Raw genomic sequence first — 57,671 nt, forward strand, 5'->3', positions numbered from 1 at the left:
GCTGGCCGTCGAGTTCCAGTTTCAGGGCGTTCTCGATGCCGCGAATGTCGCTGATGCCGACCGCCAGGAATGGCTGGTCGAATTGGTAGTCCGCAAAATCTTCCTTGATACCCAGTTGTTCAGGAATCGAGAAATGCCCGTTGATGCGGTTATCGGCGTGGAACAGTCGCGCTTCATAAATACCGCGCGAGCGCAGTTCGGTCTGGACCTGGCCATCCAGTTCGAAGCGTTCCGGGAGAAAGTACAAACGCCCGCGCTCTTCACCGACTTCCTGATAACGCTCGTTGGTTTTTTCGTTGAGTTTCCAGGTGCGCACCACCTTGCGATACGGCACCACCATCAGCGGCCCGCTCAATTGCTGGCTGTAGCTGGAACTGCGAGCGATGTCTTCCAGCACGCCGTCGCGCAGTTGCTGACGGTCCTGGATCACGCCGTTGATCATTAGCAATGGAATCAGCAATAACAGAATCAGTAGGGCAATCGCCCCGAGTTTTATGGCCAGGTTGCGGTTCATGGGTTCTCTCCCTGTTCGAATGAGGGAGAGTCTGGTAGGGCTGTGTGGGCGTTTCGTGGAGGCTATATGGAGATTGCGTGGAAATGCCTGTAAAAGCCGTTTCCACCTTGGCACACTGCCGTGCCTCAAGGCCGACTCCGGGTGATTCAAGCCCCCAACGGAGATATTTCCGGCCGAATACAACACAGGATTGTGGCCGTTGGTTTGCTCCAGACCCGGTCAGAAAAGGAGCGCTGCATTGCGAAACAACTCGTTTGACCTGATCAGGCACCTTGCCGCCCTTATGGTCCTGGTCAGCCATCACTATGTGCTGGCAGGTAGGAGCGAACCCGCCATTGAAGGTTACAACTCGCTGGGCGGCATGGCGGTTCTTTGCTTTTTTGCGATTTCCGGGTTGCTGATCACGCTCAGTTATTTGAATGCCACCAGCGTTCAAAATTACCTGGTGAAGCGCGTTGCACGGATCTTTCCTGCACTCATCCTTTGCTCATTCGTAATGACCTATGTGGCCGGCGCATTTTTTGCCAGCGACTATGTTTCGGGCAAAGGCGCCTTCATCGACTTTCTGCGGATTTCGGCGTTCGGGCGAGCAACGATTGATGAAGTGACCCACGACTTCATATTTAGCGAATCCTTCAACGGAAGCCTCTGGACGCTAAAGATCGAATTTGCTTTTTACATTCTGCTGGCGCTGGCCCTGACCCTTTATCGCAGCGCCTTGATGCCTTGGATGCTGCTGTTGCTGTTTTGCATCGCGACCTATGTCCTGGGCAGCTACCCCATGAACGCGCTGGCGCAAAAATTTCTGGTCTACTGCGCTGCCGGCATCGCGTTTTTTGCTGGGTCGTTGATCGCGTTTTACAAACACCGCTTCAACAGTGCGCGCACAAAAATCAGTGTCCTGGCAGTCGCCAGTCTTCTGGTGTTTTTATCTCTGGGCACTTCGGCGGCCTGGGTCCTGGCCTCTTTAGGGATCAGCCTGGCGACGATCAGCCTGGGTTTGCTTTACGTCGATAAAACCATCAGGGGGCGATTCGATATCTCCTATGGCATCTATCTGTACGCCTTTCCCGTCCAGCAATTGATCATCAATAAAACACAACTGGCCTTTTTCCCCTCCATGGCTGTTTCAGCCGTCATTGTCATTGGCCTGGCAACACTTTCGTGGCTGATTATCGAACAGCCAGCGCTGGCCCTGGCCCACCGGAACACGCCTCGAAAATCGACGCCTGTGCCGGTGGCAGCTCGAGTCGATCAAATTCCTTGAGGCACCCTCACCCGTGCTTCAACACCACCGCCCACATTGCCGACCCACAGTTGACCACCATGCAACTTAACCACCTCTTCAACGAAGTTAAGCCCTAAACCGGTACTTTTCCTTCCACTGTCCGGCCTCGGCAGCGAGTAAAACCGCTCACTCAACCGTGGCAACGCATAGTCAGGAATCGCCTCCGCCTGATTGAACAGCTTGAACTCAATCTGCTCCCCAACCCGCTCGGCGCTAAAACGCAGAACACCCTGGACCGGCGTGAAGTCCAGGGCGTTTTCCAGCAAATTGCCGAACGCCTGACGCAACAGGAACGGCTCGCCGACCAATGCCAGTTCTGCAGCAATCGTCTGTTCAACGCGAAACTGCTTGCCTTCGATTCGCGCAGCCTGAGCGTCCAGCAGTTCATCCACCAATACTGCCAAGGGCACTTCAACTCTTTCTTCCAACCCTTGGCGCTGCTCAACTTGAGCCAGGTTCAGCAACCGTTCGATCAATTGCTGCATCCGCGCACTTTCGCTGTCGATATTGCTGACGAAACGCTGCCGCTGGGCCAAAGGCATCTCGCCCTGCAACAGTTCCGCCGCGCCACGAATCGCCGCCAGCGGGCTTTTCAATTCATGGGTCAAGGTGTGCACGTAGCGCTCGACGTAGGCCTTGCCTTCCAGTTGCGTGCGCATCTGCTCCACCGCCGTCGCCAGTTGCTCGAATTCGCCGCCGCGATAATGCGGCACCTCGACCCGCCGTCCTTCGCTGACGGCTTGGGCGTACGCGGTCAGCCGTCGCAGTGCCGCGCTCAACCACCAGGACAGCGCGGCGCCGAACAACAGGCCGAGGCCGATCAACCCGGCGCCATAAGCGAACAATCGTCGTTCGGTCCGATCAACGTAAGGCTGCAATGAGCTATTGGGTTTGGCCACGGTGACCACGCCGATGATCTGGCCGTTGTCGCGGATCGGCGCGCCGACGTGCATCACTGAGCTGCTGGCGTCGTTGGGGTCGCTGCGGGTTGAGCGGGCGCCGTATTCACCGCGCAAGGTCAGGTAAACGTCATTCCAGCGCGAGTAGTCCTGGCCCACGGCGGCGCCGCTGGAGTCCAGCACCACGATGCCTTTGGCGTCAGTGACGTAGATGCGGTGGTTGACCTGATTCTTCGGCAGGCCCCAGATGCTCGCTTTCGGCTGCCGCTCGCCGTAGGCCTTGAGCAGTTGCGGCCAGTGATTCTGGTTGAGGGTGCCGGCCTTGAAGTCATCGCGCAGGATCTCGGCCATCAGGTTGGCGGTGTCCACCAGGGTTTCTTCGGTGGTCTGGCGCACGCCGGGGCGGATTTCCTGCATCACGGTGTTGAGTACGAAGTAACCGGTCAGGCCGATGAACAGCACATAGACCAGGAAGATCCGGATGCCCAACGCCATCAGCTGTGCCCCGGACTGTAGCTGTAGCCGAGGCCGCGATGGGTCTGGATCGGTTCGGCGTCGGCCCGCACCAGGCGCAATTTGGCGCGCACGCTCTTGATGTGGCTGTCGATACTGCGCTCGTAGCCGGCATCGGCGGACACGCCCAACGCATCAAGCAATTGCTCGCGGCTGAAGACGCGTTCGGGCTGCTCCAGCAGGCATTGCAGCAGACGGAATTCATGGCGGGTCAGGCTGAGCGGCTGGCCGCGATAGCTGATCTGCACCCGCTCGCTGTCGATGCGAAACAGCGCTGAGCCGACTTCAGCCACCGCGCGGGGTGCCATGCGCTTGAGAATCGCCCGAACCCGCGCCGCCACTTCCCGAGGGCTGAACGGCTTGACCACGTAATCGTCAGCACCGATTTCCAGGCCCACTACACGGTCGATCTCCGCATCACGTGCGCTGAGAAAAATCACCGGCACCTCGCTGAAACGGCGCAATTGCTTGCAGGTTTCGAAACCGCTGATGTCCGGCAGGCCGATGTCGAGAATGATCAGGTCAGCCGGGGTCTGGCGTTGATGCTCAAGCGCCGCCGCGCCGAGGCTCAACCAGGTCGTGGTAAAGCCTTCGCCCTGCAAGGCAAAAATCAACGTGTCGGCAATGGCCGCTTCGTCTTCGACAATCAGGATATGAGGCATGGCGTCCGGGCACGGCAGTTAAGTTGCGCAACGGTGGCCCAAGCCTCACATCTCGTCAATCAGCAGTCGGGTTTATCCGCGGTAAAACGTCGGGCCGGGTTCACCGCGGCGCCGAATTCACGCAAGGCCTTGGCGCCGATCAACAACGGGTAATTGAAGCTGCTGCGGTCGGTGAGGTTGACCTCGACCGTGCGCTTGACGTTGCCCAGGCACAGCTCCAGATCGACGACTGGACGCTTGGTGGGTGCGGCCTCGTCCTTCTCGTCCTCGTCCTCTTCGGAGCGGGTCTTGATCTTGCTGATCCGCGCGATTTTGTGTTCGTAGACCTTGTTGCTCGCGTCCTTGGTGCCGAGGCGGAACCGTACCCACTCGTCGCCGTCACGGGTGAACATTTCGATGTCCTTGGCCGACAGCGAGGCGGTCAGGGCGCCGGTGTCCATCTTGGCCTTGAGGACTTCACCGCCGATTTCCGGCAGCGCGATGTATTCGTAACGCCCGTACAGGGTCGGCTCGGCGGCCATGACCGGCAGGGCCACGAGGGTCAGCAGTGCAAGGAGGGATTTCACGTAATGGGCTTCCATAAGGAGTGGGCAGCGGGATTTTAGACCGTTGTTTGAATGATCGTTCCCACACTCTGCGTGGGAATGCCTCATGTGACGCTCTGCGTCACGCTTTTGGGACGCAGAGCGTCCCGGGCTGCATTCCCACGCGGAGCGTGGGAACGATCGATCGGTGTGAGGAGGTTAACCGTTTAAAGGTGAAACATTCGTCACCGCCGATTTGGCCTGCCGCCCGAAGCTGCTTATCATGGCGCGCCCAAACGCTTCCAAGAGTTACTTATGCGCCGCCTGCTCACCGGCTGTTTCGTTACCCTGCTGCTGTTGCTCAACACACTGGTCCTGTTCGGGCCGCTGATGGTGTTTGCCCTGCTCAAACTGGTCCTGCCCGGTCGACTTCGCGATTATGCCTCGTGGTCGGTGATGTGGATCGCCGAGACCTGGGCCGAAATCGACAAGCTGATCTTCCGCCTCTGCATCCCCACCCAATGGGACATTCGCGGCGGCGATGACCTGCGGGTTGATACGTCCTATCTGGTGATCAGCAACCACCAATCCTGGGTCGATATCCCGGCGCTGATCCAGACGTTGAACCGCCGCACACCGTTCTTCAAGTTCTTCCTCAAGAAAGAACTGATCTGGGTACCGTTCCTCGGCCTGGCCTGGTGGGCGCTGGATTACCCGTTCATGAAGCGCTACACCAAGGCGTTCCTGGCGAAGCATCCCGAACTGGCCGGCCATGACCTGGAGATCACCAAAGCCGCGTGCGAGCTTTATAAAAGGCAGCCGGTCACGGTGGTGAATTATCTGGAAGGCACACGTTTTACCGCAGCTAAAAGCACTCAGCAGCAATCACCGTTCACCCACCTGCTCAAGCCCAAGGCTGGCGGCGTGGCGTTTGTACTGGCGGCAATGGGTGAACAGCTGGACGCCATTCTTGATGTGACCGTGGTGTATCCGCAGCAGCCGATTCCGGGGTTCTGGGATTTGATCAGCGGCAACGTGCCGAAGGTCATCATCGACATCCAGACCCGTGAGCTGGACCCGGCGCTGTGGCAGGGGGATTACGAGAACGATCCGCAGTTTCGCGAAACAGTCCAGAACTGGGTCAACCAGCTCTGGATCGAGAAGGACCGGCGCATCGACGCGTTGCGCGCCGAGCGTCGCTGAATCAGCTACCGGAGCCGGCGCCCCAGATCCCGCCCAGGCTTTCCAGCAGTGGACCGCCAACGCCCTGGCCACCGAGGTACTGGAGGATCACCGGGGCAAATTGGCCGACCATCCCGCTGTCCATGCCCAGGGCGCCAAACGCGCTGTTCAGGTCATTGGTGCTCTTCACGTTGCCCAAGGCGTTCTCCAGACCTGCCGATTTGCCGGACGAACCGAGCAAGCCGCTCAGGGCACCCAGTTGACCGCCGCCGGACAGTTTGTCCAGCCCCGGCACGCTTTTGGCCAGTTGCGAGTAGTCGGTGGAGCTCAACTGATTCTTCGCCAACCCCAGCATCGCGCCGGTGCCGCCGACAGCTTGCTGTGGGGTGACGTTCAGTTGAGAAGTCAGCGCGCCGAGCAGGCCCGCCGTTTCCGAGGTCGGTGCGGCTTTAGTAGCCGCATCGCCGCCCTGCATGCTCGAAGCTGCCTTGGTCACATCGTCCAGGCTGAACCCGGCGAAGACCGGGCTGGCCGCCAGGGTCATGAGCGAAGCCAGTGCAAAACCGCGTGAAATCTTCATTCAGACATCCTCTTGTGCCATGAAAACCGCTCCTACATAGAGCAGGTCGAAAACTGCCGGTTTGACCGGACTTCCGCAGGCATTGTTCCTCTGTGGTGCATCCATTTTTACGCCGGGCACGTATATGAAACGTGAAACCCCGGATCCCGCGCGATGAATGGCACGACTGCTCCCACTGAACTAGCCTTTGAACCACTCGCCCGACTCATCCAGCGATCCACCATTGCCCGGAGAATAGCCATTTCCACCGCCGACACCGATCAGCTCCGGCAGCTTCTGGCCCAGTGCTCACTGGGGGACCGCCGGGCGTTCGAGGCGCTTTACCGCAGCGTCGGCCCGCGCTTGCATGGTGTCGCCCTGCGGTTCATGGGCCGCCATGACCTGGCCGAAGAAGTGCTGCAGGAAAGCTTCGTACGTATCTGGAACAACGCCTCGCGCTATGAATCGCACCTGTCGGCTCCGCTGACCTGGATGATCAACATCACCCGCAATCAAGCCATCGACCAGTTGCGCAAACACCGCGACCGGCCGCTGACCGATCTGGAAGAACTGGCGCTGGTGGATGAAAGCCCATCGGCCCACGAGTTATTGAACAACGCCCGCGAGGTCAACGCCCTGAACCGCTGCCTGGAAAGCCTCGAAGGCATGCAGCGTCAATCAATTACCGTCGCCTACTTTCAAGGGCTGTCCTGCTCGGAACTGGCCGAGCATTTGGCCGCGCCACTGGGCTCGGTGAAATCCTGGATCCGCCGTGGCATGGAGCGCCTGCGCAGGTGCCTGGAATCATGAACTACCAAACCCCGACTTTGCGCCGCGCCCTCGCCGCCGACTACGCCATTGGCTTGATGCCCGCGGCCGCTCGCCGACGCTTTGAACAGTTGCTGCTGGAAGACGCGGCATTACGCGCCGAACTGGCGCACTGGCAAGACAGCCTGGCCAGCCTGACCGAAGCGTTGCCCGAGCAACCGGTGCCGGATCGCGTGTGGCAAGGCATCACGGCGCGAATCGAGCCACAAAAGCTGCATGTGCCAGAGAAGCGTTCATTCTGGAACTGGATGCGAGTGACGGCGGCGGTGTGTTCGCTGGTGGTGGTCGTGTTCCTGAGCGTGCTCTACAACCGTGATGAGGCCCGTTACAGCGCGACATTGCTGACGGCCGATTCGCAGCCGGCACTCAAGGTTCAGGCGCACGAAAACTACCTGCAAGTCGAGCCGCTGACGTTGGCTGTGGTTGATCCGGGTCGCAGCCTGGAGCTGTGGGCGATTCCGGCGGACGGCAAGCCGATTTCCCTCGGCGTGATTCCGGCGGGTGGCAAGGGCAAGATTGAGCTGAGCGATGCGCAGAAAGTGCTGATCGGCAAGCCGATTGCGTTGGCGGTGAGTCTTGAACCGAAGGGTGGCTCGCCGACCGGACAGCCGACGGGGCCGGTGTTGTATCAAGGGGCGTTGGCGGCGCGGTAAATGATCGTTCCCACGCGCAGCAAAGGAATGCCTCCAGTGACGCTCCGCGTTACGCTTTGGGACGCGGAGCGTCCCGGGCTGCATTCCCACGCAGAGCGTGGGAACGATCGGCGACCCTAAGGTCGCCGTTTTGCATTGCGTGAAGCCTTACGCCGCGCTGAACAACTTGTGCGGATCGATCACAAACTTCTTCGGCACACCCGCATCGAACTCGCCATACCCACGTGGCGCGTCATCCAGGCTGATGACTTCCACGCCAACAATGTCGGCAATGTGGATGCGGTCCCACATGATCGCCTGCATCAGCTGGCGGTTGTACTTCATCACCGGCGTTTGACCGGTGTGGAAGCTGTGGGATTTGGCCCAGCCCAGACCGAAGCGAATGCTCAGGCTGCCCATTTTCGCGGCAGCATCCACAGCACCCGGATCTTCGGTCACGTACAGGCCTGGAATACCGATTTTGCCGGCAACACGGACCACGCCCATCAGCGAGTTGAGCACGGTGGCCGGAGCTTCGTGCTTAACGCCGTCATGGCCGTGACCGCGCGCTTCGAAGCCTACGGCGTCGACGGCGCAATCCACTTCCGGCTCGCCCAGCAGTGCAGCGATTTGCTCGTGCAGCGGGGTGTCGAGGGACAGGTCGGCAATTTCGAAACCCTGAGCCTTGGCGTGCGCCAGACGAACAGTGTTGACGTCACCGATGATCACCACTGCTGCACCCAGCAGGCGAGCGGAGGCGGCAGCGGCCAGACCGACCGGGCCGGCACCTGCGATGTACACGGTGCTGCCCGGACCAACGCCAGCCGTCACGGCGCCGTGGTAACCAGTTGGCAGAATGTCGGAGAGACAGGTCAGGTCGCGGATTTTTTCCATCGCACGATCGCGATCCGGGAGTTTCAGCAGGTTGAAGTCGGCATACGGCACCATCGCGTATTCAGCCTGGCCACCGGTCCAGTCACCCATGTCGACATAACCGTAAGCACCGCCGGGACGGGCCGGGTTAACGCTCAGGCAAACGCCGGTGTGCATCTCTTTGCAGGAACGGCAGCGCCCGCAAGCCACGTTGAACGGTACGGACACCAAGTCGCCGATTTGCAGGTTTTCGACGTCGCTGCCCTTCTCGATCACTTCACCGGTGATTTCGTGACCCAGGACCAGGCCGGTTTGCGCCGTGGTACGACCGCGCACCATGTGCTGATCGGAACCACAGATGTTGGTGGACACCACACGCAGGATGACAGCGTGGTTAATCTTCCTGCCGCGCGGGTCCTGCATTTTCGGATAGTCGATTTTCTGTATTTCGACCTTGCCATTGCCGAGATACACCACACCACGATTGCCAGACATGCTTTCACCTCGCTGTTGTTTTTATGTAGCGGTCGCGTCGCCATGGAGCGGCGGCGCGTTGATTGCTCGGGTTAGTGCTTGTGTCTTTTTGTGCTGCTTTTTCAGGGACTCTTCGCGGGCAAGGCTTGCCCGCGATAGCGATCTAAAGAACGACGGTTCTATTCGCGTTCAAAAACACTCGCCGCTCAATGTGATAACCCACGGCCCGCGCCAATGTCAGCCCTTCAATATCCCGCCCCTTGGCGATCAGGTCTTCCGGGTAATGACTGTGGTCCACCGCCTCCACGCCCTGGGCGATGATCGGGCCTTCGTCCAGGTCGTTGTTGATGTAGTGCGCCGTAGCGCCAACCAGTTTCACGCCCTTGTTGTAGGCCTGGTGATACGGCTTGGCACCCTTGAAACCCGGCAGCAGGGAGTGGTGAATATTGATCGCCTTGCCGTCGAGTTTGCGGCACAGCTCCGGCGACAGGACCTGCATGTAACGGGCGAGAATCACCAGTTCGGCGCCGGACTCTTCGATCACCTGCAACACCTGACGCTCTTGCGACGGTTTGTCGTTCGGGTCCAACGGGAAGTGGTAGTACGGAATCTGGTGCCAGTCCGCCAACGGTTTGAGGTCCGGGTGGTTGGAGACCACGGCGGCCACGTCCATCGACAACTGGCCGATGCGCTGACGGTAGAGCAAGTCGTTAAGGCAGTGATCGGCCTTGGAGACCATGATCACCACTTTTGGCCGGTAGTTCGGCTCGGTCAGTTCGAAGATCATCCCGAAATTGGCACCACGTTCTGCGAGACCGGCGCGGAAGGCTTGCTCGTCGAAACCGTCAGGCTGGCGGAATTCCACGCGAATGAAGAAACGACCCGAGAGCCGGTCATCGAAGGAATGGTGCTCGGTGACGTAGCAGCCCTGCTCGAACAGAAAGCGGGTCACCGCATCCACGGTGCCGAGGACGCTTGGGCAGTCGGCGGTCAGAATCCATGTGTCTGGGGCGCGGCTCATAGTCGTGTCTCTCCTCTGATCGTTCCCACGCTCTGCGTGGGAATGCCGCCATGGACGCTCTGCGTCCGCCTTTGGGACGCGGAGCGTCCCGGGATGCATTCCCACGCAGAGCGTGGGAACGATCATTACGCCTGAACGCTCAACCCGTATTCGGCAGCCGCATCCTGCAACCACAACCACCAGTAATCCGAGAAACTGCGACGAATCAGCAGTTCCCAGGTGTCTTCAGCGGTGTGGCGGATCACCAGTTGCGACTTGGCGAACACCGTGCCGACAGCCTTGCCCACCGGGAAGCTGTTGGGGTGCACGTCGTAGCTGGTGGATTTCATCAGCACCTGGCGCACGTTCGGGCCGCTCAGTTCGAGGATCTGCTGGCCACCGCTGACGTTGACGATCTGGATATGCAGGTCGCCCAGCGCTTCACGGAGTTTTTGCTCGGCGGCGAATTCTTCACCGGTCGGCACGATCAGCAGCCATTCATCCGGCCCCACCCATTGCAGGCTGGTTTCGCCTTTGACGATGACGGACAGCGCGCCGGGCAATTCGATGCCAAGGGCCTTGTGTACGCCAGCGCTGAACGCGGCATCGTGGCCATCGCCACGAATCGTCAGGTGGCCGAGGAGTTTTTTCTCACGCACGATCACGCCGGCGTTTTTGCGGCCCTTGCCCACCAGGCTGGCGAGGTCGGCATGATGCAGCGACGACTCGGCCTTGGCCCCGGTGGTTGGGCGTTGTTGGTACACATTGGCTGCGGTCATAAAGCACCTTTCTTTTGTTGATCGTTCCCACGCTCTGCGTGGGAATGCCGCCATGGACGCTCTGCGTCCGTTCTTGGGACGCGGAGCGTCCCGGGATGCATTCCCACGCGGAGCGTGGGAACGATCAGTTTCAGATGTTCTGGCGATCGCCTTTCGGATCGAAGAACACCGAAGAAACAATCTCCGCCTCGATCACGCTGCCATCGGCCAGCGGTGCGAACACACGCTCACCGATGCGCTTCAAGCCGCCCTTGACCACGCCCATGGCAAACGAATAGCCGAGGGAGTTGTGCGCGTAGCTGGAGGTCACGTGGCCAACCATGGTCATCGGGATGGTTTGCTTGGTGTTGAACACCAGTTGCGCCCCTTCCGGCAGCCATTTGGTCGGATCGATCGGCTTCAGGCCCACCAGTTGCTTGCGTTGATCACGCACGCAGTCTTCGCGGTTCATGCCACGCTGGCCGATCCACGAGAACGGTTTGGTGCGACCGACACACCAACCCATGTTCAAGTCGTCCGGGGTCATCGAGCCGTCAGTGTCCTGGCCGACGATGATGAAGCCCTTCTCCGCCCGCAGTACGTGCATGGTTTCAGTGCCGTACGGGGTCAGGTTGTACTGCTTGCCCGCCGCGACGATTTTCTCAAGCACGCCCATGGCGTAGTCGGCTTGTACGTTGACTTCGTACGACAGTTCACCGGTAAACGAAATCCGGAACACCCGCGCCGGCACACCGCCGACCAGGCCTTCTTTCCAGGTCATGAACGGGAACGCTTCGTTGGTCAGGTCGATGTCAGTGACTTCACTGAGCAGCTTGCGACTGTTCGGCCCGGACAGGGTCATGGTTGCCCAGTGATCCGTCACGGAGGTGAAGTACACCTTCAGGTCTGGCCATTCGGTCTGTTGGTAGATTTCCAGCCACTGCAGCACGCGTGCAGCGCCGCCGGTGGTGGTGGTCATCACGAAATGGTTGTCAGCCAGGCAAGCCGTTACGCCGTCGTCGAAGACCATGCCGTCTTCTTTACACATCAAACCGTAACGCGCCTTGCCCACGTCGAGCTTGGTCCAGGCGTTGGTGTAGATGCGGTTGAGGAACTCGCGGGCATCCGGGCCTTGAATGTCGATCTTGCCCAGGGTTGAAGCGTCCAGCAGGCCAACGCTGTCGCGCACGGCTTTGCATTCGCGCTTGATCGCGGCGTGCAGGTCTTCGCCGTTTTTCGGGAAGTACCAAGGACGTTTCCACTGACCGACGTCTTCGAATTCAGCACCGTTTTTCACATGCCAGTGATGCAGCGCGGTGAAACGTACTGGCTCGAAGATGTGCCCACAGTGACGACCGGCCACGGCGCCGAAAGTCACCGGCGTGTAGTTCGGGCGGAACATGGTGGTGCCCATCTGCGGGATGGTCACGTTCAACGAACGGGCGGCGATGGCCAGGCCGTTGACGTTGCCGAGCTTGCCCTGATCGGTACCGAAGCCCAGTGCGGTATAGCGTTTGACGTGCTCGACCGACTCGAAACCTTCGCGGGTCGCCAGTTCGATGGCGGCGGCAGTCACGTCGTTCTGCAGGTCGACGAATTGCTTCGGCGCCCGTGCGGTGTTCTTTTCATGCGGGACCTGGAACAGCGCCAGGGTCGGTTCTTCGAGACGGCTCAGGGCTTTCGGCAAGGTGCCTTCAACCACGCTGAAACCGGCTTCACTGGCCGCGCGAGCACCACCTTCAAAACCATCGGCCAGGGAATCGCCGAGGCCATAGACGCCGTTGATGCCACCGACGCACACGCGTTTCTGCGGGGCTTCGCCCGGCACGAAACCGAGGATGTCTTCACGCCAGGTCGGTTTGCCGCCCAGGTGCGAAGCCAAGTGGACCACCGGGCTGTAGCCGCCGGAGGTGGCAACGAGGTCGCAATCCAGCCATTCGCCAGGACTGGTCACGGCGTGGGCTTTGACATCAATCGCGGCAATGCGAGCAGCGGTGACGCGCTTGGTGCCACGGGCCTCGATCACGGCGCTGCCGGTCAGGATGCGGATGCCTTTGGCGCGGGCTTCTTCCACCAGCGCACCGCGCGGGTTACTGCGGGCGTCGGCGATGGCCACCACTTGCTGGCTGGCGTCGAGCCAATCCAATGCAACGCGGTAGGCGTGGTCGTTGTTGGTCGACAGCACCAGTTTCTTGCCCGGTGCCACGCCGTAACGACGAACGTAAGTCGACACAGCGCCAGCAAGCATGTTGCCCGGCACGTCGTTATTGCCGTAGAGCAGCGGACGCTCGCAAGCACCGGTCGCCAGCACTACACGTTTAGCGCGAACCCGGTGGATACGCTGACGTACCTGGCCAATCGGCGCGCGGTCGCCGAGGTGATCGGTCAGGCGTTCGTGAATGGTCAGGAAGTTATGGTCGTGGTAGCCGTTGACCGTGGCGCGCGGCAACAGCAGCACGTCCGGGGTGTCTTTCAGTTCGGCGATGACGCTGGCAACCCATTCGGTGGCCGGTTTGCCGTCGAGGCTTTCGCGGGAATCGAGCAGGCTGCCGCCGAACTCTTCCTGCTCATCAGCCAGGATCACACGAGCACCGCTGCGCGCAGCGGCCAGTGCCGCGGCCAGACCCGCAGGGCCGGCGCCGACGATCAGCACGTCGCAGTGCTGGTTCATGTAGTCGTAGGTGTCCGGATCGTTCTCGGTCGGCGAGCGGCCAAGACCGGCGGCCTTACGAATGTACTTCTCGTAGGTCATCCAGAACGATTGCGGGTACATGAAGGTTTTGTAGTAGAAGCCCGGCGGCATCAGCTTGCCGCCGACCTTGCCGAGAATCCCCATCATGTCGTTGTTCACGCTCGGCCAGCCGTTGGTGCTGGTGGCGACCAAACCTTGGTACAGCGCTTGTTGCGTGGCGCGCACGTTCGGGATTTGCGTGGCTTCGGTAGCGCCGATCTGCAGCACCGCGTTCGGCTCTTCAGCACCGGCGGCGAAGATGCCGCGCGGGCGGGAATACTTGAAGCTGCGACCGATGATGTCGACGCCGTTGGCCAGCAGGGCTGCGGCCAGCGAGTCGCCTTCAAAGCCTTTGTACACCTGACCGTTGAAAGTGAAGCTCAGCACTTTGTTGCGGTCGATCCGTCCGCCGTTGGACAGGCGATTGATCTGGCTCATACCTTCTCTCCCAGAGCCGTCGTAGCCGCTTTCGAGCTATCGGTCTTGTCGGTGAATTGTGGCTTGGTGCCGATCTTGTAGGTTTCGAGAATCTCGTAGGTCACGGTGTCGCGGGTCGCGTTGAAGTACTGACGGCAACCGGCGGCGTGGATCCACAGTTCGTGGTGCAGACCGCGCGGGTTATCGCGGAAGAACATGTAGTCACCCCACTCCTCGTCGGTGCAGGTCGTCGGATCCAGTGGACGCGGGATGTGCGCCTGGCCGGATGCGTGGAATTCCTCTTCGGAGCGCAGCTCGCCGCAGTGAGGACAGAAGATATGCAACATGGGGATTTCTCCTGTTAGTGGGCAACCGCAGCAGCGCCGTGTTCATCGATCAACGCACCGTTGTGGAAACGGTCGATGGAGAAAGGTGCGGCCAATGGGTGCATTTCACCCTTGGCCAGACTCGCGGCAAACACGTTGCCCGAGCCAGGTGTCGCCTTGAAGCCACCGGTGCCCCAACCGCAGTTGAAGAACATGTTCGGCACCGGGGTTTTCGAAATGATCGGGCACGCATCCGGCGTGGTGTCGACGATGCCGCCCCACTGCCGGTTCATGCGGACGCGGGACAACACCGGGAACATCTCGACGATGGCCTGGATGGTGTGCTCGATCACCGGGTACGAACCGCGCTGGCCGTAGCCGTTGTAGCCGTCGATACCGGCACCGATCACCAGGTCGCCCTTGTCGGACTGGCTGATGTAACCGTGCACGGCGTTGGACATGATCACGCTGTCGATAATCGGTTTGATCGGCTCGGACACCAGCGCTTGCAGCGGGTGGGATTCGATCGGCAGGCGGAAACCGGCAAGTTTGGCCATGTGCCCGGAGTTACCGGCGGTCACTACGCCGACGCGCTTGGCGCCGATGAAGCCTTTGTTGGTTTCAACGCCGATGCACACGCCGTTTTCCTTGCGGAAACCGATCACTTCGGTCTGCTGGATCAAGTCCACGCCCAAGGCATCGGCGGCACGGGCAAAGCCCCACGCCACGGCATCGTGACGAGCCACGCCGCCACGGCGCTGAACGGTGGCGCCCAGCACCGGGTAGCGGGTGTTCTTGGAGCAGTCGAGGTACGGAATCTCGTCCGCCACTTGCTTGGCATCGAGCAGTTCGCCGTCCACGCCGTTGAGGCGGTTGGCGCTGACCCGACGCTCGGAATCACGAATGTCTTGCAGGGTGTGGCACAGGTTGTAAACGCCGCGCTGGGAGAACATCACGTTGTAGTTCAGGTCCTGGGACAGGCCTTCCCACAGTTTCATCGCGTGTTCGTACAGGTGCGCCGACTCGTCCCACAGGTAGTTGGAGCGAACGATGGTGGTGTTGCGCGCGGTGTTACCGCCGCCCAGCCAGCCTTTCTCGACCACGGCCACGTTGGTGATGCCGTGTTCTTTGGCCAGGTAGTAAGCCGTGGCGAGACCATGCCCGCCACCGCCGACGATGACCACGTCATAGACCTTTTTAGGGGTCGGCGTGCGCCACATTTTCTGCCAGTTTTCGTGATGGCTGAGGGAGTGTTTGAAGAGGCCGAAGCCCGAATAGCGTTGCATAGTCATTTACTCCAAAACCGCGCTCAGCGATAAACCGGGAAGTCCGCGCACAGGGCTGCCACTTGCTGCGCCACATTCGCTTCAACGTCGGCATCGCCGAGGTTGTCGAGGATGTCGCAGATCCAGCCGGCCAGCGTCACGCACTGGGTCACCTTGAAGCCGCGTGTGGTCACCGCCGGGGTGCCGATGCGCAGGCCGGAGGTCACGAACGGCGACTGTGGATCGTTCGGTACAGCGTTCTTGTTCACGGTGATGTGGGCGCGACCGAGGGCGGCGTCCGCGTCTTTGCCGGTGAGGCCCTGACGGATCAGGCTGACCAGGAACAGGTGGTTGTCAGTACCGCCGGACACTACATCGTAGCCGCGTTTGATAAACACGCCGGCCATGGCCTGGGCGTTGTCGATCACTTGTTGTTGGTAGGCCTTGAAACCTGGCTCCAACGCTTCCTTGAAGCACACCGCTTTACCCGCGATGACGTGCATCAGTGGGCCGCCCTGAGCGCCGGGGAATACGGCGGAGTTGAGCTTTTTCTCGATCTCTTCGTTGGCCTTGCACAGGATCAGGCCGCCACGCGGACCGCGCAGGGTCTTGTGCGTGGTGGTGGTGACCACGTCAGCGTAAGGCAGCGGGTTCGGGTACAGGCCAGCAGCGACCAGACCGGCCACGTGGGCCATGTCGACGAACAGCAGTGCACCGACCTTGTCGGCAATCTGCCGGAAGCGCGGGAAGTCGAGGGTCTTGGAGTAAGCGGAGAACCCGGCGACGATCATTTTCGGTTTGCACTCGACGGCCAGGCGTTCGACTTCGTCGTAATCAATCAAACCGGTCTTGACGTCGATGCCGTACTGCACGGCGTTGTACAGCTTGCCCGAGGACGACACTTTGGCGCCGTGGGTCAGGTGACCGCCGTGGGCCAGGCTCATGCCGAGAATGGTGTCGCCCGGCTGGATCAGGGCCAGGTAAACGGCGCTGTTAGCGGAAGAACCGGAGTGCGGTTGGACGTTGGCGTAATCGGCGCCGAACAGCTGCTTGGCGCGTTCGATGGCCAGCGCTTCAACTTTATCGACGTGCTCGCAACCACCGTAGTAGCGCTTGCCCGGATAACCTTCGGCGTATTTGTTGGTCAGGCCACTGCCTTGCGCTTCCATGACGCGTTTGCTGGTGTAGTTCTCTGACGCGATCAGTTCGATGTGATCTTCCTGGCGTTGCTCCTCGGCATTCATCGCCGCCAGCAGTGCATCGTCGTAGCCCTTGATCTGGTCTTGCTTGCTGAACATCGCGTCTCTCCCAGCGGCGGCTTGTGCGCCTTTCGTCTCGGTGAGGCACGTACCTTTCGGCAGTGCCCTTTGGATGCGATGGTATGACCGGCGCAGACAGGTCAAATGCCTATGGACGCCACGCAAAGGTGCGTTTACGACATGGGCTGAAATGGCAGCTTCTACCGGGGTTACGCGAGAACCTGTCGTAAGGCCAATAGCGCGAGGAAGTGCGCAGGATAGAGCGCGTACGCCCAGCGACGCATGGGCGGTGGCTTGAGGCGGCTGGCGTGTCGCAACAGCAACAACCCGAGCAATGGCGCGATCAGACAAGCGGCAATGCCGAAGATCGCCGCGCCATTACCCATCCGCGCCGCGCCATACAGCACCTGCCATTGATTGGCCGCCAGGCACACCAGCCCCGGCAACAGACTGAAATACCAGGGCCGGCGGATCACCAGCAACATCGCCAAGGGCAACATCACGCCGAAGAAACCGAACATCAGTCGCTCCGGGAACAGCGCCGCGAGTAAAACGGCGCCGACCGCCAACAATCGTGATTGAAGCGTCGGCTGCTGCCAGCCCCGCGCCACCAGCAGACCGAGCACCAACGTAGGCATCACGTTTAACGTGTCGGGATCAGGAATGTAGATTCGATAGGGGATTTCGCTGATGGCGCTAAACGCGATCAACCAACCCAAGTAACGCCACTGACCATTTGTTGTGGCGGTACGTGTCCGAGACAGATTCGCCGCCATCGCCAGACAGAACCACGGAAACGCCAATCGCCCCGGCACATACAGAAAATCGACGGAGTACCCGACATATCGCAGGTGATCGAGCACCATGCTCAGCAGCGCCAGCCACTTGAGCAGATCCAGCGCGCCGTCCCTTTGCGTCATGTGCATAATTGCCCGTCAAATGTGTATTTTTCTGACAGCATCATCGCGTGTGCTCCCCGGACGATCTTCGGTAAAGTGCGCACCATCATTGACCACAAAACTCTTCACCATAAGGGTTTTGAACACGGAATCAGGCCATGACCGATAAGAGCCAACAATTCGCCAGCGACAACTATTCCGGTATCTGCCCTGAAGCCTGGGCCGCCATGGAACAGGCCAACCACGGCCACCAGCGCGCTTACGGCGACGACGAATGGACCGCACGAGCGTCCGACGACTTCCGCAAACTGTTTGAAACCGACTGCGAAGTGTTCTTCGCCTTCAACGGCACCGCGGCCAACTCCCTGGCCCTGTCGTCGCTGTGCCAGAGTTACCACAGCGTGATCTGCTCGGAAACCGCCCACGTCGAAACCGACGAATGCGGCGCGCCGGAATTCTTTTCCAACGGCTCCAAACTGCTGGTCGCTCGCACTGAAAACGGCAAGCTGACCCCGGAATCGATCCGCGAAGTCGCCCTCAAACGCCAAGACATCCACTACCCGAAACCCCGCGTGGTGACCCTGACCCAAGCCACTGAAGTCGGCAGCGTCTACACCCCGGAAGAAATCCGCGCCATCAGCGTCACCTGCAAAGAGCTGGGCCTGAACCTGCACATGGACGGCGCGCGCTTCTCCAACGCCTGCGCGTTCCTCGGCTGCACCCCGGCGGACCTGACCTGGAAGGCCGGCGTCGATGTGTTGTGCTTCGGCGGCACGAAAAACGGCATGGCCGTGGGCGAGGCGATCCTGTTCTTCAACCACAAACTGGCGGAAGACTTCGACTACCGCTGCAAACAGGCTGGGCAACTGGCCTCGAAGATGCGTTTCCTCTCGGCCCCGTGGGTCGGCATCCTGGAAAACGACGCCTGGCTCAAATACGCCAAACACGCCAACCACTGCGCGCAACTGCTGGCGGAACTGGTCAGCGACATTCAAGGCGTGGAACTGATGTTCCCGGTGCAAGCCAACGGCGTATTCCTGCAACTCTCGGAACCGGCCATCGCCGCCCTGACCGCCAAGGGCTGGCGCTTCTACACCTTCATCGGCAACGGCGGCGCCCGCTTCATGTGCTCGTGGGACACCGAAGAAGAACGCGTGCGCGAATTGGCGGCGGACATTCGCGAAGTCATGTCCCGCTAATCAGCGACCCGATCGTTCCCACGCTCCGCGTGGGAATGCCTCTCGGGACGCTCCGCGTTCCAGCTTCACCACCGATGTAGAGCCGACCACCGTTGTGACGCGGAGCGTCACGGGCTGCATTCCCACGCGGAGCGTGGGAACGATCAGTTGTGGCGCGTCGTAATTTCCCACTCGCTCCGCGGCTCTGTCCGCTAGCACCACCACACAACCGAGCTCACCCTAGTCATTCCCACGCAAAGGAATGCACCCATGGGTCGAAGCCGCTACACCATCACCGAACCTGACAAACCTCACTTTCTCACCTGCACTCTCCTGGAATGGCTCCCGCTATTCATCCGGCCTTACATCGTCGATCACCTGCTCAGTTGCTGGCGCTATCAACAAACCCATCAAGATCTGAAGTTGTACGGCTATGTAGTGCTGGAAAACCATCTGCATTTCGTTGCTCAGGCTCCAGACCTGAGCAAGTGCCTCAGCCAGTTCAAATCCTTTACCGCCCGACAAATTATCGACGACTTGCAAAGCAAAGGTGCCGAGCGCGCATTGCAGCGCCTGCGTTTCAGCAAACGTGCGCACAAGAAGGATCGGGTGTATCAGTTGTGGCAGGAGGGTTCACATGCGGAGATGGTGTACAGCGAAACGGTAATGCGCCAGAAGCTGGATTACATCCACTACAACCCAGTGAAGCGCGGGTATGTGGATTTGCCGGAGCATTGGCGATATTCAAGCGCCCGAGATTACGCAGGCCAGGAAGGACTAATTCAGATTCAGCGATGGTACTGAATGATCGTTCCCACGCTCCGCGTGGGAATGCAGCCCGTGACGCTCTGCGTCACAACGATGTCCGGCGATGCGTAGTCGGTGAAGCAGGAACGCGGAGCGTCCCGAGAGGCATTCCCACGCGGAGCGTGGGAACGATCATCGTGCGGCACATCTTGGACTACATTAATTTGCTCAGACAATAACAATCAGGAGCGCACGCATGTCCCAACAAGGCAAAACCCTGTTCATCACCGGCGCCAGCCGTGGCATCGGACGTGAGATCGCGCTGCGAGCTGCGCGGGACGGGGCCAATATTGTGATTGCGGCCAAGAGTGCCGAGCCGCATGCCAAGCTGCCAGGCACGATTTTCAGCGTGGCCGAGGAAGTTGAAGCCGCGGGTGGCAAGGCGTTGGCCCTGCAAGTGGATGTGCGTGATGAAGTCGCAGTGCGTGAGGCGCTGGCCCGGGCCAATGAGCATTTCGGCGGGATTGATGCGCTGGTCAACAATGCCGGGGCGATCAAGTTGACCGGGGTTCAGCACATCGAACTCAAGCGTTTCGACCTGATGCACCAGATCAACACCCGCGCGGTGTTGCTCTGTAGCCAGGCGGCCCTGCCCTATCTGAAAAAATCCAAGGGCCACATCCTCAACCTGTCGCCGCCGTTGAACCTGGCGACGAAATGGTTCGCGCAATACAGCCCTTACACCGTGACCAAGTACGGCATGAGCATGCTGACATTGGGTATGAGCGAGGAATTCGCCAATTACGGCATCAGCGTCAACTCGCTATGGCCGCAGACGATGATTGCCACGGCGGCCATCGAATTTCAGCTTGGCTCGCGGGAGTCCTTCAAACACGCACGAACGCCGGCGATCATGGCGGATGCCGCCCACATCATTCTGGACAGCACTGGACGCAGCATTACCGGGCGGTTGCTGATTGATGAAGATGTTTTGAGGGAACACGGGGTTAAGGATTTCGAGGGGTATCGGTTTGAACCGGACTCCACCGACAAACTGATGCCGGACCTGTTTGTCGACTGAAATACGCACGCCCTTGTAGGAGCTGCCGAGTGAAACGAGGCGGCGATCTTTTGATCTTGCTCTTAAAAAACAACATCAAAAGATCGCCGCCTCGTTTCACTCGACAGCTCCTACAGGGGAACGGGAAGTTCCTCAGTGTGCGTTAGAACTCAATCCGCACGTCACCCTTCGGCACGCTGCAGCACGACAGGATGAACCCTTCCGCTTCGTCTTCCTCGGTAATCCCGCCGTTGTGGTCCATTTCGACTTCCCCGCCCAGCTTCATCACCTTGCACGTCCCGCAGATCCCCATCCCGCAAGCCTTCGGAATCAGCAGGCCAAGCTTGGCCGCAGCAGCATGGACGGTTTCCCCCGGCGCCACACGAATGCTCTTGCCGGACGCGGTGAATTCCACCTGATGCAGGTCCGCCACATCGATATCCGGTGCGTCGGCGGCGATTTCCGCCTGCTCCACCGCATCGGCGCGGGCTTCCGGAGGCGTCGCACCGAAGGATTCCTCGTGATAACGGCTCATGTCGAAGCCAACTGCTTCAAGCATGCGCTTGACCGCGTTCATGTACGGCGTCGGGCCGCAGCAGAAAACTTCGCGTTCAAGGAAGTCCGGGGCCATCAGTTCCAGCATCTTGTAGTTCAGGTAACCGCGATAACCGGCCCACGGCTCGCCCAGACCGTGCTTCTCGCAGATCAGATGCAGACTGAAGTTGTCGATCCGCGACGCCATGTGCTCCAGCTCGCGGTGATAGATGATGTCTTTCGGCGAACGGGCGCTGTGGATAAACACCATGTCGACGTTGCCGTTGGTGTCGTAGAACCAGCGGGCCATCGACATGACCGGCGTGATCCCGACGCCGCCGCTGAGGTACAAAACCTTCGGCGCGGTGAAGTCCATGGCGTTGAACAGCCCGACCGGCCCGTGCACCGCCAACTCCTGGCCTTCGTGCAAGGTGTCGTGCAGCCAGTTAGAGACCTTGCCCCCCGGCACACGCTTGATGGTCACCGAAAAGCTGTACGGCACCGACGGCGAGCTGGAAATGGTGTACGAACGCATGATCGGCACGCCGTCGATTTCCAGCTCCAGGGTCACGAACTGCCCGGGCTTGAAGAAGAACAGGATCGGCTGATCGGCCATAAAGCAGAAGGTGCGCACGTCCCAGGTTTCCTGGATGACTTTGACGCAACGGACGATGTGTCGACCATTGGCCCAGGTCTGGGTGGTTACCGGATTCAGGAAGCTGTTGGACATGCTGTTCTCCACCGCCGATGGTCGGCCTTATGTTGGCGATTCTGCGTATAGCGCGAGCCATCCATTTACCTATCTGCGACATTCACATACTTATCGCGACCAGCCCCCAACTACCGGGGGTTGCGCGTCGGGAACAGATTGGGCCATGTCGCCCATGGATAAGGTTCTGGTGTGCGCCGGCCCCACACTCGCTTCACACAAATACAGATTCTTTACACCTTGCGTAGCAAACCTGATTAGTCACTTTCGCCGGCCTCACAGAAAGGCCTTGAGGATCACATCGATGGACGTCACCGCAAAAATCAGCCTGGGCGATCCGCTGGAACCCGCACGCAAGGCCACCGCGCAGATGCTGCAAGAGCGCGAGCGCACTTTCTCGCTGCCGCAGCCGTTTTACTCTGACGAGCGGCTGTTTGATATCGACATGCAGGAGATCTTCCAGAAAGAGTGGTTGATCGCCGGTATGACCTGCGAAATCCCGACCAAGGGCAACTACCTGACCCTGCAAGTCGGCAAGAACCCGATCATCGTGATTCGCGGCGCCGAAGGCGTGGTGCATGCGTTCCACAACGTTTGCCGCCACCGTGGTTCGCGGCTGTGCACCAGTGAAAAAGGCAAGGTCGCCAAGCTGGTTTGCCACTACCACCAGTGGACGTATGAACTCGACGGTCGCCTGCTATTCGCTGGCACCGAAATGGGCGCCGACTTCGACATGAAGCAGTACGGCCTCAAACCGGTGAGCGTGAAAACGGCGGGTGGTTACATCTTCATTAGCCTGTCGGAAAATCCGCCGGCCATTGATGACTTCCTGTCGACGCTGAACCATTACATGGAACCGTACGACATGGAAAACACCAAGGTGGCGATCCAGACCACCTTGTTCGAAAAAGCTAACTGGAAACTGGTGCTGGAAAACAACCGCGAGTGCTACCACTGCAACGCGTCGCACCCGGAACTGCTGAAAACCCTGCTGGAATGGGACGATGTCACTGACCCGCGCGCCGACCAGGCGTTCAAGGACCATGTCGCCGCCTCCGCCGCGGCCTGGGATGCCGAGAAGATTCCTTACGCCCACGCCAGTTTCGGCCTGCGTAACCGCATCGTGCGCATGCCGCTGCTCAAGGGCACCGTGTCGATGACCCTCGACGGCAAACAGGGCTGCGCCAAACTCATGGGCCGGATCAAGAACCCGGACCTCGGCTCGATGCGCATCCTGCACTTGCCGCACTCGTGGAACCACTGCATGGGCGATCACATCATCGTCTTCACCGTGTGGCCGATCAGCGCCCAGGAAACCATGGTCACCACCAAGTGGATCGTGCACAAGGATGCGGTTGAAGGGGTGGATTACGACGTCGAGCGCATGCGTAAAGTCTGGGACGCGACCAACGACCAGGACCGGCGCCTGGCCGAAGAAAACCAGCGCGGGATCAACTCCACGGCTTACCAGCCTGGGCCTTACTCCAAGACGTATGAGTTTGGCGTGGTGAATTTTGTGGATTGGTACAGCGAGCGGCTGTTGAACAATCTCGGGGCTGAGCCGGCGGCTTACCTCAAGGGCGTGCCGGTTCAGGGCTGACCTGACCATGATCGTTCCCACGCTCTGCGTGGGAATGCAGCCCGGGACGCTCCGCGTCCCAAGAGCGGACGCGGAGCGTCCATTGAGGCATTCCCACGCGGAGCGTGGGAACGATCATGTGCGGGAAGACCACCGCACCGATCCATCCTCGCCAATAAACGTCTCCTCAATGTTCTCCCCCACCAACCGCACTTTCACATAACCATTCAACACCCGGTCCGGGTACGCCTCATCCCGCGCATTCTGCGTTTCCGACCACAACACCCGCGAATGCCCGTCCAGTTCACTGGCATTGCCATACGGAATCGCCCCATGCCCGGCACACCGCGCATGCAGCCCACCCTGGGCGGCGTAGCAGATGCCGTTGTGCAAATGCCCCCAATACCAATAATCCGGCTCACGCCCCAAGGCATCACACACCGTTTGATACAGCGCGGTCTTGTTGTGCCCGGAGATGTCGAAGCCCTGGTGATGGCTGAGCACCATGATCTTCCTGCGCTGGGGCAGCTCTTTCATCCAGGCGATCTGTTCCTTGTTCAGCGTGCCGTCCATGTACAGGTTGATCGCATCCGAGGCGTACGCGCTGTCGAGCCCGACCACCAGCCAGTCATCGTTGTACAGCGCGAAATAGCTGGTGCCCTGCTGCGTCGGGAAGCGCTTGGCCAATTCCTTGTAGTAGCCATGGGCGCCGCTGTACATCTCGTGGTTGGAATTGAGCGTGAACGAGCCGTGCTTGCCCATGGGCCAGCCGACCATGTCGACGTCTTCCTGGGAATGGGTACCGGCGTAATACACGTCCCCCAGGTGAATGGTGAAATCGGCCTGGGCCAGTTGCATCTGGTTGGCCACCGCCACCGCCGGGGCATGGCTGTCAAACGGCCCGGTGCCCCAGTCGCCGGCGATTGCCAGGATCACGTCACTGTCCATTTTCATCAGCGCCGGGGTGGTGGCGAATGGCGCGTGATGGCGCAAGTTTTCAATCCACTTCAGCAGCGCTTCGCTCCACAGCAGGTCCAGCAGTTCCCATTTGCGACAACCGAGCAAACTGCCGTCCTTGAGCACTCGGGTTTGCAACTCGTCGGTGGATTGCGGCAACGGCGTGGCGTTGCCGATATGCAGGATCGACAAGCCGTGGGACAACTCCCACGGCACACTCGGTTCATCGTCCGGCAAGTCGCCGTGCTTGAGCACGTATTGCGCCTGATCGTGACCGCGCTGCAGCAGCGCGACGATGGCCTCGAACTCTTCCGGCTCCAGCTCGCTGACGAGTTTCTTCCAGGACATTTCCAGCCGCGTGAACAGCCCGTGCAGGCGCACTTTGACCTTGTCGTACTCATGTTCCCAATGACTGACTAATGACATGTTGGCATTCCTCCATCCGTAGTGGGATCACAGGGTTTTCATGAATTCGATGAGCGCCCGTTTATCGATGTCCGACAGCTGCGTGCCATACAGGTGGCCGCTGTTGTGGTTGCCTTCCAATCGCGTGTCGTATTTGAAATCCGCCGAAGCTTTCGCCTGGGCGCCGCTGGTGACGAAGCCGACCTTCTCCTGGTCGTAGACGTCGGAACCGGTGAAGAACACCTGCGGCCGCTGTTCCGGTGGTTGCAGCAAATCCCACAGCGTCGGCACTGAACCGTTGTGTAGATAAGGCGCGCGCATCCAGACGCCGTCGGTCGGGGTGTTGCTGTAGCTCTGGGTCTTGCGATAGGCGTTGAAGTCAAACGGCGGTTTTTTGAAGCCGTGGAACGCGCTCACTAGACCGGTGGTGAACGAGTCCAGCCGATGGGGATCGGTGCCCAGTTCTTCGATATTGGTGGTGACCTGCCCGGTGTCGGTACGGCCGAACTCATGGCAACCGGCGCAGTTCTTGTCCCAGACCGGTTTGCCTTGGGCGACCTTGGCCTGATCCAGCGCCCACGGCCAAGCCGGCGGTTTGGTACCGAGCAGCCAGTTGGTCACGCGATTGAAGCTTTCGGGCAGCACCGATTCCGGCGTGGCGCCCACGGCCATCGCCGCCGCGTAGTTGCGTTCGTGGATGTCGTTGTTGTTGCCGTCCCAGTGCAGGTACAGCGATTCCCGGGGTTTCTGGTTCCAGACTTGCGGCAGGTCGACGGTGCCGATGGTCGAGTCATCCGGGAAGCCGAACACCACCATTTTGGTCGGGTTGAAGGTGTCGGTGCGCCCCGGCCCTTGTGGTGGACGCAGCTTCTGCCAGGCGTAGGCCTGTTTCTGTTTCAGCAGCGCGCTCTTGGCCATCGGGATGATCAGGTAGCGGTTGTAAATTCGCTCGAAAAAGCCGAGCTGGAACTTGCTGTTGATCGCGGTCATCACCGCGTCGGTGGTGAATTTTGGGTCGCTGGCGCAATCGTAGGCGAACCACTGGAAAGCTTGCAGTTGCAGGGTGTTGGCCGGCGCGGTGGCCACCGGAGTAGCGATTTCGCCGGCATTGGCGCGGTAGGAACCGGTGTGACACAGGGCGCAATTCGGTTCGACCGTCGGGTAGCCGATCTGCCGCTTGGCCATGCCAATGGGCAGGTCCTTGCCGTTTTCGTAGAGGAAACCGAAGACTTCATAACCGCCGGGTTTCGGCAGTTTCTCCGGGCACATCTGCGGCAGCACGGCGAACAGGTAATAGGGGATGCGCGCTTCGATGCCAAGGCCGATGGCGGCGTATTTGTAGTGATCTTCGTCGGAAGCGTATTTCTCCGCTGGCACCACTCGCAGCATCTGGTACCAGGTTTCGTAGCCGATAAACCCGAGCAGCAGCACCACGATCAGCGTCCCGACCTTGAAGCCGTGGCTTTGCCAACGCAGCGCCCAACCCGCGCGCCATTCCCGCCAGCCGTCGCAGAGCAACGCCAACGGCCGATTAGCCGGCGTGGTGCCGAGGTACAGCAGGATCCCGAGGATCAGAAACATGCTCAGATCGCCGAGAAACATCGGCACGAACACCGTGGCCTGGTTGCTGGTGTTGATCAGGTAGATCCAGAACGCCACGGCGATCAGCCGCGACAGCACGCACAACCAGGAATGCACCACGAACCGTGGCGCGTTGAACCCAGACGGCATGTAGAACACGCTGATGCCCACCAGCAACATGCCGGCGTTTTCCAGCCAGGGATCGGAGAGTTGCGGCGGCAGGCCGAGCATCGACGTCAGCAGCGCCGGGGCGAACAGGGCTGGCAGCGCGAAGAACATGTTCATCACGATGCCTAGCCAGATAAAGCGTTGAAACCAGCGGATGTAACTGTCCATTTTTTATCCCCAGATCGTTCCCACGCTCTGCGTGGGAATGCCGCCATGGACGCTCCGCGTCCGCTCTTGTGACGCAGAGCGTCACGGGATGCATTCCCACGCAGAGCGTGGGAACGATCGGTGCTAGCCGACAGCTGTCTTCTCCAGGTGTTGCAGGATGATCGGGTACACGTCGACCACCGCGTCCTTGCCGAACATGCAGTCGATATGGCCGTAACCCGGCACCACTTGCCGGCTGTAACGTTCCGGCCCGTGGACTTTGCACACCCGCTCATAGGTCTTGAGCGTGCTTTCCGGCAGGTAGCACTGGTTGTCCGCGCCGCTGATAAAGCAGATCGGCATGCTCAGCCGGTCGAAGTGCGACATGTAGACGTCTTCACCCTTGAAGTTCACCAGATGCCCTTTGCGTACGATCAGCGCCAAGTGCTCGAAGGTCTGCATGTTCGACTCACCGAACAGTTCGTGCAGGTTGTCGTGCAGGGTTTCATTGAGGGTGTCGTGGCGGTACAGCGACGCGTACATGAAGGTGATGCGGTGACACACCGGGTTGGTGCAATAGCCCTGGGCTTCAATCCGCGCGTAGCCGTTGAGGGCTTTGTCGTAGAGTTTGTTGAACCAGTTCTCCTTGTTATCGGCGTAAGCCGTGAGGGATTTGACCCCGATGGCATCGAGCATCCCCGGCAGGTGCAAACCGGCCTTGAGCCCGGTGGCCGTGGCCACGACCGTATCCGCGGCAATCTGCGAGCAAACCACCGACCGCACGCCTTGCAACCCGGCCAGCAGCGACATGAAGAACGTCGTCGCGCCGTAGCAATGCACCACGCACTGCACGTCCTTCGCCTGGGTCGCCTGCCGGATTTGCTGGATGGCGGCCTTGAAGTCGTACTCGGCGATCTGGTCGCCATTCCATTCCTTCTTGCTCGCCGGCAGCAGGATGCTCACCCGCAAATCCAGGAGCCAGACGTCGTACTCGTGCTTGCACAGGAATTCCAGCAGGTTGGTCTGGATGGTGTCAGTGGAGAAAATATTCGAGCCCACGCCCAACCCATGCACCAGCATCACCGGCCCTTTGCTGCCGCCCTGATAACGGGTCAGGCGCAGTTCGACGTTGTCCTCGGTCTGGAAGAAATGCACGCTCGGGGTTGGCGCATCCAGCGGCCGTTTCAGCCGTGGCGGCGCGTCAGGGTTGAAGTAGATGTCGCCGGCAAACACCCCGCCGTAACTCTCCCACAGGATGCCGGCGAAGAACTTGCCAAACCGCGCCAGGCCTTCAATGCGCTCGCGCTCGTTGCGGGCGTTGAGCACTTTCATGGTGGTCATTTGCTTGGCGAAGTCGGTTGGATGGATGTGCATGACGCCGGAACCGAGCACCGCGCCGGACTTGTCCGGCCCGTTATACAGCGTGACGTAGAGGGTGCTGGTGTCGTGCCAGATGTTCAGCACGCCATTGTCTTCGGGCACGGTTTTGAAGGCGCTGAAGAAATAGTCGTGGCCGTCCTCGGCGGTCAGTTTCATGTCGTATTTCATGTGGCGCACGCCGACCTGTTCCTCGAACTGCTCGAACAGGTTGAACACGCCGTTGCTGGCGGTTAGCGGTTGCGGCGACAGGCCTGGCGCGTTCAATGTGCCGACCAGGGTCGCGGCGTGCTCCGGTTCCTTGATCATGCGATTGAGGTCGTTGGCGGTGATGGTCAGGGTGAACTCGATCGGTGAGTTTTCCGATTCGCCGCGCTTGGCCGCTGTTTCATACAACGGCAGATCGGTGCCCTGAGGCAGGGTGAAGTCCTTGGAGAAGTAGCCTTTCATGGTTTCGGTGAACTGCACGCCGAGGGTCGGCGGCGCCACTTGTTTGCGCGGTGCCGAGGGCAGCGTGTAGTCGATCTGCCAACCGCGATCCGCCGCCAGCAGGCCCATGTTGCGTTCGCTCACCGCCGAGATGGTCAGCAGCGGATTGACCGCCAACGAGGTCGGGATCACCGCACCGTCGGTCACGTACAAACCGGCGTACACGTCAGTGCCAGTCGCACCGCAGAATACCTGGCCCTTGTGGTTGACCACGCCCTGCCCCGCGTCTTCGCCCATGACGCAGCCGCCCAAGGGGTGGACCGAGACGATGCTGTGCTTGAGCAGTTTGGTCCAGATCGGGTTCTCGACCCAGATCCCGCCCAGCGCCTTGGTGCTCAGGTGCAGGCGCTCGTTGCCGAGTTTGACGTTCTCTTGCTCGCCGACGCCCGGCCAATCGATGCGCAGCTGATCCTTGCTGTCGAGCACCATCCGGCCCTTGCCGTCGTCGTGGCTCATGATCAGGTACGTCTGCATGTTGTGCAGCGCGCCGTAATACGGGCCACGCAGGAAGCTTTCGGCTTCGCGCTCCTTGTATTTCAGCTTGCCGGTGAAGCTGTCGTCGGTGGCCACGCCGATCAACTCGGCGAACCCGGCCATGCTCGGCACCATCGGCCGGCCGAGGGCGCCGGGGATCGAGCCTTCTTCGATGACCATGCGGCTGCGCCAGTCGCCTTCGGTGCGCATGTCGATAATCGAGGTGATGCACGGGCCGACCGGGTGCAACTCCTTGGCCGGGTGCGCGCCGAACCCGATGCCGTTGATCGCTTGTTCGCAGTTGTGGCCAAAGCCGAGGATGTCGCCATTGCCGCTCATGTTTTCGCCGAGCTGGTTGGAGGTCGACAGGCCTTTGTCCCGGGAGCGCAGGAGGATTTCGGTGGAACCCAAGGTGCCGGCGGAAACGACCACGATGTCGGCTTTGACGAACAGCGTCGGCGCCGAGAACTTCTCGCGGCCGCTGTCCAGGTACTGGAAGTGCACGATCCAGCCATCGCCGTCGCGCTCCAGGTGCCGCACCTCGGCCTGGCAGAATATCTCCGCGCCATGGTTGCAGGCGTCCGGCAGATAGTTCATCAGCGTGGTGTTCTTGGCCTTGTTGTTACAGCCAGAAACGCAGTCGCCACAGTTGTTGCAAGGCAGTTGCTCGACGCCGACGTGGTTGAGGTTGCTCGGCAGTTTGTCGAAGGTCACGTTGATCGGCGGCCGGTAAAAATGCGTGCCTTGCTTGAGGTAATCCGCTGACTTTTTGTTGGCTTCGAGCTTTGGCAGCACCGGTGAGGTGCTGGGATACGGCATCGGTTTGAGCATCTCCCGGGCCCGGGCGTAACCGTCCTCGAGCAAAGTGTCGCGATGTTCACGCACCGCCAGCGGCCAGCGCGGGTCGTCGAACACACCGGGTTCCGGTTCCAGAGCGACGTTGGCGTTGATCAGCGAGGTGCCGCCCAAGCCACAGCCGACCACCACGTTCTGCTGGGCGTTGACGTGCAGGTCGAACAACCCGGTGCGGGAACCGATGTGGCCGTCCGGGTCATGTACCTGCAATTCCTCGGTGGCCGCGATCATGGTGTTCGGGTACTCGCCAGGCTGCATCTCCCGCCCGCGCTCCAGCAGGCACACCCGCTTGCCGGCCCGGGACAGACGCGAAGCCGCGATCCCGCCGCCATAGCCGGAGCCGATGACGATCACGTCGTAATGTTCCTTGATGTCACTGATGGGCGTAGCGATCCGGGTCATGGTTGTTTTCCTCTCAGGCTGATGGGGCAACTCTGCGGTTGCCTGCGATCAATGGACGAACGAACACCTGGCCACCGGGCGAACCCGGCGGCAGCAAGCTGTGTCAGTGCAAAGGTCTGGCGCTATAGACGCGCACGCTGATTGGCGGCCCGGCGATGGGTTCGCTTGCGCAGCGAAGTCGCGGCGGCCGGGACGCAGGTCGTGCAGGGAATGGGGTGCGAGCGGTGGGGCTGGCTATCCATCACGCGTTCTCCCTGAACCAGATGTGGATAAGTGACGGCTGTCCTTGGTAACTGGTGAGTGAAGACACGCGACAGTTTGAAGTCAAGGAAGTGCCTTAGAACTGTACGAAATCTGATCTATCGCGTTCGGCCCTATGCGTGGCGTGGCTTGCAGGGTTTAGCGAACAAGTTATCCACACCTTCGCCCACAGCAAATGGGGACAAGTGTTGGATTTCTGGGAAATCTCTCGACAAATAGTGAAGAAAAACCGTGACTTATCCAGAAGCACGGTTCTGAACGGCAATTGGTTGTTTTTTGATCGAAAGCTTACAGAGCACGTTTTACATGGCTTACAGAGGATGGCGAACACCTTATCCACAGAAGCGCCAACAGACTTTGGGGGCAACTTTGGCTGTTCTGTGGAAAACCTGCGCAAAGCTTGATAAATCGGGGTTTGTGGTAAATTTTTCGTCTTAAAACGGTGATTTGGTTGTTATTTGATCAGACGCCTGAAAGACCCGGTTTATATGGTCTGTGGCGGACAGCGAACATCTTATCCACAGAAGCGCCAACAGAGATTGGGGGCAAGTATTGGCCCGTGGGCAAACTTATCCTCGGGAAAAAGCCCGAAAAAACCGTGGGTTAGGTTGGTTGTTTTTTGTACGAAGGGTTGTAGGGCCTGATTTGTATGGTGTGTAGCGAGGGGCGAACATGTTATCCACAGAAGTGATAACAGGGATTGTGGGTAACCTTCGGTTTTATGTATGGCCCCTCACGGGCGGTACATCAGATAGGCCTCCCCCGTTACCCGAATCATCGGATGCGGCGTGATCTGGCAGGTGTCGACGATACGAAAGCCATGCCGTTGATAGAACCGGCAGGCACCGGTATTGGCCGCGTAGTCGATCAGGCTCAAGCCGTTGAGCCCCAGCTGATTGGCGCGGTCGTAGGCATAGGCGAGAAACTGTTGGCCCAAACCCTGATTGCGCCAGCCTTCGTGCAGCGCCAGGCTCGAAATATAGAGTGTTTCGGGGATTTCCATCGTGGCATACGGCGCCAGAACTGGATCGGTAACCGGCGTGGCCAACGGATCGTGACGCATCACGTAGCTGTGCAACATGCCGATGACTTCGCCCTCTGCCTGCGCGATCAGGCAGTTCTGGTAGGAGAAATCGACGTCTTCACGGGCGTAGCGACTGGCGCCGACCTCCAGTAGATCCTGGCCGGGCCGGGCCAATTGGCTCCAGATGTAATCAGCCGCGCCTTCCGATGAAATCTGAAACAAGCGAGCAATCTCCCGCGCATCCGCGCGCAGGGCCGAACGAAATTCAACGGGCATTACGTTCTCCGACAGGATGATGGCGAGCGTGCTTACGCTCTGTGTTTCAGGCAGACAAAGAGGGACGCGGAGCGTCCCGGGCGGCATTCCCACGCAGAGCGTGGGAACAATCAGCGGACGACGCCTTCTTCGATCAGCAATTTGAGGATGGCTTCCGCCCCCGCTTGCGCGGTCACGCCTTTGAGCACTTGCCCGCCGCCACCACTGGCCTTGGCCGTCGCGGCTTTCATGCGGTCGGCGCCGCTCTTGGCCTTGATCACTTTCAAGCGTTTAGGCCGTGGCTTGGCCGGTTGCAGGGTCGCAACCGCCAGCAATTCATCGTCGATGACTTCAACTTCATCGGCCTGCAACACCCCACGCCGGGCGGGGCCGTAGGCGCTCTGCCGGGGTTTTGGTGCAGCGTTATCCACAGTCGCCAGAAACGGCAGCCGCACTTTCAAGCGACGACGCTGACCGCGCGGCAAGGCTTGCAACACCAGGGCCGAGTTGCCGTCGATGGATTCGACCTGAGCCAAGCCCACCACCAGCGGCCAGCCGAGGCTTTCGGCCAGCAAAAACGGCAGCATGCCCGAACCTTCACCGGTTTCTGCCTGGCTGCCGGTCAACACGACTTGGGCCCCGGCATCACGCAAATAGGCGGTCAACGCCGGCAGCGCATCGGCGCCTACCGGTTGTTCCAGCACATGCAGTTGTTCCAGGCCCATGCCCAGATAGGCACGCAGCGCCGGTTCCGCGACGTCGCCAGCATGCAGCACTTGCAGGTTATCCCCAGCCAGTTGCAGGCCCAGTTCCACGGCGCGCGCATCCTGCTCGGCGCGGCGTGGCCGGCCGGAGGTGGGGTGGGCGCCGATGGACACCAGGCTGATGACTTTTGTACTCATGACCCTTTCCTTCCCTTAAGCCGCATCGCGCTTGGCGTCGTTGCGATAAACCGCTATCGCATCGATCAAGGCTTGAAGAATCTCGGCGCTCTCGCCGATCACCGACAGGTCGGCCCGTTTGATCATGTCGCAGCCAGGGTCGAGGTTGATCGCCACCACTTTGTCGCAGGCGCCGATGCCTTGCAGGTGCTGGATCGCCCCGGAAATCCCCACGGCCACGTAGACCCTTGCGGTGACCCAGGTGCCCGAGGCGCCGACCTGACGATCACGAGCCATGAAGCCATCGTCCACCGCCACCCGCGACGCACCTTCGGTCGCGCCCAACGCCTCGGCCGTCCTGTGGAAAAGCCCCCAATCCTTGACCCCGTTGCCGCCGGAGAAGATGAACTCGGCTTCGGCCATGGGAATCGCCGCCGGATCCACCGCTACCGCACCCAAATCTTCGATGCGCGACAAACTGCGCACGACGGCTGTGGATAACTCCACCGGCAAGGCTTCGTGTCGGGTTTCACTGACGGGTTCGGCGCATTCGACGGCGGCCAGAATCAAGCGTGCAACCGGGCGCGCAAGGTCTTGCAGGCCAGCACCGGCGCGGCCGATGCACTCCTGATCCTTGACCTGCCAGACCCGCGTGGCCGGGCGCTCGCCCAGCGCCGCAGCAAAGCGTCGACCGAGTTCGCCACCACCGCTGCGGCTGTCCGGCAGCAACCAGTGACGCGGGTTGAACTGGTTATCCACAGCCCGCAGGCCCTGGACTCGTTGTTCCGGTGCATAACCGTTGAATTCTTCGCCATCCAATACCAGCAAGCGGTCGACGCCAGCGGTGGCGAAAGCGTTTTCTTTGTGTTCGCCGAAGACCACCGCCAGCACCGCGCCATCCTTGCCGGCCAACTGATGAGCGAGACCGAGCAAATCGCGGTCGTGGCTGCTCAAGCGGCCACCGACCATGTCCGGCACCACGCTGATGTAGAACGCCGGTGCCGGCACTTGATGCAGCGGCAATTGCACTTCAACGGCGGCCGAACGTTTGCTCGCCCCGCCCTGCTGCACGCCACTGCGGTCGATGCGCTTGATGCCGTTGGGGCCGATAAAACCGATGCCATGCAGGTTCTTGCGGATGATGCCGTTCGGTCCCATCCAGCTGTGTTGCGCCGGTTGCATCGCCGCGTGCAGCGGGTGCAAACGGTTACGGGCAATCCATTCGGCGCGGGGGTCGCGGCGGATAATGTCGCTCATCAGTGGGCCTCCGCAGGTTCACGTTTGGCCGGGGTAGTCGGCTTGCTTGGTGCGGCGTCTTCGAGCAACGCGTCCGCCACCAGTTCGGCGATGTCCTTGATCAGCGGACGGGGTTCGACCACGCCTTCGAGCATCGCGGTGCATTGCGGGCAGCCCACGGCCACCAGTTCGGCACCGGTCTCGCGGATGTCGTCCATGCGCATGTCGGGGATCCGTTGCTTGCCCGGAATGTCGGTGATCGGCGCGCCGCCACCGCCGCCGCAGCAGCGCGAGCGGAAACCGGAGCGTTGCATTTCCTTCACTTCAATCCCGAGGGCGCGCAGCACTTCACGCGGCGCCTCGTATTCGCCGTTGTAGCGACCGAGGTAGCACGGGTCGTGATAGGTCACGCTGCTGCCTTTGTGCTGGCCGAGGTTCAGCGCACCTGCGCCGATGATCTCGGCCATGTAGGTGCTGTGGTGCTGCACGAGGTAGTGGCCGTCGAAGGCGCCGTACTCGTTTTTCAGCACGTGGAAGCTGTGCGGGTCGCAGGTAACGATGCGGTTGAAGCTGTATTTGGCCAAGGTCTGGATGTTGCGTTTGGCCAACAACTGGAAGGTTGCTTCGTCGCCCAGACGTCGGGCCACGTCACCGCTGTCGCGCTCTTCGAGACCGAGCACCGCGAAATCAACCTTGGCCGCTTTCAGCACTTTGACGAACGCGCGCAAGGTGCGCTGGTTGCGCATGTCGAACGCACCGTCGCCGACCCAGAACAGCACGTCGACGGACTTCTTCTCGCTCACCAGATTGAGGTTCAAATCCGCCGCCCAGTTCATCCGCCCGCCCGGCGCAAAGCCGCCTGGATTGTCGGTGGCGATCAAGTTTTCGAGGACTTCGGCGCCCTTGTTCGGGGTCGCTCCTAGTTCCAGAGTCAGATGGCGGCGCATGTCGACGATGGCATCGACGTGCTCGATCATCATCGGGCATTCCTCGACGCAGGCGCGGCAGGTGGTGCAGGACCACAAGGTTTCGGCGTCCACCAGACCGTTGACGATCGGTTGATGCGGATTACCGGCGTGTTCGCCAATCGCCTTGCCTGGATACGGGCTGCCGGCGAACTTGGCGTCGGTGCCACCAGCGAGGCCGACCACCATGTCTTGAATGAGTTTTTTCGGGTTCAGCGGCTGGCCGGCAGCGAAGGCCGGGCACGCGGCTTCGCATTTACCGCACTGCACGCAGGCGTCGAAGCCGAGCAGTTGGTTCCAGGTGAAATCCTTGGGTTTTTCCACGCCCAATGGCGCGGTCGGGTCGTTCAGGTCCAGTGGTTTCAAACCGGTGGAACGGCCACCACCAAAACGTTCGGCGCGACGGTGCCAGGCCAGGTGCAGGGCACCGGCGAAGGCGTGCTTCATCGGCCCGCCCCAGGTCATGCCGTAGAACAACTCGCTGACGCCCCACAACACGCCGACCCCGAGGATCGCCGCCACCACCCAACCGCCTAAGTTTTCCGGGAGGATGCCGGCGACCGGCAGGGTCAACAGGAAGAAACTCGCGGAGAACGCCAACAGGCTTTTGGGCAAACGCATCCATGGCCCTTTGGACAGGCGAGCCGGTGGGTTACGACGACGCAGGAACATGAAAATCGCACCGACGAACATCACCGCCGAGGCGATCAACAGGGCGAAACCGAGAATGCGACTGTGCAGGCCAAAACCGTGAACCAGAATCGCCAGCACGATAGACGCCACCGCACCGCCCGCCGTGGCCACGTGGGTATTGGCGATGTATTTGTCCCGCGCGACGACATGGTGCAAATCGACCATGTAACGCTTGGGCATGGCCAGCAGGCCGCCGATCAGGTCGACCTTCGAGGCCCGGCCCCGGCGCCACATATTCATCCGCCGCAACGCGCCCAGGACAGCCAGGCCCAGGGCAGCGAACAACAGGATTGGAAGAAGGGTGTTCAACATGTGGAGCTCCCACGGGACTCATTGATCGTTCCCACGCTCTGCGTGGGAATGCCTCACCGGACGCTCTGCGTCCGCTTGCGAATGTGACGCGGAGCGTCACGGGCTGCATTCCCACGCGGAGCGTGGGAACGATCAGCTCAGCGACTTAGAAATCCTTGCACAACCGCAACGCGTCGTAGATCGCCGCGTGGGTGTTGCGCTGGGCCACGCAGTCGCCGATGCGGAACAGCAAGTAGCCGTCGCCCGCCTGGCTCAGCGATGGCTGCGGCTTGATCGCGAACAAGGCTTCGATGTCCATCTGGCCCTTGTTGCGCGACGCTTCCTTCAGCGCGTAATAGATTTCTTCGTCCGGACGCACGCCGTTTTCGACGACGACCTGGTCCACCACCCGCTCCTCTTTGGCGCCGGTGTATTCGTTTTCCAGCACCGCCACCAACTTGTCGCCTTCGCGGTAGACCTTCTCCAGCATCATGTCGCCGGTCATGATCACTTCTTTCGGGTACATGCTGCGGTAGTACGTCGGGAACGATGTGCCGCCAATCGCCACGCCTGGCTTGATGTCGTCGGTGACGATCTCGACCTGGCTGCCCTTGTCGGCGAGGAAGTCGGCAGTCGACATCCCGGTGAACTCGCAAATGGTGTCGTAGACCAGCACGTTTTTGCCCGGCGCCACTTTGCCGTCAAGGATGTCCCAGCTGCTGACCACCAGGCCTTCAGCCGCGCCCCAGTGTTCGTTCTGCTCCAGGAATGGATGGCCGCCGACGGCGAGCACCACCACGTCCGGACGCAGGTCGAGAATGGTCGCCGCATCGGCCGCCACGCCCAGGCGCAGGTCGACTTTCAAACGCGCCAGTTCCAGTTGGAACCAGCGAGTGATACCGGCGATCTGGTCTCGTTGCGGGGCTTTCGACGCGGTGGTGATCTGCCCACCGATAAATTCTTTCTTCTCGAACAGGGTCACGTCGTGGCCACGTTCGGCGGAGACGCGAGCCGCTTCCATCCCGGCAGGACCGGCACCAACCACCACGACTTTGCGTTTCACACCGGTCGATTTCTCGATGATGTGCGGCACGCCCATGTATTCACGGGAGGTCGCGGCGTTCTGGATGCACAGCACGTCCAGGCCCTGGTACTGACGGTCGATGCAGTAGTTGGCGCCGACGCATTGTTTGATCTGGTCGACCTGGCCCATTTTGATCTTGGCGATCAGGTGCGGGTCGGCGATGTGGGCGCGGGTCATACCGACCATGTCCACGTAGCCGCCTTCCAGGATGCGGGTCGCCTGGTTCGGGTCCTTGATGTTCTGCGCGTGCAGCACCGGGGCCTTGACCACTTCCTTGATACCGGCCGCCAAGTGCAGGAATGGCTCCGGTGGATAACTCATGTTCGGGATAACGTTGGCCAGGGTGTTGTGGGTATCGCAACCCGAGCCGACCACGCCGATGAAGTCGATCATGCCGGTGTCATCGTAGTACTTGGCGATCTGCTTCATGTCTTCGTGGGACAAACCGTCCGGGTGGAATTCATCACCGCACAGACGGATGCCGACGCAGAAATCCGGTCCGACTTCAGCCCGCACAGCCTTCAGCACTTCCAGGCCGAAACGCATGCGGTTTTCGAAGCTGCCGCCCCATTCGTCGGTACGCTTGTTGACCCGTGGGCTCCAGAACTGGTCGATCATGTGCTGGTGCACCGCCGACAGTTCAACGCCGTCCAGGCCACCGGCCTTGGCGCGGCCCGCCGCGGTGGCGTAGTTGCCGATCACCCGCCAGATTTCTTCCGGCTCGATGGTTTTGCAGGTCGCACGGTGCACCGGTTCACGGATGCCCGACGGCGATAGCAGGGTTGGCCAATGCTCGCCATCCCAACGGGAACGACGGCCCATGTGGGTAATCTGGATCATGATCTTGGCGCCATGCTTGTGCATGGCATCGGCCAGGTTCTGGAAGTGCGGAATGATCCGGTCGTCGGCCAGGTTGACCGATTTCCACCAGCCTTGCGGGCTGTCGATGGCCACACTGGAGGAGCCGCCGCAAATCGCCAGGCCGATCCCGCCCTTGGCTTTCTCTTCGTAATACTTGACGTACCGGTCGGTGGTCATGCCGCCGTCGGTGGCATAGACCTCGGCGTGCGCGGTGCTGAGCACGCGGTTGCGGATGGTCAGTTTGCCGATCTGGATCGGCTGGAACATTGCTTCGAAAGCCATGGCGGGTTCCTCGACTTACAACGGCTTGACGGTGAACAAACCGTCGTCGTGGCCTTCTTCGGAGCCACCGTAGACTTGCTCGGCAACGGTGCGGATGCTGCTGCCGCGAGCCTGCAGAATCTGATCCATCGCGCCGGCAAACCAACCGGTGAACATGTAGTCGACCTTGCGCCCGACCTTGCCGTACACGTAGACGAACGCGGAGTGTTCGAGCTTGACGCTGGCGGTGCCTTTATCGAGGTCGATGTCCTGGATCTTGAACAGGCCCCAGCCTCGTTGCGACAAGCGCTTCATGTAGTGCTCGAACACCGCGACGCCTTCCAGGCCGTGGCATTCAGCTTCTTTTTCACACCAGTGCCAGGCGGATTTGTAGCCGGCCTTGTAGAGGATTTCGGCGTAAGCGTCGGCGCCCAGTACTTCCTCGATGCCCATGTGGTTGTTGACGAAGAAGTGACGCGGCACGTACAGCATCGGCAGGGCGTCAGAGGTCCAGACACCGGTTTCGCTGTCGACTTCGATTGGCAATTGCGGGGCGATCTTGGCCATGGAAACTTAACTCCAGAAAATTCGTTATGTTGGTGTGCCGTAGCATCCGTAGCAGCTGCCGAGCCTGCGAGGCTGCGTTGGGCTGCGAAGCGGCCCCCGAGGGCGGTCCTGCGGACCGCAACGCAGCCTCGTACCTCGGCAGTGGCTACAAGGGATCGTTATTTATTCGCCCCAGACGTCCTTGAGGACGTTGACCCAGTTCTCGCCCATGATCTTGCGGACCACGCGCTCGGAGTGGCCGCGCTTGAGCAGCGTCTCGGTCAGGTTCGGGAATTCGCCGACGGTGCGGATGCCCAGCGGGTTGATGATCTTGCCGAAGCTGGTCAGACGGCGGGCGTAGCCCTTGTCGTGGGTCAGCATTTCGAAGAAATCCTGGCCGTGACCCTGGGTGAAGTCGGTGCCGATGCCGATGGCGTCTTCGCCGACGATGTTCATGGTGTATTCGATGGCTTCGGCGTAGTCGTCGATGGTCGAATCGATGCCCTTGGCCAGGAACGGCGCGAACATGGTCACGCCGACGAAACCGCCGTGGTCGGCAATGAATTTCAGCTCTTCATCGGACTTGTTGCGCGGGTGCTCTTTGAGACCCGACGGCAGGCAGTGGGAGTAGCACACTGGTTTTTTCGATTCGAGGATGACTTCTTCGGAAGTCTTCGAGCCGACGTGAGACAGGTCGCACATGATGCCGACGCGGTTCATCTCGGCGACGATTTCGCGCCCGAAGCCCGACAGGCCGCCATCACGCTCGTAGCAACCGGTGCCGACGAGGTTCTGGGTGTTGTAGCACATCTGCACCACGCCAACGCCGAGCTGCTTGAAGATCTCGACGTAGCCGAGTTGGTCTTCAAAGGCATGGGCATTCTGGAAACCGAAAATGATCCCTGTCTTGCCCTGCTCCTTGGCCTTGCGGATATCGGCGGTGGTTTTCACCGGGATCACCAGGTCGCTGTTCTCGCGGATCAGCTTCTGGCTCGCGGCGATGTTATTGATCGTGGCCTGGAAGCCTTCCCACACCGACACCGTGCAGTTGGCTGCGGTCAGACCGCCCTTGCGCATGTCTTCAAACAGCTCGCGGTTCCACTTGGCGATAATCAGCCCGTCGATAACGATGCTGTCGGCGTGCAATTCGGCTGGGCTCATCAGGCAGTCCCCTATTAGCGATTCATGCGCCGAATCGTATGCCGGCGCTTTGGGGCCAGCATATGCCTGAGCACCGGGGCAGCCGGGTGCAAAAACGACAGGGGGTTTGCCGAAAGCGTCAATCTGCGACAAAGGGTCGTCGTCGGGCATGATCGCGTAGCTGTTCAAGGGCCTGCGCATGGGCCAGAATTCGGCGCATCACTGGATGCTTACTGGATTTAGGGCGACGCAATGAAATCGATCTTCCTGGCTTTGGCACTGATAGCGAGCGGCGTACAGGCGGCTGAAGAGTCCGACAACAACCCCTGCGATTCGGTCGAAAACGACGTCCAGACCCTGGAATGCTCGGCCTACAGCAGAACCACTGCCGAAGATCTGCTCAAAGAGAACTACCAAGGGCTGAACGAACGCTTGCAAGCGGCCTATAGCAAGAACGCAGCGCAATTGGCCGACATCACCGCCAAACTCAAGGTTGCTCAGCAGCAGTGGCTGAAGACCCGCGACGCCGATTGCGCGGTGGAAGCATTCCCGGCGACGAGCGGTAGCAAGGCGTTCACCATTGCGCAGAATGATTGCGTGGCAAGAATGAGTGATGAACGGTCGGAGTTTTTGGAGTCGATTTCGCAGGAGTAATCCTCAACTCTCCGTAGAAAGCTGGTCGCGGCACCAGCTTTAATCTTCAACAAAGACCTTTCCCACAGACATCTCCGACCAAGCCTACAACTCCCACGCCAATAAGGGCTCAAGCTGTTTTTTCGAGCAACATGCTGACAAATTCCTTTTGTTGGCCATCTGGAAAATATAAGCAAAGATTCGCAAATCTTATAAAAGACTTATATTCTCCTATGAACAGCATTCACTGGACCCGAAAAGCCGCTAAGCAGCTCTTGAAATTGCATTCCGCTCATCAGATCCAGGTTCGTGATGCAATTGCAGCGCTAGCCGGTATGCCTGAGGTAGGCAACGTCAAAGTTCTGGTTGGACATGACTACTCCTATCGACTTCGAGTCGGTCATTACCGAGTCATGTTCGACTGGGATGGAGCGATCAAAGTGGTCAGTATTCAAGAGGTAAAAAAACGTGATGAACACACCTACTGAAATTCAAATTATCAACGACGCTGAGGGCAATCCGGCATTCGTGGTCATTCCTTACGCGCAGTATGTAGCTCAGAAGATTGAGCCCGACTTGATCCCTCATGAAGTGGTCAGTCTTATCGTCGATGGTGCAACACCCATTCGCGCTTGGCGCGAACACCTGAACCTGACTCAGGATGAAGTCGCCAAACGCATGGGCATTTCCCAACCGGCCTTTGCTCAGCAGGAAACCGTGGCTAAGCCTCGCAAGGCTACTCGCGAGAAAATCGCCGCAGCATTTGGCATTAACGCCGATCAGCTTGAGCTGTAAGCTGTACGCCATTCGCCAGTTAAGGGATTCAAATGAAAATCTGCGGCATCGAAATCAAAGGCAGCGAAGCAATCATCGCCGTGGCCTCCCTCGACGGTCAGGCGCTGAGCCACGTCGCCCTGGCCACCAAGAAAATCGCCCTGGACGATGACGACGAGGCCGCGAACGTCAAGGTCTTTGCCGCGCAGGTGGCGTCGTTTGTGCGGGAGAATTCCATTGACCGGATTGCGATCAAGAAGCGCAGCAAGAAGGGTGAGTTTGCCGGTGGGCCGACGACGTTCAAGATCGAGGGGATTTTTCAGCTGCTGGAGAGTTGCGAGGTGACGCTGTTGTCGCCGCAGACGATCAATGCTCAGGCCAAAAAGCACAATTTCGAACTGCCGGGGACGCTGAACAAGTATCAGCACGAAGCGTTTAAAGCGGCCTGCTCCGCGCTGATGAAAAAATAGCGCCCTACACTGATCGTTCCCACGCTCTGCGTGGGAATGCATCCCGTGATGCTCTGTGTCACATCCCGAAGCGGAACGCGGAGCGTCCCTGGCGGCATTCCCACGCAGAGCGTGGGAACGATCATGCCTTGGCGGTGCGTCGATCCTCTCTGGGACACCGCTCAAACCGTGCCCGATAACTGCGAGTGAAATACGACGGCGATTCAAACCCGCACGCAATGCTCACTTCCAGCACGCTCATATCGGTCTGGCGCAACAACTGCCGCGCCTTTTCCAGCCTTAAGCGCAGGTAGAAATTGCTCGGCGTGTCGTTCAGGTGCAGGCGAAACAACCGCTCCAGCTGCCGCCGGGTCACCTTGATCGATTCCGCCAATTCCAGCGTGGTCAGCGGCGGTTCGCTGTGCTGCTCCATCTCCCCAATCACGTGAACCAGTTTCTTGTTGCTGATGCCATAACGCGTGGCGACTTCCATGCGTTGGTGGTCTTTGCGCGGGCGGATGCGCCCGAGTACGAATTGTTCGCTGACCTGGATCGCCAGTTCCGGGCCGTGGGCCTGGCCGATCAGGTCGAGCATCAGGTCGATGGAGGCAGTGCCGCCCGCCGAGGTAATGCGGCGGCGGTCGATCTCGAACAGTTCCTGGGTGACGCTAAGCTGTGGATAAGATTCCTTGAACGCGTCGATGGCTTCCCAGTGCAGGGTCAGGCGATGGCCGTCGAGCAGGCCGGCTTCGGCGAGGACAAAGCTGCCGGTGTCGATGGCGCCGAGGGTCACGCCTTCGTTGTCCAGTCGGCGCAGCCAGTGCTCCAGCGCGGGGGTGGCGAATTTCAGCGGTTCGAAACCGGCCACGACCAATAGCGTCGCACCTTTCTTTAGCGGTTCCAGCGCCGCATCGGCGTTGACCGACATGCCGTTGCTGGCCAATACCGCGCCGCCATCGGCACTCAATACATGCCAGCGATACAGCTCGCCACGAAAGCGATTGGCGACCCGCAGCGGCTCAATGGCCGAGATAAATCCGATGGCCGAGAAACCCGGCATCAACATGAAATAGAAATCCTGGGACATGGAGCGCACTCGACTGGCGGGTAACGTGAGGGCGGGTAGCGTGTGGACGTTGATACGCCACTTGTCGATGGCATTCAAGGGGGCAGGTCGCTGCAGTGCAAGAGCTGGTCGCCGCAGTGCGCTTTAGCGGGGGCATTGGTGCGTAACTTGGTCATCACCGGCGCACGAAGATGTCGGGACCCACAATAACGACCTGCCGAGGAACCCACCATGAAACGACTGATCAGCAGCTGTGTTCTTGCACTCAGCGGTACCGCTTTGTTGAGCGCCAATGTCATGGCCGCCGACCCCGCCGCGTGCCAGAACGTGCGCATGGGCGTGGTGAACTGGACCGACGTGATCGCCACCAGCGCCATGACCCAGGTCCTGCTCGATGGCCTCGGCTACAACACCAAACAAACCAGCGCGTCCCAGCAAATCATCTTCGCCGGGATCCGCGACCAGCGCCTGGACATGTTCCTGGGCTACTGGAACCCGTTGATGACCCAGACCATCACCCCGTTCGTCGATGGCAAGCAGGTCAAAGTGCTTGAATCACCCAGCCTCAAGGATGCACGCGCCACCCTCGCCGTACCGACTTACCTCGCCGACAAGGGCCTGAAAACCTTCGCCGACATCGCCAAGTTCGAAAAAGAACTGGGCGGCAAGATCTACGGCATCGAGCCAGGCTCAGGCGCCAACACCCAGATCAAGGAAATGATTGCCAAGAACCAGTTTGGCCTCGGCAAATTCCAGTTGGTCGAGTCCAGTGAAGCCGGGATGCTCTCGGCGGTGACTCGCGCCACCAAGCGCAACGAAGCCATCGTGTTCTTCGGCTGGGCGCCGCATCCAATGAACGTCAACGTGAAGATGACCTACCTCACCGGGAGCGAAGACGCCCTGGGCCCGAACGAAGGCATGGCCACGGTCTGGACCGTCACCGCACCAAACTACGCGCAGCAATGCCCGAACGTCAGCCGCTTGCTGAGCAACCTGACCTACACCGCCGAAGACGAGAGCCGGATGATGCAGCCGCTGCTGGATCACAAGGACGCCTTCGAATCGGCCAAGCAATGGCTCAAAGATCACCCGCAAGACAAGCAACGCTGGCTCGAAGGTGTGACGACTTTCGATGGTAAACCGGCGGCTGAAAACCTGTCATTGACCAGCAAATAACCCTGAAATAAACCACCGAGTCGCAGCCCTGAATGGGCTGCGTCCGGCTAAATCACGCCTGTAAGGAACCCGCCTAATGAACCACGACGTCATCATCACCTGCGCACTCACCGGTGCTGGCGACACGACCGCCAGAAGCCCACATGTGCCGGTCACCCCGAAACAAATCGCTGCGGCCGCCGTGGAAGCTGCCAAGGCCGGCGCCACGGTGGTCCATTGCCACGTCCGCGACCCCGAAACCGGCAAATTCAGCCGTGACGTCGCGCTGTACCGCGAAGTGATGGAGCGCATCCGCGAGGCGGACGTGGACATCATCGTCAACCTCACCGCCGGCATGGGCGGCGACCTGGAAATCGGCGCGGGCGAGAACCCGATGGAGTTCGGCCCGAACACCGACCTGGTCGGCCCGCTGACCCGCTTGGCGCACGTTGAAGCATTGCTGCCGGAAATCTGCACCCTCGATTGCGGCACCCTGAACTTCGGCGATGGCGACACGATTTACGTTTCGACTCCGGCGCAGCTGCGGGCTGGCGCCAAACGCATTCAAGAGCTGGGCGTTAAGGCCGAGCTGGAAATCTTCGACACCGGTCACCTGTGGTTCGCCAAGCAGATGATCAAGGAAGGCTTGCTCGACAACCCGCTGTTCCAGCTGTGCCTGGGCATCCCGTGGGGCGCGCCGGCTGACACCACCACCATGAAAGCCATGGTCGACAACCTGCCGGCCGACGCAGTCTGGGCCGGGTTTGGCATTGGTCGCATGCAAATGCCGATGGCCGCACAAGCGGTGCTGCTGGGCGGCAACGTGCGGGTCGGACTGGAAGACAATCTGTGGCTGGACAAAGGCGTACTGGCGACCAACGGCCAACTGGTCGAACGCGCCAGCGAAATCCTCAGCCGCCTCGGTGCCCGCGTCATGACGCCGGCTGAAGGTCGGGCAAAAATGGGCCTGACCAAGCGCGGTTAACCGCACACAAAACCTGTGTAGGAGCTGCCGCAGGCTGCGATCTTTTGATCTTGTTTTTAATAATCAAAGTCAAAAGATCGCAGCCGTCGGCAGCTCCTACAGGGTTCACCGAATCTTTAGGAAGTCGCCATGAGCTTTATCACCGAAATCAAAACCTTCGCCGCGCTGGGCAGCGGTGTCATCGGCAGCGGCTGGGTCTCCCGCGCGCTCGCCCATGGCCTCGACGTCGTGGCCTGGGACCCGGCGCCCGGTGCCGAAGCCGCCCTGCGCAAACGCGTCGCCAATGCCTGGGGCGCGCTGGAGAAACAAGGCCTGGCACCCGGCGCATCGCAAGATCGCCTGCGCTTTGTCGCAACCATTGAAGAATGCGTGCGCGACGCGGATTTCATCCAGGAAAGTGCCCCGGAACGCCTGGAACTGAAACTGGAACTGCACGGCAAAATCAGCGCGGCGGCCAAGCCCAATGCACTGATCGGCTCCAGCACCTCGGGGCTGTTGCCGAGCGAGTTCTACGAAGGTTCGACCCACCCGGAACGCTGCGTGGTCGGCCATCCATTCAACCCGGTTTACCTGTTGCCATTGGTGGAAGTGGTCGGCGGCAAAAACACTGCGCCGGAGGCCATTCAAGCGGCGATCAAAGTCTACGAATCCTTGGGCATGCGTCCGCTGCATGTACGCAAGGAAGTGCCGGGCTTCATCGCCGACCGTTTACTCGAAGCGCTGTGGCGTGAGGCGCTGCACTTGGTCAACGACGGCGTGGCGACCACCGGTGAAATCGACGATGCAATTCGCTTTGGCGCGGGCCTGCGCTGGTCGTTCATGGGCACGTTCCTGACCTACACCCTGGCGGGCGGCGATGCCGGGATGCGGCACTTCATGGCGCAGTTCGGGCCGGCGTTGCAGTTGCCGTGGACTTATCTGCCGGCGCCGGAGCTGACCGACAAGTTGATTGACGATGTGGTAGATGGCACGGCTGAGCAATTGGGCACCCACAGCATCTCGGCGCTGGAGCGCTATCGTGATGATTGCTTGCTGGCGGTGCTTGAGGCGGTGAAAACCACCAAAGAGAAGCATGGGATGGCGTTCAGCGAATAACCCTTCTCACTGATCGTTCCCACGCTCTGCGTGGGAATGCCTCAATGGACGCTCTGCGTCCGCTCTTGGGACGCAGAGCGTCCCGGGCTGCATTCCCACGCGGAGCGTGGGAACGATCATCCACCTGCCGGAACCCCAACCATGCCCACCCTCACCACCTACCAAACCAAAATCATCCCCGACTGGGTCGACTACAACGGCCACCTGCGCGATGCCTTCTACCTGCTGATCTTCAGCTACGCCACCGACGCGCTGATGGATCGCTTGGGCATGGACAGCAACAACCGCGAAGCCAGCGGCAATTCGTTGTTCACCCTCGAACTGCACCTCAACTACCTGCACGAAGTGAAGCTCGACGCCGACGTCGAAGTCCATACCCAAATCATCGCCCACGACAGCAAACGCCTGCACCTCTACCACAGCTTGCACCTGGCAGGCGGTGACAAGGAACTGGCTGGCAACGAACAAATGCTGCTGCACGTCGACCTCGCCGGACCGCGCTCCGCACCGTTCAGCGAAGACACCTTGAGCAAGCTACAAGCCATCGTCGTCGAACAAACCGACCTGCCTGCCTCTGACTACGTCGGCCGAGTGATCGCACTGCCCCCAAAAAAATAACAAGGAGATCGCCATGAACACCGCCGCCGCTTTTGCCGACTTCCGCACCTACCCATTGATCAGTGCATTAACCGCCGTGCACACCCTGGCGGACCGCGTTCAAGTGACGTGGGCCGATGGCCGCGTCAGCCCCTTTCATCACCAATGGCTGCGGGACAACTGCCCGTGCCCGTTGTGCGTGTATAGCGTGACCCGCGAGCAAGTACTGGAAATCGTCGATGTCGCGGAAGATCTGACACCCAGTGCCGCGCATCTCGAAGCCGATGGTTGCCTGCGCGTTGACTGGCAGGACGGCCACCTCAGCCGCTTCGATCCGGGCTGGTTGCGCGCCCATGCCTATGACGACGCATCCCGCGCCGAACGGCGGGCCGGCAAACCGAAATCCAGCCTGTGGAACAGCGATTTGCAGTTGCCGGTATTCGACTATCAGGCACTGATAAACGACAACGATTCCTTGCTGCAATGGCTGCTGGCAGTGCGGGATATCGGCCTGACCCAGGTCCGTGGCGTGCCCACCGAACCCGGCTCGTTGAAGCTGATCGCCCAGCGGATTTCCTTCATCCGCGAGAGCAATTTCGGCGTGCTGTTCAACGTGCAATCCAAGGCTGACGCCGACAGCAACGCCTACACTGCCTTCAACCTGCCGCTGCACAGCGACCTGCCAACCCGAGAGTTGCAACCGGGGCTGCAATTCCTGCATTGCCTGATCAATGACGCCGAGGGTGGCGAGAGTATTTTTGTCGACGGTTTTGCCATTGCCGAGGCGTTGCGGGTGGAAAGTCCGGAGTCGTTCCAGGCCTTGTGTGAAATCCCCGTGGAGTTCCGCAACAAGGACCGCCACAGCGACTACCGCTGCCTGGCGCCGATCATCGCACTGGACGCGTTTGGGCAAGTGTCGGAAATCCGCATGGCGAACTTTCTGCGCGGGCCGTTCGATGCGTCGATCGACGACATGCCCAAGCTATATCGGGCGTATCGGCGGTTTATTGCCATGACCCGCGAGGCGCGGTTCCGGGTGATGACGCGGCTCAATCCGGGGGAGTTGTGGTGTTTCGACAATCGCCGCACCCTGCATGCGCGCAACGCCTTCGATCCCGCCACCGGCGCCCGGCATTTCCAAGGGTGTTATGTGGATCGGGATGAGTTGTTGTCGCGGATTTTGGTGTTGCAGCGTTAGACCGGTAAAGATCGCAGCCTTCAGCAGCTGCTACAGGAAACGGCTACATCCGTGATGTCGCGGGTGCACGCAACCCCTGTAGGAGCTGCCGAAGGCTGCGATTTTTTGCGTTTCAACAGGCAAAAAAAAGCCCCGATCAAGCCGTGACAGGATCGGGGCACAAGGTACTGTTGAGGAGCCGTTGCGCGAGGGTGACCAAACCTTCGTGAAGCCAGCTGAATCCAGTGTGCCTACTCCCCTTCCTGGCAAGTTAGCCGAAAACGACCTGTTCATAGGTATCGCGGCCATTGCGACAAATCGTCCTTGCCGCCACTCCCGCCCCCTACCAGAATCGAGCCACGACACCGTTCCCTGAAGAAGGATTGCGTCATGATGCACGCCGATTTGATTGACCAGGAAGACCTGTTGGGCCTGCTGCTGTCGCTGGGTTTCCAAGTGCCGAACGGCTCTACAGCCGAGCAGGCTTGCGAGTGCGCTGTGCGAGGTTTGAACAATGAGCGGGCGATGATCCTGAGAACCATGGTCAAGCAGATGTACACCAGCAGCGCGACCATCCTGCCGGCCGTGCGCCAAGCGATTGATAAGCAGCTACTGCCCGCTCTGGCGGAGTATCAGCAGAAGGCGTAGCGCCTGACAGTGATCGTTCCCACGCTCCGCGTGGGAATGCCTCAACGGACGCTCTGCGTTCGGCCTTTTGGGACGCGCAGCGTCCCGGGCTGCATTCCCACGCAGAGCGTGGGAACGATCTGTGTCAGAGCCTTACGCTGGCAAACGTCGATTCATTACGCGCCTGACTCAACGCCGACAACGGCCCGGACAACGGCGACAGCACCAATGCTTGCGGCAGCGGCATCATCGCCACTTGTTGCGTGGTGTTCGACCCTACGCGCTCGTCGCGCGGCGGAATGCCGAAGTATTCGCGGTAGCACTTGGAGAAGTGCGGCGTGGAGACGAAACCACACACCGATGCCACTTCGATGATCGACATCGGCGTTTGCTTGAGCAACTGCCGGGCGCGGATCAGGCGCAGCTTCAGGTAGTAGCGCGACGGCGAGCAGTGCAGGTATTTCTGGAACAGCCGCTCCAGCTGACGACGGGAAACGGCGACGTACACCGCCAGTTCGTCGAGGTCGATCGGCTCTTCCAGGTTGGCTTCCATCAGCGCGACGATTTCCTGCAACTTTGGCTGGTTGGTACCGAGCATGTGCTTGAGCGGCACGCGCTGGTGATCCTGCTCGTTGCGGATGCGTTCGTAGACGAACATTTCCGAGATCGCCGCCGACAGTTCACGGCCGTGATCGCGGCTGATCAGGTGCAGCATCATGTCCAGCGGAGCGGTGCCGCCGGAACTGGTGAAGCGGTTACGGTCGAGGGTAAACAAGCGAGTGCTCATGGCCACACGCGGGAAAGCTTCCTGCATCGAGGCCAGGCATTCCCAGTGCACGCTGCAATCGAAGCCATCCAGCAAACCAGCGCAGGCCAGGGCCCAACTGCCGGTGCAAACCGCGCCCAGGCGCTTGGACTGACGGGCCTGGCTTTGCAGCCATGACACGTGTTCGCGAGTAACGGTGCGCTGGATGCCGATACCGCCGCAGACAATGATGGTGTCCATGGACGGCGCTTTGTGCATGGAGCAATCGGGGGTGATTTGCAGACCGTCACTGGCCCATACCTGGCCGCCGTCGACGGTGAGGGTGGTCCAGCGATACAGCTCGCGGCCGGACAATTGGTTGGCCATGCGCAGGGGTTCTACTGCGGAGGCCAGAGAAATCAGCGTGAAATTGTCCAGCAGCAGAAAGCCGATGGATTGAGGCGCACGGTTCTGGGGTTGAGCCCCGGAGTTGAACGTCGTCATCGCGGTATCTCCTCACACAAAGCGGGTGATGGCCTCAGGCGGAGGCTCTTGTTATTGCCATCGTTCTCGCGTGGGAGACGGGCTTTGTAATGACAGAGCAATTGCCATGCCTAAAGTTGAATGGTCATTCAATAACTCCTGAAAACGACGTCGCGGCGTGTCTATATAAGCCGTGCGCAGAGTGGGGGTTATAAGTGCCATCAAAGCGAGCAAATGCGCTACGCCGCAGGGTGTGAGCAAATCGGTAGCACTTGTGGGAACAGGGGCTGCGAGGTGCTGGAGAAGAGTGTCACCACAAGCACAGGTGACAGGCGGTAATGGCCAACTTGGATCCCGAATCGCGGGAAAGGGGCTTGTCTGATAACGACGCGCTAAAAGGTGGCGCGTTTTTGTTTCGGTGTTCACTTAGCGCGCAGTTTTGACCGGTCTGGCGCTATCGCGAGCAAGCTTTGCTCCTACAGAGGATCACCGACAATCCGTAGGAGCAAAGCTTGCTCGCGATGCAGGCAACTCGGTCTTACTGAATCAACACTCCACCGCACTCACCGCCAACCCACCGCGCGATGTCTCTTTATATTTGTCATGCATGTCCGCGCCGGTATCACGCATGGTGCGGATCACCCGATCCAGCGAGATAAAGTGCTGACCATCCCCGCGCAACGCCATCTGCGCCGCGTTGATCGCTTTCACCGCCGCAATCGCATTACGCTCGATACACGGCACCTGCACCAACCCGCCCACCGGGTCGCAGGTCAGGCCGAGGTTGTGTTCCAGGCCGATCTCCGCCGCGTTGCACAACTGCTCCGGCGTAGCGCCGAGAATCTCCGCCAACCCTGCTGCTGCCATGGCGCAGGCCGAACCGACTTCGCCCTGGCACCCGACTTCGGCACCGGAGATCGACGCGTTCTTCTTGCACAGAATCCCCACCGCAGCGGCGCTGAGGAAATAGTCGACCACGTTGGCCTCAGTCACCACTTCGCTGAACTTCATAAAGTAGTGCAACACCGCCGGGATGATCCCCGCCGCGCCGTTGGTCGGCGCCGTGACCATGCGCCCACCCGCCGCGTTCTCTTCGTTGACCGCCAGGGCGAACAGGTTGACCCATTCCATCGCGCTCAACGTCGAGCCGATCACATTGGGCTTGCCCAGCTCTTGCAGGCTGCGATGCAACTTGGCCGCACGCCGACGCACGTTCAAGCCACCCGGCAGAATGCCTTCGTGCTTGAGCCCCTGGTCGACGCAATCCTGCATGGCGCGCCAGAGTTTCATCAGGCCGGCGCGGATTTCTTCTTCGCTGCGCCAGACCTTCTCGTTGGCCAGCATCAGCTCGGCCACCCGCAGGTTGTGCTTCTGGCACAGCTCAAGCAGTTCCACCGCACTGGAGAAGTCATAAGGCAACACGGTGCGATCCAGATCCACCACGCCACTGGCTGCCTGCGCCTCATCGACGACAAAACCGCCGCCAATCGAATAGTAGGTGTCGCGGTGCAGCTCCCCGTGATCGCCTTCTACAATTAATGTCATGGCATTCGGGTGAAAAGGCAGGTTTTCATCGATCAGGCGCATGTCCCGGGCCCAGATGAAGGGCACCGACAAACGACCGTCGAGCAACAAGGTGTGGGTTTCGCGCAGACTTTCGATATGCAGGCCGATTTTCGACGGATCGATCGCGTCCGGCCACTCGCCCATCAGACCCATGATCACGGCGTTATCGCTGCCGTGACCGATGCCGGTGGCCGATAGCGAGCCGTAAAGCTGAACTTCGACACGTCTTACTTGTTCCAAAAGACCCTGCTCACGCAAACCTTGCACGAACAGCGCCGCTGCCCGCATCGGGCCGACGGTGTGTGAACTGGAAGGGCCAATGCCAATTTTGAACAGGTCGAAAACGCTGATAGCCATTACTGCCGAACTCCTGGATGTGCCAACTCCAGGCGCAAAAGCGCCCAGTGACGGAGCTGCTACGCTCAAGCTGCAATCCGCCGAGATGGCCGCATCATCGGGCTTTTGCGGTGTTGTTCGACGTCTCACACCGACGCACTCATGCCCACCAACGCCGCGAGTCATCAGCACTACGTTTTCACGCTTTTTTTACGGTTCAACGGAGCAGAAAGGGCTGAAAATAGCTGTAAACGACCTCACCAACACTGGATGCGACCATCCCTGTACTGGTTACGACGCACCCTGTAGGCGTCAGATTTTCACTGGTACATGATCGTATCGACTCGATTGCAAGGCGCCGTGGTAGAGCTGTCTCCAAAACGCCATCCAACCGCAACCTATAAGTGCGGTGGTCCAGTCGGAACACTGCCAAAAAAAACACCAAGGAGTCCACCCATGAAAGGTTCCCCGTCGTTGTTGTTGGCCGCCATGCTGAGTCTGCCGTTACTGGCTCAAGCCGCAGAACCCGCTCAGTGCAGCACCGTAAACTTCTCTGATGTCGGCTGGACCGACATCACCGCGACTACCGCGACCACCAGCGTTGTCCTCGACGCCCTGGGCTACAAAACCAAGACCACCATGATTTCCGTGCCCGTGACCTACAAGTCCCTGGCTGATGGCAAGAACATGGACGTGTTCCTCGGTAACTGGATGCCGACCATGGAAAACGACATCAAGGCCTACCGCGATGCGGGCACCGTTGACGTCGTGCGCACCAACCTCACCGGCGCCAAGTACACCCTCGCCGTCCCGCAAGCGCTGTACGACAAAGGTCTGCATGACTTCGCCGACATCGCCAAATTCAAGAAAGAACTCGACGGCAAGATCTACGGCATCGAGCCGGGCAACGACGGCAACCGCCTGATCCAGACCATGATCGACAAGGATGCCTTCGGTCTCAAAACCGCCGGCTTCAAAGTCGTCGAGTCCAGCGAAGCGGGGATGCTGTCGCAGGTCGACCGCGCCCAGAAACGCGATACCGCCGTGGTCTTCCTCGGCTGGGCACCGCACCCGATGAACAAGCGCTTCAAAATTCAATACCTGACCGGTGGCGATGACTTCTTCGGCGCGGACTTCGGTGCCGCCACAGTGGCCACCAACACCCGCAAGGGCTACGTCCAGGAATGCAGCAACGTCGGCACTCTGCTGAAAAACCTGGAATTCACCGTAGACATGGAAAGCGCGCTGATGGGCAACATCCTGGACGACAAGATGAAGCCTGACGCAGCAGCCAAGGCCTGGCTGAAAAAGAATCCACAGGTGCTCGATACCTGGCTCGCTGGCGTGACCACCATTGACGGTAAACCAGGCCTGGAGGCCGTGAAAGCCAAGCTCGCGCAGTAATCGCTTACGCCGGACGGTTTCGGCCGTCCGGGCTGTTTATCTCCTTGCATGCGGACGTTCACTACCATGCTGATTGATCAGAAAATCCCCCTAGGCCAGTACATCGCGGGCTTCGTTGAATGGTTGACGCAACACGGCGCCAACACCTTCGACGCAATCGCCGTGACACTGGAAACGATGATCCACGGCGTGACGTTCGCGCTGACCTGGTTCAACCCGCTGGCATTGATCGGCCTCATCGCGCTACTGGCACACTTCATTCAACGAAAGTGGGGACTGACCGTTTTCGTCATCGCCTCCTTTCTGCTGATCCTCAACCTGGGGTATTGGCAGGAAACCATGGAAACCCTCGCCCAGGTGCTGTTCGCCACCCTGGTCTGCGTGGTCATCGGCGTGCCGTTGGGCATCGTCGCCGCGCACAAACCGATGTTCTACACACTGATGCGTCCGGTGCTCGATCTGATGCAGACCGTGCCGACCTTCGTGTACCTCATTCCTACCCTGACCCTCTTCGGGCTGGGTGTGGTCCCGGGCCTGATCTCGACGGTGGTGTTCGCGATTGCCGCGCCGATCCGCCTGACCTACCTGGGTATCCGTGATGTTCCCGCAGAATTGATGGACGCCGGCAAAGCCTTCGGCTGCTCGCGACGTCAGCTGCTTGCACGCATCGAACTGCCCTACGCCATGCCCAGCATCGCGGCCGGTATCACCCAGTGCATCATGCTGTCCTTGTCGATGGTGGTGATCGCCGCACTGGTGGGCGCCGACGGTTTGGGCAAACCTGTGGTCAACGCACTGAACACCGCCGATATTGCCCTGGGCTTCGAAGCCGGGTTGGCAATCGTACTGCTGGCGATCATGCTCGACCGTATCTGCAAACAACCCGACGCTAAAGTAGGGGGTGACGCATGAGCATTATTCGCTTCGAAGACGTCGACGTGATCTTCTCCAAAGACCCGCGTGAGGCGCTCAAACTCCTCGACCAAGGCATGACCCGCGACCAGATCCTGAAAAAAACCGGGCAGATCGTCGGCGTTGAAAAAGCCAGCCTGGACGTCGAAAAAGGTGAAATCTGCGTTCTGATGGGCCTGTCCGGCTCCGGCAAGTCCAGCCTGCTGCGCTGCATCAACGGCCTCAACACGGTCAGCCGTGGCAAATTGTTCGTCGAGCACGAAGGCAAGCAGATCGATATCGCCTCCTGCACCCCGGCAGAACTGAAAATGATGCGCACCAAGCGCATCGCGATGGTGTTCCAGAAGTTCGCCCTGATGCCTTGGCTGACCGTTCGCGAGAACATCAGTTTCGGTCTGGAAATGCAGGGCCGCCCTGAGAAAGAACGCCGTAAATTGGTGGACGACAAGCTTGAGCTGGTGGGCCTGACCCAATGGCGCAACAAGAAGCCCGATGAACTCTCCGGCGGTATGCAGCAACGCGTCGGCCTGGCTCGCGCCCTGGCGATGGACGCCGACATCCTGCTGATGGATGAACCGTTCTCGGCCCTCGACCCGCTGATCCGCCAAGGCCTGCAAGACGAACTGCTGGAACTGCAAAGCAAGCTCAACAAGACCATCGTGTTCGTAAGCCATGACCTTGATGAAGCGCTGAAGCTCGGCAGCCGTATTGCGATCATGAAAGACGGCCGCATTGTGCAGTACAGCGTGCCGGAAGAAATCGTGCTGAACCCGGCGGACGATTACGTGCGCACCTTCGTGGCCCACACCAACCCGCTGAACGTTTTGTGCGGTCGCAGCCTGATGCGCACGCTGGACAACTGCAAACGCATCAACGGTTCCGTGTGCCTGGATCCGGGCGGCGATTCGTGGCTGGACCTGGCCGAAGGCAACACCATCAAGGGCGCACGCCAGAACGGCGCGAGCCTGGACCTGCAGAACTGGGCGCCAGGGCAAGCGGTTGAAGGGCTGGGTCGCCGGCCAACGCTGGTGGACTCGAACATCGGCATGCGCGATGCGTTGCAGATTCGTTATCAGACCGGCAACAAACTGGTGTTGCACGACAACAACAAAGTGGTCGGGATTCTCGGCGACAGCGAGCTGTACCACGCGCTGCTCGGCAAGAACCTGGGGTAAGGCAACAGACACAAAAACGCCGCGAGAGGTGATCGTTCCCACGTTCTGCTGATCGTTCCCACGCGACCCGTGGGAATGCAGCCCGGGACGCTCCGCGTCCCATCAAGAGCCAAACGCGGAGCGTCCGGGGCGGCATTCCCACGCAGAGCGTGGGAACGATCAACGAGGCAAAAAAAAGGGGCTCAACTTGAGCCCCTTTGCGTTCCCACGCCGAGCGCGGGAACGATCATCTCGCTACTCAGCTATAGACACGGCCAAGGAGCTGCCGATGGCTTTCAAACTGATCGAGCACGTCGCGGGTGATCTGATCCTGAGCGAAGCCCATCAGGTCATAGTCCTGGCTGCCGTTGTGCAGGTACACCTCGGCGCGGTAGTAGCGTGCACGCGGTTCATCAGCACTTTCGGCCGACACCGTCTCGCTCGCCGCCGCCAGGTAGCCGTCCAGGCTCACTTCGTAGACAAAAGGGTTGCCCTCTTCCATCTCGATGCGCAGGCCCATGCAACGTTTGGATTTACCGAGCAACGTTTGCACGTCCAGGCCTTGAGCGCGCAACTGCACCGCCGCATCTTCCAGTGCCGGGCTGACTTGCTTGTCCATGAAGCGCTGCACGATCGACTGGTTCGGCTGCAGGTCCAGTTGGGTCAAGCGCTCGCTGAAACCACGCCGACCGCGTGCGGCCAACTCCGCTTGCTCCTGTTCGACCTGCACATCCTGGCGCATCTGCTTGTGCAAACCGAACATGAAGAACACCAGCACCACCGAGAACGGCAGGCCGGCCAGCACCACCATGGTTTGCATGGCTTCGAAGTTACCGGCGAACAGCAGGCCGATGGTCACCAGGGTAATCACCGCCGACCAGAAGATCCGCAACCAATGCGGCGCATCTTCATCAACGTTGCCGCCCTTGCAGGACAGGTTGGCCATCATCACCGCGCCGGAATCCGCCGGGGTCAGGAACAGCACGAAACCGACAAAGATCGACACACCGATCACAATCTTCGACGCTGGGTAATGCTCCAGCAACTGGTAGATCGCCATGGACGGCTGTTCCAGCGCCGTCTTCCCAAGCTCCACCGCCCCATGGTTCATCACCAGGTCCAGGGCCGAGTTACCGAAGATCGACAGCCACGCCAGGGTGAAACCCAGCGGGATCAGCAGCACGCCGGCTACCAGTTCACGCACCGTGCGACCACGGGAAATACGCGCGATAAACATGCCTACGAATGGCGCCCAGGAAATCCACCAGGCCCAGTAGAACAGGGTCCACAGGCCCAACCAGCGGTCGGACTTGTCACTGTCGCCTTCGTACACATAGAGATCGAAGGTCTTCAGCACAGCGCCGTTCAGGTAATCACCAATGTTCTGCACGAAGGCGTTGAGCAGGTGCAGGGTCGGGCCGAACAGCAGCACGAAAATCAGCAGGCCGCTGAACAGCACGATGTTCAGGTTGGACAGACGGCGAATACCGTTTTCCACGCCGGACACGGCAGCGATGGTCGCCACGGTGCTCATCACGATGATCACGATCAGCAGGTTGGTGTTGCTGTGTTCCATGCCGAACAGGTTTTCCAGGCCCGACGACACTTGCAGCGAACCAATCCCCAGGTTCGTCACCAGCCCCAGCAGGGTCACGAACATGCCGAAGCCGTCCACCGCATGCCCGGCCGCGCCTTTGACCCAGCGCTCGCCCACCAGCGGATACAGCGCCGAACGCAACGCCAGCGGCTGGTTATGACGGTACGCAAAGTACGCCACGGCCAAACCGACCAGTGCGTAGATCGCCCAGCCGTGCAGGCCCCAGTGCAGGAAGGTCAGTTGCACGGCCTGACGGGCAGCCATGTTGCTGGCGGCCACGCCTTCAGGTGGATTGAAGTAATGGTCCAGCGGCTCGGACGCACCGAAGTACAGCAGCGAGATGCCGATGCCCGACGAGAACAGCATCCCCGCCCAGGCGCCGTAGCTGAAGTCCGGGGTGTCGTCCTTGCTGCCCAGTTTGAGTTTGCCGTAGGACGAGAACGCCAGGCCGACGACGAATACCAGGTAGGCGGCGATCACCACCATGTAGTACCAGCCGAAACTGCGGGACAACCAGGCCTGGGCAATGCCGAGCAATCTGCCGGCCTCTTGCGGGGCGATGATCAGAATGGCGGTCAACAACAGGATCAACGCGGTAGAGGTGTAGAACACCCAACCGTTGACCGTCACCTTCTCGGGTGGGGTCTTTATAAGAGAGGCAGAACTCATGGCACAGATGCTCCGGGCAGTGCGGGAGAAGAACACAAGGCAACGCGTTACCCGACCAATCGGTTAGTTGGCAGCCGACCGGCGGGTGATATAAAGACAGCCCGAAAAAAGCCCGAAGCCCCGGAGCGCCAGTGCGCGGGGGTTTCGAGCGTTTTCAGATGTCGTTTTTCCGCCAGCTACACGTAGGAAAAACCGGTAGGTAGCGACGAATTGTCGCAGATCTTATTCTTTGTTGATTGAACGTTCAATCAAAACAAAATAGACTGGCCCTCAATCCGACAGACGTTTTTCGTCCGTCGGAAGGCCTAAGGAGATGTGCAAGATGCCCAAGGTCGGTATGCAACCCATCCGCCGCCAGCAATTGATCGAAGCCACATTGCAGGCGGTTGATCAGGTCGGAATGGGGGACGCCAGCATTGCGCTGATCGCCCGTTTGGCCGGTGTCTCGAATGGCATCATCAGTCACTATTTTCAGGACAAGAAT

Annotated in this window: 50 protein-coding genes (2 of these 50 running past the window's edge); 22 read left to right on the top strand and 28 right to left on the bottom strand. The window is 60.2% G+C overall.

Annotated features, from left to right (window positions below; genetic code table 11):
* Positions 1 to 514, bottom strand: partial view of a cell envelope integrity protein CreD gene (creD, locus tag ACA071_RS29015; protein WP_497642167.1) — the start only. Its footprint begins 857 nt before the window's first position; the window shows 514 of its 1,371 coding nt (coding positions 1-514); it begins with the start codon at positions 512 to 514; the stop codon falls past the left edge of the window.
* Between the two features lie 238 nt (positions 515 to 752).
* Between creD and ACA071_RS29020 the strand changes: the two genes are divergently transcribed.
* A complete protein-coding gene (locus ACA071_RS29020; RefSeq protein WP_497642168.1) occupies positions 753 to 1,781 on the top strand; it encodes an acyltransferase family protein in 1,029 nt (342 codons plus the stop codon).
* On the opposite strand, the gene creC is transcribed toward ACA071_RS29020, so the two are convergent.
* Genes creC through rloA2 form a run of 3 tightly spaced genes read right to left on the bottom strand, consistent with a single transcriptional unit; the run spans position 1,769 to position 4,442 of the window.
* On the bottom strand, positions 1,769 to 3,196 hold the full coding sequence (gene creC, locus ACA071_RS29025; RefSeq protein ID WP_497642169.1) for a two-component system sensor histidine kinase CreC: 1,428 nt from the start codon (positions 3,194 to 3,196) through the stop codon (positions 1,769 to 1,771). The genes ACA071_RS29020 and creC overlap by 13 nt on opposite strands.
* Entirely contained in the window at positions 3,196 to 3,876 is a 681-nt protein-coding gene (gene creB, locus ACA071_RS29030; protein ID WP_497642170.1) for a two-component system response regulator CreB, read from the bottom strand. Before creB ends, creC begins: the two co-directional genes overlap by 1 nt.
* Positions 3,877 to 3,935: 59 nt before the next feature.
* The gene (rloA2, locus tag ACA071_RS29035) at positions 3,936 to 4,442 is read right to left on the bottom strand and encodes a retropepsin-like aspartic peptidase RloA2 (protein WP_185058290.1); all 507 of its coding nucleotides are present in this window, start codon (positions 4,440 to 4,442) and stop codon (positions 3,936 to 3,938) included.
* 273 nt (positions 4,443 to 4,715) lie between these two features.
* Here rloA2 and yihG point away from each other — a divergent pair, with 273 nt between their 5' ends.
* The gene (yihG, locus tag ACA071_RS29040; RefSeq protein WP_497642171.1) at positions 4,716 to 5,603 is read left to right on the top strand and encodes a 1-acylglycerol-3-phosphate O-acyltransferase, YihG family; all 888 of its coding nucleotides are present in this window, start codon (positions 4,716 to 4,718) and stop codon (positions 5,601 to 5,603) included.
* Between the two features lies 1 nt (position 5,604).
* Here yihG and ACA071_RS29045 read toward each other — a convergent pair whose 3' ends face one another.
* Complete coding sequence (locus ACA071_RS29045; protein WP_497642172.1) at positions 5,605 to 6,162, bottom strand: DUF2780 domain-containing protein; 558 nt, start codon at positions 6,160 to 6,162, stop codon at positions 5,605 to 5,607.
* A gap of 153 nt (positions 6,163 to 6,315) precedes the next feature.
* Here ACA071_RS29045 and ACA071_RS29050 point away from each other — a divergent pair, with 153 nt between their 5' ends.
* Positions 6,316 to 6,951 (top strand): sigma-70 family RNA polymerase sigma factor, encoded by a 636-nt coding sequence (locus ACA071_RS29050; RefSeq protein ID WP_497642173.1) that lies wholly within the window; start codon positions 6,316 to 6,318, stop codon positions 6,949 to 6,951.
* Positions 6,948 to 7,622, top strand: coding sequence for an anti-sigma factor (locus ACA071_RS29055; RefSeq protein ID WP_497642174.1), 675 nt, complete (start codon positions 6,948 to 6,950; stop codon positions 7,620 to 7,622). The genes ACA071_RS29050 and ACA071_RS29055 overlap by 4 nt, the downstream gene beginning before the upstream one ends.
* Positions 7,623 to 7,769: 147 nt before the next feature.
* Here ACA071_RS29055 and fdhA read toward each other — a convergent pair whose 3' ends face one another.
* From fdhA to ACA071_RS29095, 8 genes are all read right to left on the bottom strand, one after another.
* Positions 7,770 to 8,969 carry a formaldehyde dehydrogenase, glutathione-independent gene (fdhA, locus tag ACA071_RS29060; protein ID WP_007947729.1) on the bottom strand — a complete coding sequence of 400 codons (1,200 nt, stop codon included), beginning with the start codon at positions 8,967 to 8,969 and terminating at the stop codon, positions 7,770 to 7,772.
* Between the two features lie 142 nt (positions 8,970 to 9,111).
* Entirely contained in the window at positions 9,112 to 9,969 is an 858-nt protein-coding gene (gene purU / locus ACA071_RS29065) for a formyltetrahydrofolate deformylase (protein ID WP_497642175.1), read from the bottom strand.
* Positions 9,970 to 10,094: 125 nt separating this feature from the next.
* Positions 10,095 to 10,727: a sarcosine oxidase subunit gamma gene (locus ACA071_RS29070; RefSeq protein WP_497642176.1), complete on the bottom strand. Its 633-nt coding sequence runs from the start codon at positions 10,725 to 10,727 to the stop codon at positions 10,095 to 10,097.
* A 130-nt stretch (positions 10,728 to 10,857) separates the two neighbouring features.
* Positions 10,858 to 13,875 carry a sarcosine oxidase subunit alpha gene (locus ACA071_RS29075; protein WP_497642177.1) on the bottom strand — a complete coding sequence of 1,006 codons (3,018 nt, stop codon included), beginning with the start codon at positions 13,873 to 13,875 and terminating at the stop codon, positions 10,858 to 10,860.
* The gene (locus ACA071_RS29080; protein ID WP_497642178.1) at positions 13,872 to 14,201 is read right to left on the bottom strand and encodes a sarcosine oxidase subunit delta; all 330 of its coding nucleotides are present in this window, start codon (positions 14,199 to 14,201) and stop codon (positions 13,872 to 13,874) included. The genes ACA071_RS29075 and ACA071_RS29080 overlap by 4 nt, the downstream gene beginning before the upstream one ends.
* 14 nt (positions 14,202 to 14,215) lie before the next feature.
* A complete protein-coding gene (locus ACA071_RS29085) occupies positions 14,216 to 15,466 on the bottom strand; it encodes a sarcosine oxidase subunit beta (RefSeq protein WP_123410388.1) in 1,251 nt (416 codons plus the stop codon).
* A 23-nt stretch (positions 15,467 to 15,489) separates the two neighbouring features.
* Positions 15,490 to 16,743 (bottom strand): serine hydroxymethyltransferase, encoded by a 1,254-nt coding sequence (glyA, locus tag ACA071_RS29090; protein WP_497642179.1) that lies wholly within the window; start codon positions 16,741 to 16,743, stop codon positions 15,490 to 15,492.
* A gap of 170 nt (positions 16,744 to 16,913) precedes the next feature.
* A complete protein-coding gene (locus ACA071_RS29095) occupies positions 16,914 to 17,630 on the bottom strand; it encodes a TraX family protein (protein ID WP_497642180.1) in 717 nt (238 codons plus the stop codon).
* A gap of 131 nt (positions 17,631 to 17,761) precedes the next feature.
* Here ACA071_RS29095 and ACA071_RS29100 point away from each other — a divergent pair, with 131 nt between their 5' ends.
* The 3 genes from ACA071_RS29100 (at position 17,762) to ACA071_RS29110 (ending at position 20,609) form a co-directional block, all read left to right on the top strand.
* Positions 17,762 to 18,802 (top strand): threonine aldolase family protein, encoded by a 1,041-nt coding sequence (locus tag ACA071_RS29100; RefSeq protein ID WP_123410384.1) that lies wholly within the window; start codon positions 17,762 to 17,764, stop codon positions 18,800 to 18,802.
* Positions 18,803 to 19,051: 249 nt separating this feature from the next.
* Positions 19,052 to 19,585 (top strand): REP-associated tyrosine transposase, encoded by a 534-nt coding sequence (locus ACA071_RS29105; protein ID WP_497642181.1) that lies wholly within the window; start codon positions 19,052 to 19,054, stop codon positions 19,583 to 19,585.
* Between the two features lie 199 nt (positions 19,586 to 19,784).
* Entirely contained in the window at positions 19,785 to 20,609 is an 825-nt protein-coding gene (locus ACA071_RS29110) for an SDR family oxidoreductase (RefSeq protein WP_497642182.1), read from the top strand.
* 142 nt (positions 20,610 to 20,751) lie between these two features.
* Here ACA071_RS29110 and gbcB read toward each other — a convergent pair whose 3' ends face one another.
* Positions 20,752 to 21,852: a glycine betaine monooxygenase reductase subunit gene (gene gbcB / locus ACA071_RS29115; RefSeq protein WP_497642183.1), complete on the bottom strand. Its 1,101-nt coding sequence runs from the start codon at positions 21,850 to 21,852 to the stop codon at positions 20,752 to 20,754.
* 283 nt (positions 21,853 to 22,135) lie between these two features.
* Between gbcB and gbca the strand changes: the two genes are divergently transcribed.
* Positions 22,136 to 23,431, top strand: coding sequence for a glycine betaine monooxygenase oxygenase subunit (gbca, locus tag ACA071_RS29120; RefSeq protein ID WP_497642184.1), 1,296 nt, complete (start codon positions 22,136 to 22,138; stop codon positions 23,429 to 23,431).
* Positions 23,432 to 23,545: 114 nt separating this feature from the next.
* Here the strand turns inward: gbca and ACA071_RS29125 are convergent, their stop codons facing one another.
* The 10 genes from ACA071_RS29125 to ACA071_RS29170 form a co-directional block, all read right to left on the bottom strand.
* On the bottom strand, positions 23,546 to 24,793 hold the full coding sequence (locus ACA071_RS29125; protein ID WP_497642185.1) for a metallophosphoesterase family protein: 1,248 nt from the start codon (positions 24,791 to 24,793) through the stop codon (positions 23,546 to 23,548).
* A gap of 27 nt (positions 24,794 to 24,820) precedes the next feature.
* A complete protein-coding gene (locus ACA071_RS29130; RefSeq protein WP_497642186.1) occupies positions 24,821 to 26,689 on the bottom strand; it encodes a c-type cytochrome in 1,869 nt (622 codons plus the stop codon).
* Positions 26,690 to 26,812: 123 nt separating this feature from the next.
* A complete protein-coding gene (locus ACA071_RS29135) occupies positions 26,813 to 30,265 on the bottom strand; it encodes an alpha/beta fold hydrolase (RefSeq protein ID WP_497642187.1) in 3,453 nt (1,150 codons plus the stop codon).
* A 994-nt stretch (positions 30,266 to 31,259) separates the two neighbouring features.
* On the bottom strand, positions 31,260 to 31,826 hold the full coding sequence (locus ACA071_RS29140; RefSeq protein WP_497642188.1) for a GNAT family N-acetyltransferase: 567 nt from the start codon (positions 31,824 to 31,826) through the stop codon (positions 31,260 to 31,262).
* Between the two features lie 110 nt (positions 31,827 to 31,936).
* Positions 31,937 to 32,707 carry an electron transfer flavoprotein subunit beta gene (gene etfB / locus ACA071_RS29145; RefSeq protein ID WP_497642189.1) on the bottom strand — a complete coding sequence of 257 codons (771 nt, stop codon included), beginning with the start codon at positions 32,705 to 32,707 and terminating at the stop codon, positions 31,937 to 31,939.
* Between the two features lie 15 nt (positions 32,708 to 32,722).
* Entirely contained in the window at positions 32,723 to 33,943 is a 1,221-nt protein-coding gene (etfA, locus tag ACA071_RS29150) for an electron transfer flavoprotein subunit alpha (RefSeq protein ID WP_497642190.1), read from the bottom strand.
* Complete coding sequence (dgcB, locus tag ACA071_RS29155; RefSeq protein WP_497642191.1) at positions 33,943 to 35,892, bottom strand: dimethylglycine demethylation protein DgcB; 1,950 nt, start codon at positions 35,890 to 35,892, stop codon at positions 33,943 to 33,945. Before dgcB ends, etfA begins: the two co-directional genes overlap by 1 nt.
* Positions 35,893 to 36,037: 145 nt before the next feature.
* Positions 36,038 to 38,098, bottom strand: coding sequence for a dimethylglycine demethylation protein DgcA (gene dgcA, locus ACA071_RS29160; RefSeq protein ID WP_133835677.1), 2,061 nt, complete (start codon positions 38,096 to 38,098; stop codon positions 36,038 to 36,040).
* Positions 38,099 to 38,113: 15 nt separating this feature from the next.
* Positions 38,114 to 38,644, bottom strand: a complete 531-nt coding sequence (locus ACA071_RS29165) for a DUF5943 domain-containing protein (RefSeq protein ID WP_007907543.1) — start codon at positions 38,642 to 38,644, stop codon at positions 38,114 to 38,116.
* A 162-nt stretch (positions 38,645 to 38,806) separates the two neighbouring features.
* Complete coding sequence (locus ACA071_RS29170) at positions 38,807 to 39,784, bottom strand: dipeptidase (RefSeq protein ID WP_201198385.1); 978 nt, start codon at positions 39,782 to 39,784, stop codon at positions 38,807 to 38,809.
* Between the two features lie 231 nt (positions 39,785 to 40,015).
* Between ACA071_RS29170 and ACA071_RS29175 the strand changes: the two genes are divergently transcribed.
* The 4 genes from ACA071_RS29175 to ACA071_RS29190 all read left to right on the top strand — a co-directional run bounded on the left by ACA071_RS29175 (position 40,016) and on the right by ACA071_RS29190 (position 41,640).
* Positions 40,016 to 40,417 carry a lysozyme inhibitor LprI family protein gene (locus tag ACA071_RS29175; protein ID WP_497642192.1) on the top strand — a complete coding sequence of 134 codons (402 nt, stop codon included), beginning with the start codon at positions 40,016 to 40,018 and terminating at the stop codon, positions 40,415 to 40,417.
* Positions 40,418 to 40,629: 212 nt separating this feature from the next.
* The gene (locus tag ACA071_RS29180) at positions 40,630 to 40,884 is read left to right on the top strand and encodes a type II toxin-antitoxin system RelE family toxin (RefSeq protein WP_497642193.1); all 255 of its coding nucleotides are present in this window, start codon (positions 40,630 to 40,632) and stop codon (positions 40,882 to 40,884) included.
* Positions 40,868 to 41,191, top strand: coding sequence for a helix-turn-helix domain-containing protein (locus tag ACA071_RS29185; protein ID WP_497642194.1), 324 nt, complete (start codon positions 40,868 to 40,870; stop codon positions 41,189 to 41,191). Before ACA071_RS29180 ends, ACA071_RS29185 begins: the two co-directional genes overlap by 17 nt.
* Before the next feature lie 32 nt (positions 41,192 to 41,223).
* On the top strand, positions 41,224 to 41,640 hold the full coding sequence (locus ACA071_RS29190) for a DUF3010 family protein (protein WP_497642195.1): 417 nt from the start codon (positions 41,224 to 41,226) through the stop codon (positions 41,638 to 41,640).
* A 121-nt stretch (positions 41,641 to 41,761) separates the two neighbouring features.
* On the opposite strand, the gene ACA071_RS29195 is transcribed toward ACA071_RS29190, so the two are convergent.
* Positions 41,762 to 42,706 carry a GlxA family transcriptional regulator gene (locus tag ACA071_RS29195; protein WP_497645399.1) on the bottom strand — a complete coding sequence of 315 codons (945 nt, stop codon included), beginning with the start codon at positions 42,704 to 42,706 and terminating at the stop codon, positions 41,762 to 41,764.
* 210 nt (positions 42,707 to 42,916) lie between these two features.
* On the opposite strand from ACA071_RS29195, the gene choX reads away from it, so the two are divergent.
* The 6 genes from choX to ACA071_RS29225 all read left to right on the top strand — a co-directional run bounded on the left by choX (position 42,917) and on the right by ACA071_RS29225 (position 48,342).
* Entirely contained in the window at positions 42,917 to 43,861 is a 945-nt protein-coding gene (gene choX, locus ACA071_RS29200; RefSeq protein ID WP_497642196.1) for a choline ABC transporter substrate-binding protein, read from the top strand.
* A 76-nt stretch (positions 43,862 to 43,937) separates the two neighbouring features.
* Complete coding sequence (gene cdhC / locus ACA071_RS29205) at positions 43,938 to 44,825, top strand: 3-dehydrocarnitine:acetyl-CoA trimethylamine transferase CdhC (protein WP_497642197.1); 888 nt, start codon at positions 43,938 to 43,940, stop codon at positions 44,823 to 44,825.
* Between the two features lie 129 nt (positions 44,826 to 44,954).
* The gene (locus tag ACA071_RS29210) at positions 44,955 to 45,920 is read left to right on the top strand and encodes an L-carnitine dehydrogenase (protein ID WP_497642198.1); all 966 of its coding nucleotides are present in this window, start codon (positions 44,955 to 44,957) and stop codon (positions 45,918 to 45,920) included.
* Between the two features lie 141 nt (positions 45,921 to 46,061).
* Complete coding sequence (locus ACA071_RS29215) at positions 46,062 to 46,538, top strand: thioesterase family protein (RefSeq protein ID WP_497642199.1); 477 nt, start codon at positions 46,062 to 46,064, stop codon at positions 46,536 to 46,538.
* A gap of 13 nt (positions 46,539 to 46,551) precedes the next feature.
* Positions 46,552 to 47,715: a gamma-butyrobetaine dioxygenase gene (locus ACA071_RS29220; RefSeq protein WP_497642200.1), complete on the top strand. Its 1,164-nt coding sequence runs from the start codon at positions 46,552 to 46,554 to the stop codon at positions 47,713 to 47,715.
* 369 nt (positions 47,716 to 48,084) lie between these two features.
* Entirely contained in the window at positions 48,085 to 48,342 is a 258-nt protein-coding gene (locus ACA071_RS29225) for a hypothetical protein (protein WP_123513210.1), read from the top strand.
* Positions 48,343 to 48,466: 124 nt separating this feature from the next.
* Here ACA071_RS29225 and gbdR read toward each other — a convergent pair whose 3' ends face one another.
* Together gbdR and ACA071_RS29235 are read right to left on the bottom strand one after the other, a co-directional pair.
* Positions 48,467 to 49,570, bottom strand: coding sequence for a choline metabolism transcriptional regulator GbdR (gbdR, locus tag ACA071_RS29230; RefSeq protein WP_427630388.1), 1,104 nt, complete (start codon positions 49,568 to 49,570; stop codon positions 48,467 to 48,469).
* 525 nt (positions 49,571 to 50,095) lie between these two features.
* Positions 50,096 to 51,472 (bottom strand): L-serine ammonia-lyase, encoded by a 1,377-nt coding sequence (locus ACA071_RS29235; protein WP_497642201.1) that lies wholly within the window; start codon positions 51,470 to 51,472, stop codon positions 50,096 to 50,098.
* 435 nt (positions 51,473 to 51,907) lie between these two features.
* On the opposite strand from ACA071_RS29235, the gene ACA071_RS29240 reads away from it, so the two are divergent.
* The 3 genes from ACA071_RS29240 to choV all read left to right on the top strand — a co-directional run bounded on the left by ACA071_RS29240 (position 51,908) and on the right by choV (position 54,942).
* Positions 51,908 to 52,855, top strand: a complete 948-nt coding sequence (locus ACA071_RS29240; protein ID WP_497642202.1) for a choline ABC transporter substrate-binding protein — start codon at positions 51,908 to 51,910, stop codon at positions 52,853 to 52,855.
* Positions 52,856 to 52,921: 66 nt separating this feature from the next.
* Complete coding sequence (choW, locus tag ACA071_RS29245) at positions 52,922 to 53,767, top strand: choline ABC transporter permease subunit (RefSeq protein WP_133835662.1); 846 nt, start codon at positions 52,922 to 52,924, stop codon at positions 53,765 to 53,767.
* Positions 53,764 to 54,942: a choline ABC transporter ATP-binding protein gene (gene choV, locus ACA071_RS29250; protein WP_497642203.1), complete on the top strand. Its 1,179-nt coding sequence runs from the start codon at positions 53,764 to 53,766 to the stop codon at positions 54,940 to 54,942. Before choW ends, choV begins: the two co-directional genes overlap by 4 nt.
* A gap of 238 nt (positions 54,943 to 55,180) precedes the next feature.
* Here choV and ACA071_RS29255 read toward each other — a convergent pair whose 3' ends face one another.
* Positions 55,181 to 57,130, bottom strand: coding sequence for a BCCT family transporter (locus ACA071_RS29255; protein ID WP_497645400.1), 1,950 nt, complete (start codon positions 57,128 to 57,130; stop codon positions 55,181 to 55,183).
* A gap of 379 nt (positions 57,131 to 57,509) precedes the next feature.
* Between ACA071_RS29255 and betI the strand changes: the two genes are divergently transcribed.
* On the top strand, positions 57,510 to 57,671 hold the 5' portion of the coding sequence (gene betI / locus ACA071_RS29260) for a transcriptional regulator BetI (protein ID WP_497642204.1). 432 nt of this gene lie beyond the right edge of the window; only the first 162 of its 594 coding nucleotides appear in the window; its start codon is at positions 57,510 to 57,512; the stop codon falls past the right edge of the window.

The organism is Pseudomonas sp. LBUM1646 (assembly GCF_059716165.1).

What these genes read in the sequence shown, in the direction of transcription:
- dgcA (WP_133835677.1), bottom strand. Translation starts at nt 38,098, where the DNA reads ATGGCTTTCGAAGCAATGTTCCAGCCGATCCAGATCGGCAAACTGACC.
- yihG (WP_497642171.1), top strand. Translation starts at nt 4,716, where the DNA reads ATGCGCCGCCTGCTCACCGGCTGTTTCGTTACCCTGCTGCTGTTGCTC.
- choX (WP_497642196.1), top strand. Translation starts at nt 42,917, where the DNA reads ATGAAACGACTGATCAGCAGCTGTGTTCTTGCACTCAGCGGTACCGCT.
- dgcB (WP_497642191.1), bottom strand. Translation starts at nt 35,892, where the DNA reads ATGTTGAACACCCTTCTTCCAATCCTGTTGTTCGCTGCCCTGGGCCTG.
- ACA071_RS29130 (WP_497642186.1), bottom strand. Translation starts at nt 26,689, where the DNA reads ATGGACAGTTACATCCGCTGGTTTCAACGCTTTATCTGGCTAGGCATC.
- ACA071_RS29080 (WP_497642178.1), bottom strand. Translation starts at nt 14,201, where the DNA reads ATGTTGCATATCTTCTGTCCTCACTGCGGCGAGCTGCGCTCCGAAGAG.
- ACA071_RS29055 (WP_497642174.1), top strand. Translation starts at nt 6,948, where the DNA reads ATGAACTACCAAACCCCGACTTTGCGCCGCGCCCTCGCCGCCGACTAC.
- ACA071_RS29050 (WP_497642173.1), top strand. Translation starts at nt 6,316, where the DNA reads ATGAATGGCACGACTGCTCCCACTGAACTAGCCTTTGAACCACTCGCC.
- ACA071_RS29085 (WP_123410388.1), bottom strand. Translation starts at nt 15,466, where the DNA reads ATGCAACGCTATTCGGGCTTCGGCCTCTTCAAACACTCCCTCAGCCAT.
- ACA071_RS29075 (WP_497642177.1), bottom strand. Translation starts at nt 13,875, where the DNA reads ATGAGCCAGATCAATCGCCTGTCCAACGGCGGACGGATCGACCGCAAC.
- ACA071_RS29165 (WP_007907543.1), bottom strand. Translation starts at nt 38,644, where the DNA reads ATGGCCAAGATCGCCCCGCAATTGCCAATCGAAGTCGACAGCGAAACC.
- gbca (WP_497642184.1), top strand. Translation starts at nt 22,136, where the DNA reads ATGGACGTCACCGCAAAAATCAGCCTGGGCGATCCGCTGGAACCCGCA.
- ACA071_RS29240 (WP_497642202.1), top strand. Translation starts at nt 51,908, where the DNA reads ATGAAAGGTTCCCCGTCGTTGTTGTTGGCCGCCATGCTGAGTCTGCCG.
- ACA071_RS29220 (WP_497642200.1), top strand. Translation starts at nt 46,552, where the DNA reads ATGAACACCGCCGCCGCTTTTGCCGACTTCCGCACCTACCCATTGATC.
- ACA071_RS29125 (WP_497642185.1), bottom strand. Translation starts at nt 24,793, where the DNA reads ATGTCATTAGTCAGTCATTGGGAACATGAGTACGACAAGGTCAAAGTG.
- ACA071_RS29170 (WP_201198385.1), bottom strand. Translation starts at nt 39,784, where the DNA reads ATGAGCCCAGCCGAATTGCACGCCGACAGCATCGTTATCGACGGGCTG.
- ACA071_RS29225 (WP_123513210.1), top strand. Translation starts at nt 48,085, where the DNA reads ATGATGCACGCCGATTTGATTGACCAGGAAGACCTGTTGGGCCTGCTG.
- ACA071_RS29105 (WP_497642181.1), top strand. Translation starts at nt 19,052, where the DNA reads ATGGGTCGAAGCCGCTACACCATCACCGAACCTGACAAACCTCACTTT.
- glyA (WP_497642179.1), bottom strand. Translation starts at nt 16,743, where the DNA reads ATGTTCAGCAAGCAAGACCAGATCAAGGGCTACGACGATGCACTGCTG.
- ACA071_RS29210 (WP_497642198.1), top strand. Translation starts at nt 44,955, where the DNA reads ATGAGCTTTATCACCGAAATCAAAACCTTCGCCGCGCTGGGCAGCGGT.
- ACA071_RS29045 (WP_497642172.1), bottom strand. Translation starts at nt 6,162, where the DNA reads ATGAAGATTTCACGCGGTTTTGCACTGGCTTCGCTCATGACCCTGGCG.
- ACA071_RS29235 (WP_497642201.1), bottom strand. Translation starts at nt 51,472, where the DNA reads ATGGCTATCAGCGTTTTCGACCTGTTCAAAATTGGCATTGGCCCTTCC.
- creC (WP_497642169.1), bottom strand. Translation starts at nt 3,196, where the DNA reads ATGGCGTTGGGCATCCGGATCTTCCTGGTCTATGTGCTGTTCATCGGC.
- ACA071_RS29110 (WP_497642182.1), top strand. Translation starts at nt 19,785, where the DNA reads ATGTCCCAACAAGGCAAAACCCTGTTCATCACCGGCGCCAGCCGTGGC.
- ACA071_RS29100 (WP_123410384.1), top strand. Translation starts at nt 17,762, where the DNA reads ATGACCGATAAGAGCCAACAATTCGCCAGCGACAACTATTCCGGTATC.
- choV (WP_497642203.1), top strand. Translation starts at nt 53,764, where the DNA reads ATGAGCATTATTCGCTTCGAAGACGTCGACGTGATCTTCTCCAAAGAC.
- etfB (WP_497642189.1), bottom strand. Translation starts at nt 32,707, where the DNA reads ATGAGTACAAAAGTCATCAGCCTGGTGTCCATCGGCGCCCACCCCACC.
- choW (WP_133835662.1), top strand. Translation starts at nt 52,922, where the DNA reads ATGCTGATTGATCAGAAAATCCCCCTAGGCCAGTACATCGCGGGCTTC.
- ACA071_RS29175 (WP_497642192.1), top strand. Translation starts at nt 40,016, where the DNA reads ATGAAATCGATCTTCCTGGCTTTGGCACTGATAGCGAGCGGCGTACAG.
- ACA071_RS29070 (WP_497642176.1), bottom strand. Translation starts at nt 10,727, where the DNA reads ATGACCGCAGCCAATGTGTACCAACAACGCCCAACCACCGGGGCCAAG.
- ACA071_RS29215 (WP_497642199.1), top strand. Translation starts at nt 46,062, where the DNA reads ATGCCCACCCTCACCACCTACCAAACCAAAATCATCCCCGACTGGGTC.
- ACA071_RS29140 (WP_497642188.1), bottom strand. Translation starts at nt 31,826, where the DNA reads ATGCCCGTTGAATTTCGTTCGGCCCTGCGCGCGGATGCGCGGGAGATT.
- ACA071_RS29095 (WP_497642180.1), bottom strand. Translation starts at nt 17,630, where the DNA reads ATGCACATGACGCAAAGGGACGGCGCGCTGGATCTGCTCAAGTGGCTG.
- creB (WP_497642170.1), bottom strand. Translation starts at nt 3,876, where the DNA reads ATGCCTCATATCCTGATTGTCGAAGACGAAGCGGCCATTGCCGACACG.
- ACA071_RS29195 (WP_497645399.1), bottom strand. Translation starts at nt 42,706, where the DNA reads ATGTCCCAGGATTTCTATTTCATGTTGATGCCGGGTTTCTCGGCCATC.
- ACA071_RS29135 (WP_497642187.1), bottom strand. Translation starts at nt 30,265, where the DNA reads ATGACCCGGATCGCTACGCCCATCAGTGACATCAAGGAACATTACGAC.
- purU (WP_497642175.1), bottom strand. Translation starts at nt 9,969, where the DNA reads ATGAGCCGCGCCCCAGACACATGGATTCTGACCGCCGACTGCCCAAGC.
- gbdR (WP_427630388.1), bottom strand. Translation starts at nt 49,570, where the DNA reads ATGACGACGTTCAACTCCGGGGCTCAACCCCAGAACCGTGCGCCTCAA.
- fdhA (WP_007947729.1), bottom strand. Translation starts at nt 8,969, where the DNA reads ATGTCTGGCAATCGTGGTGTGGTGTATCTCGGCAATGGCAAGGTCGAA.
- ACA071_RS29180 (WP_497642193.1), top strand. Translation starts at nt 40,630, where the DNA reads ATGAACAGCATTCACTGGACCCGAAAAGCCGCTAAGCAGCTCTTGAAA.
- cdhC (WP_497642197.1), top strand. Translation starts at nt 43,938, where the DNA reads ATGAACCACGACGTCATCATCACCTGCGCACTCACCGGTGCTGGCGAC.
- ACA071_RS29190 (WP_497642195.1), top strand. Translation starts at nt 41,224, where the DNA reads ATGAAAATCTGCGGCATCGAAATCAAAGGCAGCGAAGCAATCATCGCC.
- gbcB (WP_497642183.1), bottom strand. Translation starts at nt 21,852, where the DNA reads ATGTCCAACAGCTTCCTGAATCCGGTAACCACCCAGACCTGGGCCAAT.
- etfA (WP_497642190.1), bottom strand. Translation starts at nt 33,943, where the DNA reads ATGAGCGACATTATCCGCCGCGACCCCCGCGCCGAATGGATTGCCCGT.
- ACA071_RS29185 (WP_497642194.1), top strand. Translation starts at nt 40,868, where the DNA reads ATGAACACACCTACTGAAATTCAAATTATCAACGACGCTGAGGGCAAT.